We start from the raw sequence: 57,671 nt of genomic DNA, 5'->3' as shown, positions 1-57,671 counted from the left end.
TGAAGTTTCACGACATTCCCAACACAGTGGCCAAGGCGGTCACTGCCGCCGCCGAAATGGGCGTCTGGATGGTGAATGTCCACGCCAGTGGCGGCCTCGCCATGATGGAAGCCGCCCGCCGAGCATTGCTGCCTTACGGGGATAACGCCCCCTTGCTGATTGCCGTTACTGTGCTGACTTCAATGAGCGACGATGAGCTCAAGCTTATTGGTGTTGAAGGCAGTGCTGAAGATCAGGTTCGCAGGCTGGCGCGCCTGACGCAAAAAGCCGGTCTCGATGGTGTGGTCTGCTCGGCCCGTGAGTCCAGTATGCTCAAGGCTGAACTTGGCGCCGATTTCAAACTGGTGACCCCGGGCATTCGTCCGGCGGGCAGTGATGCCGGCGATCAAAAACGCATCATGACCCCGGCTGAAGCGATGGCGGCGGGCTCAGATTATCTGGTCATAGGCCGACCCATTACTCAAGCGGCCGATCCTTTGGCGACACTGCAGGCGATACATCAATCGCTGGCATAAACTTGTGACATACCGGCGACTCGCAGTATGGACCGGAATAACGAATGATCAGTGGATAGGAGAGAAGCTCAATGTTCGATTATCAGGGTAAGTATGTAGTGGTCGTCGGGGGTACCAGCGGCATTAACCTCTGTATCGCCAAGGCGTTCGCAGTTGCCGGTGCCCATGTGGCGGTTGCCAGCCGTAACCCGGAAAAAGTGGCAGCCGCGGTGGCGTTATTGAATGAAGCCAATCCACAAGGTCAACATCTGGGGCTGAGCTTCGATGTCAGGGATTTGCCGGCACTCGAGCAAGGCTTTGCCGTCTTGGCCCAGAGTTTCCCGCATATCGATGTGCTTGTCAGTGGCGCCGCCGGCAATTTCCCCGCCAGCGCCGCCAAGCTCAGTGCCAACGGTTTTAAATCTGTTATGGATATTGATTTGCTGGGCAGTTTTCAGGTGTTGAAGCAAGCCTATCCCATGCTTAAGCGCCCTGGCGCCAGCATTATTCAAATTTCGGCGCCGCAGGCGTATATTGCCATGCCGATGCAGATCCACGTTTGCGCCGCCAAGGCGGGCGTCGATATGTTGACCCGCACCCTGGCTTTGGAATGGGGGCCAGAGGGTATTCGGATAAACTCCCTGGTACCCGGGCCGATTGCCGGTACCGAAGGGTTCAATCGCCTGGCGCCGTCGGCGCAGTTGCAGCAACAGGTGGCCGAGAGTGTGCCGTTAAAACGCAACGGTGAGGGGGAAGACTTGGCCAATGCTGCACTCTTTATGGCATCGCCAATGGCTTCGTATATTACCGGAACCATATTACCGGTTGACGGCGGTTGGTCGCTTGGCGGTGCCAGTGCGGCCATGAGTCAGCTCGGGGCACTGGCAGCAAAGCAAGAATCAAGTAAGTAGCAAGAGAGAGATTATAAAATGGCAAACGCATTACAGGAACAGTTGCTCAAGGCGGGTCTCGCCAGCAAGCAAAAAGTTCGCGATGTCAAAACCCAAAAGAAACGTAACCGCAAGTCCAATATTGATGACGGCTCTGCTGAGCTGAAGGCGCAGATCGCTCAGCAGAAAAAGCAGCAGGCAGAAAAGGACAAGGCACTCAATGAACAACGCTTTGCCGAGGCCACAGAGAAAGGTCTGGTCCGTGGCCTGGTCACCGAAGTTAAGCAAAATGCGGTGGCGCTGCCGAAAGATGGCGAGATCAAGTTCAACTATACCCTGGAGAACAAGATATACCCCTTGTATATCAATGAAAAACTTCAGAGTCAGTTACTCGGTGGCCGCTTGGGGATAGTGCGAATTGAGCAAAGCAGCTATCTGGTGCCTCATAAACTCGCCGAGCGGGTTAATCTGTTGGTGCCGGCTTGGTGTGGCTATTTGTGGCAGGCCGAGAACAACGCCGCGCAAGTAACGGAAGAAGACGACCCTTACGCAGATTATGTCATTCCGGACGATCTTATGTGGTAAGGCGCTTATACCTACCGATTCGGTATAACGCTTGAAAGCCAAAGGCCTCCATAGGGAGGCCTTTGTTGTTTGTGCAGGTTTACCCGTCAGTCACGATACGTTTCACCATAGAAGCTCGCCAGCAGCAAAGCTTTCAGTTCACCTATCAAGGGATACCTGGGATTGGCGCCTGTACACTGATCATCAAAAGCATCTTCAGCCAGTTCATCGAGCTTATCCAGGAAATCGGCTTCTTTGACACCGGCTTCCTGAATCGAGGCCGGGATCCCCAAAGCCAGCTTCAACTGCTCGATTTTGGCTATCAAACGCTCGACTTTTTCGGCGTCACTCAGCCCAGCGTCTGTCAGCTTGAGGTGATCGGCAATGGCGGCATAGCGGCAGAGCGCCTTGGGTCTGTCATACTGGCTGAAGGCGGCTTGCTTGGTAGGCAGGTCGGTGGCGTTGAAACGGATGACATTGCTTATGAGCAGAGCATTGGCCAAACCGTGGGGCAGATGGAATTCGGCACCCAATTTATGGGCCATAGAGTGACATATTCCCAAGAAAGCGTTGGCAAAGGCGATACCGGCAATAGTGGCGCCGTTGTGCACTTTTTCGCGGGCAATCGGCGCTGCAGCGCCTTCTTCATAGGCTTTGGGCAAGTGCTCAACCAGAAGACTCAAGGCCTGCAATGCCTGGCCGTCACTGTACTCGTTGGCCATCACGCTGACATAGGCCTCCAAGGCATGGGTAATGGCATCGATACCACCAAAGGCTGTCAGGGATTTGGGCATATCCATCACCAGGTTGGGATCCACAATCGCCATGTTGGGGGTCAGCTCATAATCGGCGATGGGATATTTGGCACCTGTCTTCTCATCGGTCACCACGGCAAATGGCGTGACTTCAGAGCCGGTTCCTGAAGTGGTGGGGATAGCCACCATCTTGGCCTTGCGCCCAAGTTTGGGGAACTTGTAGATACGCTTGCGAATATCCATGAAGCGCAGCGCCAGATCGGCAAAGTCCACCTGAGGATGTTCATACATTACCCAGATGATCTTGGCGGCGTCCATGGGTGAGCCGCCACCAAGGGCTATGATCACATCCGGTTGGAAGCTCTCGGCCACCTTGGTTCCGGCGCGAACCACAGCCAGGGTAGGATCGGCCTCCACTTCATAAAACACCTCGGTATCCAGCCCCAAGCCTTTGAGGATTTTGATGGTTTCATCGCAGTAGCCGTTATTGAACAGAAACTTGTCTGTCACTATCAAGGCGCGGCGTTTGTCGGCCAACTCTTCCAGTGCTATGGGTAGGCTGCCGCGGCGGAAATAGATGGAGGATGGAAGCTTGTGCCACAACATATTCTCGGCCCTCTTGGCGACGGTTTTTTTGTTGATAAGGTGACTCGGGCCCACATTCTCCGAAATGGAGTTGCCGCCCCAGGAGCCACAGCCCAGGGTGAGGGAGGGCGCCAGTTTGAAGTTATAGAGATCGCCGATCCCGCCTTGAGATGCCGGGGTATTAATCAGAATTCGAGCGGTTTTCATTCGCTCACCGAAACGCTTGACCCGCTGCACCTGGGTATCCTGGTCGGTATAGAGCCCAGAGGTATGGCCGATACCACCGAGCTTCACCAAGGCATCGGCCTTATCCAGCGCCTCGTCAAAGTCTTTGGCGCGGTACATACCAAGCAGCGGCGAAAGCTTTTCATGGGCAAAGGCTTCGGCTTCGGTTATTTCACCCACCTCACCGATCAGTACCTTGGTCCAGCTCGGTACGCTGAAGCCGGCCATTTCGGCAATGCGCGCGGCACTCTGGCCAACAATGGCGGCGTTGAGGGCGCCGTCTTTGAGAATAACCTGTTTCACCGCAAGGCATTCTTCGTCACTGAGCAGATAGCCGCCGTGATGGGCGAAGCGCTCCCGCACCGCCTGATAGATGCTGTCGAGCACTACCACAGCTTGTTCGGAGGCGCACACTACACCGTTATCAAAGGTTTTTGACATCAGGATGGAGGCCACAGCCCGTTTGATATCCGCGGTTTCATCGATAACCACAGGTGTGTTACCTGCGCCGACACCGATAGCCGGTTTCCCGGAAGAGTAGGCGGCCTTCACCATACCCGGGCCGCCGGTGGCCAGTATGAGATTTATCTTTTCGTGGGTCATTAGATGATTGGATAGTGCGACACTGGGTTCATCTATCCAACCTATGATGTCCTCGGGAGCCCCGGCCTTGATGGCGGCATCCAGTACTATTCGGGCGGCCGCGACTGTGGATGCCTTGGCCCTGGGATGTGGGGAGAACACTATGGCATTACGGGTTTTCAGGCTGATAAGCGCCTTGAAGATAGCGGTGGAGGTAGGGTTGGTTGTCGGTACTATGCCGCAGATGATCCCCACGGGTTCGGCGATAGTGATGGTGCCGAAGGTGTCGTCTTCTTCCAGAATGCCGCAGGTCTTTTCATCCTTGTACTTGTTGTAGATATACTCGGAAGCAAAGTGGTTTTTAATCACTTTGTCCTCCAGCACTCCCATGGAGGTTTCGGCGGCGGCCTGTTTCGCCAGCACAATTCTGGCATCGGCGGCAGCCAGCGCTGCAGCGCGAAATATCTTGTCGACTTGCTGCTGACTGAAGCCGGCGAATTTCGCCTGAGCCTGGCTGACTCTTTCCAGTAGCAGATCCAGTTCCTCGGTATTGGTGACTTTCATAATCAGTTTCCCGTAAAAAAATTTAACAAAGACTCATCTTGGTTAAACTCTCTCACATGAAATAAAATTACAACCAAACGGCGTTGCTATCTGTGATCTTGGCCACAGGCATGGCGTTTTATGTAATTCAACAACGTTAGATCTCATCCAGGAGCGAAAAACAACTTTGCATTAGTGTCGACTATACTGCAGCTTTGGCTGCACTGATATTACGAAAATTTATTCGAAGTTGTGACCGAGAATAGAAAATCTCATTTCTGGGGTTTGTTAACTTAAGGTAGAGTATGCACCGTCTCAAGCTACTGTTTCCCGGTGAGTTCCCTACACTGGAAGGATACGAAATTGGATTTGACCCTGTACGTTAAATTTTTCCTCGGACTGGTGGCTATCATCAACCCGGTGGGCCTGTTGCCGGTATTTGTCAGCCTCACCAGTCACCAGACTGAGGCTGAGCGTAATCATACTGCCAAAATATCCAACTTTGCCGTGGTGGTGATCCTCCTGGTTACCACAGTGGCGGGTCAGTATATATTGAATATGTTCAGTATTTCGCTGTCGGCATTCCGAATTGCCGGCGGTACACTGATTGCCATCATCGCCATGTCCATGTTGCAGGGAAAGCTGGGCGAGGTGAAACGCAACCAGGAAGAGGACAGGGAAGCCTCGGCGATGGAATCGGTTGCTGTGGTGCCGCTGGCTTTGCCGCTAATGGCCGGTCCGGGGGCTATCAGCTCAGTCATCGTCTTTGCCGCCGAACATAAAGGCCTGGCCAATCTGCTGGCCATGTCGGTGACTGTGGCCCTGTTTGGTCTGCTCAGCTTTGCATTGTTCAGAATGGCTTCGGTTATCAATAAGCTCCTCGGCAAGACAGGGATTAACGTGATCACCCGTCTGATGGGACTCTTGATGCTATCCATCGGCATAGAGGTGATAGCTGCCGGCTTCAAGGGATTGTTTCCCAACTTACTGGGATAAAATAAAGCGCCCTCGGGCGCTTTATTGTTAGTTGGTTGCGACGATTGTTCATCAGTAATTCTGGCTCAAGTCTATGATGGCACCGCCTTTGGGGCTGAACAGTTGTTGATGCAGCCTGGCGGCAAACTCATCTGTCATTCCCGAGATATAGTCTGCTATCACTCTGTGGCTGTTTTCCCCCCTGCAGTTGGCCTGCTGCCAGCGTGATTGGGTATTGTGGGGCAGGAGCCTCAGAGGATCCGAGGCAAAGGCTTCAAACAGCTCCATCACTATCTGTTGGCCCTTGTACTCCAGCATCTGGATCTCGGGCTTACGCACCACATATTTGAGGACAAACTGTTTCAGCAGCTCCAGCAGCTCGGCAAAGGCGGGTTCCAACTTGGCATTGAATCTGAGCAAGGGTTCGGCAAAGTCCGGGTTCTCGTCGATTTTGATGGCGGTTACCAGCGCATTGACCAGGGTCCCTATGGCATCCTTACGCAAGTGATGTTTGCGGGAAAACAGCTTGAGCTCAATATTCCCGAGCTGGCTTTGGATCCACTCATCTTCAATGGCCTGTAGCGGAGCACGCATATCCTCTTGCCAATTCGCGCCGGTGACTATCCCCATTACTATGGCATCTTCGAGATCGTGCACCGCATAGGCGATATCATCGGCCAGCTCCATAATGGTGCAGTCGAACGACTTGAAGTGAGTGCGTCGGTGCAGCCCTTCCCCCGGGCTGTAATGACTGAGAAAGCTCTGCTTGTCTTTACTGTCCAGCGGCTCAAGTACCCAATCGAGGATAGCTTCATCATCATCGAAAACCCCTTTCACCGGCGGCCATTGGCTCGGCCTTAACTGACGATAGTGACTCAGTTCCGGCTGAGGTCTATCCACTTTCAGTGTGCGTACCGGAGCCGGGTATTTGAGTACACCGAGCAGGGTGCGCCGGGTCAGGTTCATGCCAAAGTGTTCGGTATAGGGTTCGAGCCGGGTAAGGATTCTGAAGGTTTGGCCATTGCCTTCAAAGCCGCCGTGCTCACGCATCATGTAGTTGAGCGCCACCTCGCCGCCATGGCCGTAGGGTGGGTGACCTATATCATGGGCCAGGCATAGGGCTTCGAGCAGACTCATGGAGTCGAGCAAAAAGGCCATTTCGGGATAGTGCTGCTTCAACTGGGCGGCAATGCCCGTGCCTATTTGCGAGACTTCCAGTGAGTGGGTCAGGCGGGTGCGGTAAAAGTCGTTCATGCCCACCCCAAGCACCTGAGTCTTGGCCTGTAAGCGCCGAAAGGCGGCAGAGTGTAGAATTCTGGCTCTGTCTCTCTGATAGGGACTGCGATTATCGTCTCGGCGCTGACTGTTATTGGGCTCGCGCCTGGCTTGCCAGTGGGCTTGGCTCATAATCTCTCCTGCTAGAGCAGTTGATTGATTTCATCCAGATCCAGGGTGAAACTGGGAATAAAATGCTCGCGAAAATACGCCACTGCCGGGTCGGGGTTGGCATTCAGCATGGTTTCGAGTCGCTTGCGAGCACTGTTGAACTCGTTGTTTCCGGCGCGTTTTTCTTCGAGACACTTGAGATAAGCGCACAGCGTATCGGCGGACTTAACCAACTTGCGATGGCTGAGCTCGGCGCTATCACTGATAAACAGAGAGCGGTAATCATCACGAAACTCTTCAGGCACCATCTCCAGCAGCCTGGCTTCGGCTATGGCTTCAATCTTCTTGTATTCGGCCTCTATCTCGGCATTGAAGTATTTGACCGGGGTGGGCAGATCGCCGGTAAGAATTTCGCCGGCATCGTGAAAGATGGCCAGGGTCGCGGCGCGATCGGGCGAATATTGGCCATTGAACTTACGGTTACTGATGATGGCCAGCGCATGGGCCACCATGGCAACCTGCAATGAATGTTCCTGCACATTCTCGGGGCGGACGTTATACATCAAAGGCCAACGCTGAATTAACTTCATCCTGGCCAGGTGGGCAAAAAGGTGACTCATACAACTTCCTTTGGTAGCTAAGTTTTTTGCTCGTTTCCCTTACTTTACCTCAGTGGTTAAAGGCTGTCAGTGCCGGGCGGGGATAAAAAAGCCGCCTCGATGGGCGGCTGGCATTGTGTTATTGGCGGTAGTACTCAAGGAAGTCACCGAAGGCGAGCAGGGCCCGTTGTAAGTCTTCCTTATGAGGCAGGAACACCACTCGCAGGTGATCCGGCTCCGGCCAGTTAAAGGCGGTGCCCTGTACCAAGAGAATTTTCTTCTCTTTCAGTAGATCCAACACCAGGCGCTCATCGTCCCTGAGACCGAAACGCTTGCTGTCGATGCGGGGGAATGCATACATGGCGCCCTTGGGTTTCACCACACTCACACCGGGAATTTGATTGAGCAGCTCATAACAGATATCCCGCTGCTGAGTCAGGCGGCCATCGATGGCGGTAAGCTCATTGATACTCTGATAACCCCCCAATGCGGTTTGAATCGCATGCTGATTGGGCACGTTGGCGCAAAGGCGCATAGAGGAGAGCATCTCCAGCCCTTCAATATAGCTGCGCGCCGCCTTGAGGTTGCCGGATAGCATCATCCAACCGACCCGGAAACCAGCAGCCCTATAGGCTTTGGAAAGTCCATTAAACGTCACGGTGAGAATATCGTCCGACAGGCTGCAGGCCGGGATATGCACAGCGCCATCGTAAAGAATTTTGTCATAGATCTCATCGGCAAACAGTATGATGGAGTGCTGCCGACACAGCTCAACAATCTCCAGCAACAGCTCGCGACTGTATACGGCCCCGGTTGGATTGTTGGGGTTGATAATCACAATTCCGCGGGTTCTTGGGCCAATCTTGCTCTTGATATCCTCAAGGTCGGGAAACCAGTCGGCCGCTTCATCGCAGCGATAGTGGCGCGCCTTGCCGCCGGCCAGGTTAACCGCCGCGGTCCACAGTGGATAGTCAGGGGAGGGAACCAACACCTCATCATCGGTATTGAGTAGCCCCTGCATGGCCATCACAATCAATTCGGAAACACCATTACCTATATAGATATCTTCGATATCGACACCGAAGATCCCCTGGGACTGGTAATGCTGCACTATCGCCTTGCGGGCAGAGAACAAACCTTTGGACTCACAATACCCTTGGGCCGATGGCAGGTTGAGGATAACGTCACGAACTATCTCTTCCGGGGCTTCAAAGCCAAAGGGGGCCGGGTTACCTATATTGAGCTTAAGAATACGATGACCTTCATCCTCCAACCGACGCGCTTCTTTATGTACCGGCCCTCGAATATCGTAACAAACACTGTCGAGCTTATTGGATTTGATGATTGGCCGCATTACTACCTCGAAACTGGCTGATATGAAAGAGTTTAACCTTCGGCACAATACCTAATTTCAAGCGCCTTAGAAAGAGGGGTAAAGCCAAATTTTGTATTTGCGGTAGAATTTTCATCTTTAAAAGCAAAAAAATACGCATAATAAAAAGATAAAAACTCTGCGTTTATTGTAAAATTACGTTTTAAAAACTGAACTGACTGCTAAACAATAGCAGTTATCACAAAGTGACCTTAGGCTTCTTTGAAATAAAAAGGCAGTTTAACTGAATGCTTATATGCAAATGCATGCAAAAAAGCATAAAAACGACATGTAAAACCCTTTGAATCATATGATGTTTTTTTTGGAATCGCCCACAAGGTCAAAATTTGCGCTGACTGACTCAATTTATGGTTGACTCATATCCAGTTGCGCATTATTTTCTGCGCGATGTTTTTAGCAAGGCTCCAACAAAAGCGACCAGTTGTTACTGTCCGTCTGGCGGAAAGCCGTAAATAAAGCAGTTGTTTTGGTGGTGTCTTCAACGCCCCACATGACTTTATAAGGCCGCAAGGCCATCTTTTTGAGGACCTAAGTGCATGTCTGAGCCGACAGCGTTAAGTCTTGTTCCCCCCATAGTTGTATTGGTGCTGGCCATTTGGCTGCGTCGTCCCATCCTGGCCTTAATCATAGGTGCCGTCAGCGGGCTATTGCTTCTTGACCCCAGTCAGGTGCTGAACAGCTTTGCCGATATCTCTCTCAAGGTGATGGCCGATGAGACCATAGGTTGGTTAATCCTGGTGTGTGGCAGTTTCGGTGCCCTGATAGCCTTACTGGTGCGCACAGGTGGCGCCTTGGCCTTTGGCCGTAAAGCGCTCAAACTCGCCAAAGGGCCACGCTCATCTCTGCTGATGACCTTTGTACTAGGCCTGGTGATCTTTATTGATGATTACCTGAATGCACTCACAGTAGGCGAAACCATGAAACGGGTTACAGACAGGTTCAAGATTTCCCGTGAGATGCTGGCCTATGTGGTTGACTCCACCGCAGCGCCGGTATGTGTGTTGGTGCCGCTATCCACCTGGGCGGTGTTTTTCGGCGGACTTTTGGTCAACAACGGTGTGGCCGCCGAAGGCGAGGGGATCCAAATTTATATGCAGGCGATCCCCTATATGTTTTACGCCTGGTTGGCGGTTGCCATGGTGCTGCTGGTCATCCTTGGCATAGTACCGGCAATAGGACCAATGAAAAAGGCGCAGCTCGCAGCGGCGGCCGGCAATCCGGCCAAAGAGCAGATAGATCTGGATGAAGTTCAGACTTCAGATGAATACGCCGTGCGCGCCATGGAGGAGGAGTTTGAGCAGGCCGACAAGCAAGGTAAGCTGCATAACTTCCTGGTGCCAATTTTGCTGTTGGTTGGTTTTACCGTTTACTTTGATATCGATGTTTGGAAAGGCTTGTTGGCAACACTGGTGATTACCCTGCCATATTACGCGGTGCAGCGTTTGATGCCCTTATCCGAGATGATGGATCAGATGATAGATGGCTTCAAGAGCATGCTGCCGGCCATAGGCACGGTTATCGCCGCCTTTGTGTTTAAGGATGTTTGCGACCAACTGCTGCTGCCTCAATATGTGATTGAGTCCCTGAGTCCCTTTATGACGCCAAAACTCTTGCCTGCAGTGGTGTTTGTGGCCATGGCGATTCTGGCCTTTGCCACCGGGTCCAGCTGGGGGATTTTTGCGGTGACCATTCCTATTGTAATGCCGCTGGCTCAATCTGTGGGGGCTGATATTCCGCTGGTGATAGGTGCTTTGCTGTCGGCTTCATCTTTTGGTAGCCAGGCTTGCTTCTACTCGGACTCCACCGTTCTGGCGGCGCAAGGGTCGGGCTGTAACCTGGTAAGCCATGCGGTGACCCAGTTACCCTATGCCTTGATAGCGGCAGTACTTACCTTTATTGGCTTTATCATAGTTGCCTGATTAGTAGCATGATTAATTGAATGACGGCTGTTTCAAAGCCTGAGCCTACCAAAAATCCCCGAGGTTATGCAGCGGGGATTTTTTTCAACGGTTGCCGCAAGAAGCCATCAATAAAAGCGGATGCAAAAGGTTCAATAGCTCGACATATCAAACGCTTCTGGGCAGTATTGTGAATAACGATACAGGGAATTTGCCTTCTATGGTGTTTGTAAGTGAGTACCACAAGACTTAAGGACAGAGCTGCATGCATATATTCTTTGCCATTACTGCACTACTGTTATTACTCATAACACCTCTAAGCAGTAACAAGAGCCGTTGGTTTACCCCATCACCTCGCCAGGCTATGGCTTTTATCAGCGTTCTTTGGCTAATTGTCTGGGGCTGCTCTGCAATTTTCAAAACTATACTTCCCGATGCTTCAGGCTCAGGTGTGATAAGTGCTATTGCAGGCTTGGTACTGGTTATTTTGCTTATTTTTGCCGGTATCTTAATGATCACCCGGATGGATGGAAAACACAGTGCCAAACGAAGTGCGGCACTTAAGGTTTTTCGCGCCAAACAGCGGCAAGATTATGGTCAAACCCCTTTGATTGAACATTTTAATGTTACTCAAAACCAGGATACTGCAGGTCAGCTCATCTCCTTAAACGCGGAGATCGTTTTTAAACGCGATCCCTTAATTGAAGACCACAACATTAAGATAATTGTCTTTGTGGATACCAATAGCCAGACTCAAGGGGCTTCCCTTTATGAAAATGTACTCTTCTCATCCCGCATGGCACTCCAGTGCCAGTCGGAAAGTTCACTCGTCTACCAAGTGGAGATAGAGGCTGCAGAGATAAGGAACGAGCTGAACCGAATAAGAGGCAGGTTGAAAGACTGTTCAAATGAAGAGTTAACGGGGAAGGATGAGAGTGATATCAAACTCGACTACTCTGTGTATGTAATCGGTCCTGATTATATTACGGAGCTAGCTGAGAAACCCGGTATATGCTTTACCTCTTTGTCTGATGAGGCGCTCGCTTTGCGGGACTATTATCCGGGAGGCTCCCCCTATGAAGCAGCTTACCCTGCCTTATCGAATGAGAAGTTAATGCTCAATACCCGTTTACGACTGACAAACCAATAACAAGATGTGTTTTTTACGGTACAAAAAAGCCAGCAACGATGCTGGCTTTTACAAAGGAGGGCGATTTAATTAAACGCGCTTCTTGAATTCACCGGTGCGGGTATCGATTTCAATCTTGTCGCCTTCTTTAACGAAGTCGGCAACCATCACCTTCAGATCTGTACCTACGATAGAAGCAGGCTTCATTACCTTACCTGAGGTATCACCACGGGCGGCAGGTTCAGTGTAACCTACTTCGCGAATGATAGTGGTAGGCAGTTCTACAGAGATGGCTTTGCCTTCGTAGAAAGTGACCTGACAGATCTCTTCCATTCCATCAACTATGTAGTTGATGGCATCACCCATGTTTTCGGCTTCAACGTCATACTGGTTGAAGTCTGAGTCCATAAAGACATACATAGGATCAGCAAAGTAAGAGTAGGTGCACTCCAGGCGCTCGAGCTGAATATCTTCCAGCTTGTCGTCAGCCTTGAATACAGTTTCAGTGCCGGAACCTTGCAGCAGGTTCTTCAGCTTCATCTTTACCACAGCAGCGTTACGGCCGGATTTGTTGAACTCGGTCTTGAGTACAACCATAGGGTTGCCGTCAACCATGATAACGTTACCTGCGCGGACTTCCTGAGCAGTCTTCATTACGTATGTTCCTATATAAGCGGTTTTTCAATTCAGCGCAGAATCTTAGCGGGTTTTGGCCATTAGCACTAGCCTGTTTGCCAGATCTGCTTCATTTATTGCTTCAGCCGGCCATTTTTTTGCGTGTTGCATCAATGTCGGCATGGCAGAATTCAGTGCCAGCCAGCTTTGGCTGGCTTGGGCTCCCTGGTCGCAGTTGAACGCGGTATTCAGCGTTCGCCAGGTTTGGGCGACAAGGGGAGGCAGATTATCGCAGTATCGTGCCATAAAAGCATCCAATTTTACCAGATGTGCTTGTTCTTCCTGCTGATAGATATGCCAGATAAAAGGTTTGCCAGCCCACTGAGCTCTTAAAAAAGAGTCTTCCCCGCGAACTATGTTGAAATCGCAACTCCACAACAGCCGATCATAGCCATCTTGATCTGTCATCGGCAGGACTTGCACCTTGAGTGCGCCGCGACTGAAACTCTGGCCTGCTTGCCAACTGACAGGATCTTGCCAGTCGACTTTGGGTCCTGAATCCTGGTTAAATTGCTCAAGCAAAGGCGCGATACAACCTAAGCTGCGCCCCTTGGGGACTAACAGTTGTACCCGCCGCTCACTTTGCTGCCAAAGTTCCAGCAACGCCGGCAAGGCTTGGGTCTCGTAGCTGAACAGGCTAATGAGGTAATCATCAGTGCCAATATCACTAAGCCCCATCTTTGCCAAGTGTGCCATGGCGTGTTCAGGCTTTGCTTGCCAGGCATCACGCTCGCTAAACAGCGACTGCTCGCAGATGAGTCCGCCTGACTTTGGGGTAAAGCCCGGAAAGAAAAAGGTCTTCTTGACCCCTTTGAGCGCCGGCGAACTGAGACCGTGGCAATCATCTATCCAACTCTCGGCGCTGAGATAATCCAGATTTATCCATTTCGGTGCCTTGGCAAGCTCAGGCAGGCTTGTCAGCACTTCCGAGGGCAAGTCGCAAGCAAAGGCTTCTATCAATACTTCGCCCGGTTGCCAGGCTCGGGGTAGGGGAGACAGCCAATGGATGACTTCAACACCACCAAAGTGTTGACTGACAAGGGCCGGGTTTAACTCGGGTAAAATGTGCGTAAAGCTGTTGAGGTCATCGACCCACAAACGTACCTTAATGCCATATTCGCCGGCCAGCTGCCGCGCCAGGCGCCAGGTAACGCCTATGTCGCCATAGTTGTCCACCACAGTACAGAAGATATCCCAATGACGCAGATTATCGGCTTGCATCTTGTTTCTGTTTCCTGATAATAGCCAATAAAAAGGCGGCCATATAGGCCGCCGGAGAGTTACCGGGGAGCGAATATCAGTCTTCCAGCTCGGCCAGACACATCTCTTCGTAAATCTGTTTAACCCAGGCGTCGACACGCTCTTCGGTCAATTCGGGCTGGCGGTCTTCATCTATACCCAGACCAACAAAATGCTTGTCGTCAACCAGCCCTTTAGAGGCTTCGAAGTTGTAGCTGTCAGTCGGCCAATGGCCAATGACTATTGCGCCGCGCTCTTCAACGATATCTCGGACCATACCCATGGCATCGAGGAAGTACTCGGCATAGTCTTCCTGATCGCCGCAACCGAAAATGGCCACCAGCTTATCGGTAAAATCAATCTGCTCCAGCTCAGGGAAGAAGTCATCCCAGTCACATTGAGCTTCACCATAGTACCAGGTTGGGATCCCGAAGATCAGCAGGTCGTATTCGGCGATCTGCTCTTTGGTGCTCTTGGCGATATCCTTCACCTCAACCATCTTCTTGCCCAGTTTCTTCTGGATCATCTTGGCTACAGCTTCGGTGTTACCTGTATCGCTACCGAAAAAAAGACCTACAGTTGCCATTGTCTTTCCTTTAATGTCTAGTTCGCTATTTACTTCGATCTTTCCTGACAGGGGCTAACCTAGCTGCTCCTGAAGGATCAATTCTATTAACTGGCTGCGGCTGATGTTACTGGCCAAAGCCTTCTCATTCAAGGCGTCATATAAATCTTGTGACACTTTTAACTCTATTCGTTTCAGACCCTTCGCCCGATCCCGCATGATCTGGTTACGTTTATTCACCTTGAGCTGCTGCTCGCGGGGCAGAGGATTGCTTCTGGGCCGTCCGCGGCGCTTTTCAGTGGCAAAAAGGTCTATGGTTGTTCTATCTGTTGCTTCTTTTGCCATTTGAAATCTGATGTTTAACCTATACCTGAGCCTTCCCAGGTCATTTGAATTATCCCCTTGGCAACAAAGCCTGCACAGCCAAGGAAGAGTACCAACCAAACAATGAAGCGACCAAACTTGGGTACGTTACCCTGATTGAGTACATCCCTGATGGCCATACCGATAAAAAAGAAAATTGCTGCGAAAAACAGATCCAGTCCAACGGCTTCTATCTGTTGCATATACTGGTTCAACACGCTGCAGCCTCCCGGTGTTCCCTAGCCAAAAAGAGGCGCGAATATAGCATATTGGTTCAGGGGCTGCTACCGCATTTACCCTCAGCAAGGGCTTGGATATTAATCGTTACTGTCAATGAAGTCGGACACTATACGGTTGAATATCGCCGGTTTCTGGGCGTGTAGCCAATGCCCGCACCCCTCCAGGGTCTTGGCTTTGACCTTAGGAAACTGAGCCACAATCTCTTCTTTGTAAGCGGCGGTCACATAGTTTGACTCGCTGCCCCGGATCATCAAGGTGGGCCCTTGATAGCTAAGTTGGCCACCGCAGCGCTCAGGGCCATTATGCCAACCTATGATAGCCGGATAACTGTCAATCAGCCCTGGCAGATTCATCTTCCACTCAAAGCCGGATTCGCCGCGGCGCAGGCTCTTGAGCAAAAACTGCGCCGTCGCCTCATCGATCTCATGATTCAAAAGATGTGCCAGCGCCTGACGTCTGTCTTTAATATCCAAAGGCATGCTGCTTAGGCCGGCAAACACTTTTTCATGTCTCGGCGAGTAGGCCACAGGCGCGATATCGGCGGCGGTCAATGACTGTACCCGCTGCGGATAAGCCAGCGCGGTGGCCATAGCAATCTTACCGCCCATGGAATGGCCCACCAGATGCACCTTGTCTATAGCCAGTTCATCAAGCAGAGACACAAGCGCTTTTGCAAGCCCAGGATAGTCCATTTGCGGCCAATGTTCGCTCTGACCATGATTGGGGCAGTCTATCCTTATTACCCGATGATTTTGCTCAAGCAGAGCCCCGAGTGATTTGAGATTGTCCAAATCACCGAATAAGCCATGGATCAGCAACACCGGACTACCGCTTCCGGTCGAAACAAAGTGCATACAGCCCCCTCACAGTGAGTTTGTTGCCAGTATTTCAGCAGGGGGCAAATTCTGCGACAAAGGTCAGTATTTGACAAGGATGGATGCGGATTTAACACTGGCTTTGACTGCTTTTTCAACAAATTGGCTGTGCAAGTCATAGGTTTGTAACTCTATTCTCGCATTTTGATGGATTGAGCCTTCCACCGCTGGCGAGTTATGGCATACTTTGAGCCAAATCGCAGCCGCGCCCCAGATGTGCTTTGATGGCAATGTCATGGCGGCTGCATAGAACAAGTTGAAACTAAAGGAATCGGGCCATGAAATATATTGAGGTGGATGAGGAACTGTATCGCTTTATTGCCGGGAAAACCGAAAGGATAGGCGAAAGCGCATCGGATATTCTTCGTCGACTGCTGGGCTTGGATGTGACAGCCGTTGAACCCAAGGCACCGGTTGAACTCAGCCAGCCAAGCATGGAGCAGGGTTATCGTCCCAATACATTACCCGAGGCCGAGTCAACCCTGGACTTTGACAACCTGTTTAGCAGTGCGGCTATCGAAGCCCAAAAGGGGGCTGTTGGACGTTTTCTGTTTGCCCTCGAATGTCTCTATAACCAGGATCAGCAAGGATTTGAGCAGGTACTGCAGGTTCAGGGGCGTGATCGCCTCTATTTTGCTACCTCGAAGGAAGCCTTGCTTAAGGCCAGTAAATCGGCCAACCCCAAAGAAGTCGGCAGCAGTGGTTTTTGGGTAACCACCAATAACAACACTGCCAAGAAGCACACCATTTTGTCTGAAGTGTTGGAAAAGATGGGCTGCGACGGCGACAAGGCCAAAGAGATAGCCGATAAGGCACTGCCACTTAAGGCATAAATCTTTATTCCAACATCCGCCATCAAGGAGCACTATTTTGGCTATTCATGAGCGGGCCGGTAAAAGGGCCATGCAGAAGGATCTGGTTAATATTCCGCGGCTGATGAGCCATTATTACCGAATTGTCCCCAACTGTGATGACCCGGCCCAAAGGGTGTGTTTTGGCACCTCGGGGCACAGGGGCAGTTCCTTCAGCGGCAGCTTCAATCAAAACCATATCTGGGCCATTACCCAGGCAGTGGTAGATTACCGCCAATCCCAGGGGATTGAGGGTTCACTCTATCTGGGCATGGACACCCATGCCTTATCTGAAGCGGCTTATATTTCGGCCATCGAAGTCTTGCTGGCCAACAATGTAAAGTTGGTGGTGCAAGAGAGCCAGGGCTTTACGCCTACGCCTGTCATTTCCCATGCCATAGTTAGCGCAAACCGAAATGCCGCCGAGCTCAGCGATGGCATTATTATTACCCCGTCCCACAATCCACCTCAGGATGGCGGAATTAAGTACAATCCGCCCCATGGTGGGCCGGCAGAAGGTGAGATTACTGCCTGGATTGAGCAGCGAGCCAATGACTATCTCAAGGCACAGCTGGAAGGGGTCAGGAAACTCAACTACGGCGTAGCCGTCAGTATCGGACTCATCAAGGAAACCGATCTTATAGAGCCCTATGTTGCCGATCTCGCCTCTGTAGTAAATATGCAAGCCATCAAAGATGCCGGCGTTCGCATAGGTGTCGACCCTCTGGGCGGCTCAGGCATCCATTACTGGCCACATATTGTCCGCCGTTATGGCGTGAATATCACAGTGGTCAACGACCGGGTCGATCCCAGCTTCGGCTTTATGCCACTGGATAAAGACGGCAAAATCCGCATGGACTGCTCATCGCCTTTTGCCATGGCAGGCCTGCTTAAGCACATGGATGAGTTCGATATCTGCCTTGGGAATGATCCCGACTACGACAGACACGGGATAGTCTGCCCAGAGACAGGTTTGATGGACCCCAACCACTTTTTGGCGGTGGCGATAGATTACCTGCTGGAGCACAGACCCGACTGGCCGCAGACGCTGCAAATTGGCAAGACCTTGGTTTCCAGTGGCATGATAGACAAGATAGTTGCCTCACACGGTCGCAAGCTTTGTGAAGTGCCGGTTGGTTTCAAGTGGTTTGTCAGTGGTTTGAGTGAAGCCAGCCTGGCCTTTGGCGGCGAAGAAAGCGCCGGCGCCGCCTTCCTTCGACGTGACGGCACAACCTGGTGCACGGACAAAGACGGTTTTATTCTCGGGCTGCTGGCCGCTGAAATCCTCGCCGTAACCGGCAAAAACCCAGCCGAGCGTTATGCAGAACTGGCTGCGATACACGGTCATTGCTTCTACAAACGGATAGACAGCCCCATCAATGCCAAGCAAAAGGCGCGCTTTGCCACCCTCAATGCAGATACCCTGGGGGCAGAGACTTTGGCCGGAGACAAGGTTGAGGCGGTACTGACCAAGGCCCCCGGCAATGATGGTGCCATTGGCGGTATTAAGGTGCTAACCGACAACGGCTGGTTTGCCGCCAGACCTTCAGGTACTGAGGCACTCTATAAAATTTACGCCGAAAGCTTTGTCAGCGAGCAGCATCTGCAGCAGATACTGGAACAGGCGAGAGCTCTGATAACCAGCGCCCTAAAAGGCACGCCGAACTGAGCTTAAGAGATTGCCAATTCAGTAAAAAAGCGCAGCCGTGAACACAGTTGCGCTTTTTTATTCCCGGGGTTCAATATTCAAGATGGCAACTGGGCAAGTTATTCTTCTGGATATAATCCTGATGATATTCTTCCGCACGATGAAACTGTTTCACTGGAACAATTTCCGTCACTATGTGCCGCTGACCCCACTTACCACTACGAGCCAACGCCAGTTTTGAGGCCTCAGCCTGCTCCTTCTGCTCTTTGCTATGAAAAAAAATCACGCTCCGATACTGGGTGCCGATATCACCACCTTGGCGATTGAGACTGGTGGGGTTGTGATTGCTCCAGAAAACTTGCAGCAGCTCGGTAAATGAAACCTGGGCTTCATCGAACTCCACCTGAACCACTTCGGCATGGCCGCTGTTTCCCTGTTTTACCTCTTCATAGCGTTTGATTCTATCATCACCGCCCATATAACCACTGGTGGCGTTTAATACCCCGGGCACTTGACGAAAGAAATACTCCACCCCCCAAAAACAACCGCCACCGAATGTTGCTACCGCCATTGAATTTACCTCTAGATGTCCAGATGGCCAAAATTATGCGTGATAAGTTTTTCCGGCGCAAGTGGTGTATTTGTTGGAGTGGCTTTTTTGCTCCTTAGTTAGATAAGAACTATCTGAAACCAGTTCGCAAGCCTGGCATTGGATAGCTTTGGTCACATCACCAATTTAATAAGCTGTGGTACTATGAAACCTTGCTCTCTGGCGCTGGTCTCAACAAGCAAACGCATTGCAACAAGTTCCCAGGAGACAGCGTTAATGGAAACAACAGCCAAATCGGCAATAAGAAGGAGTATTTCGTGTTACAAGCCCTGAAGGATAATCCTGACTTCCTGTCATTGACTCTGAATAACCCCAATTCATTGGAGAGTATTAGTGGTACGCTTGGCGACCACACCCGGATAGCGATTTGGGACACAGGAGTCTTGCTGTTTGAACCTCTGGACAACCAGAGTGATAAAGATATCGTGCTGTCATCCGGGGTACACGGCAATGAAACTGCACCTATCGAACTGTGTAATGGCATTATCAAGTCGCTGTTAAAGCAAGAAATACGGGTAGGGCAGCGAGTACTGTTCATGTTCGGTAACCCGGCGGCAATTAACCGTGGCACTCGTATTGTCGATGAAAACCTCAACCGGCTGTTCAGTGGCGAGCATTCAAATCCCCCCGGGCTGGTGAACCCGGAGCGGATCCGCGCCAAGAAGCTGGAAACTTATGTCACACGTTTCTTCGAAGACGCACCACAAGGGGCAAGACAGAGGATCCATTACGATCTGCACACCGCCATTCGGGGCTCCAAGCATGAAAAGTTTGCCATCTATCCCTATCGACCGGGTAAGGCTTACAGCCGTGAACAATTGATGTTTCTGGAGGCGGCCGGAGTCGATACCGTGTTGCTGCATCACGAACCCACAACCACTTTCAGCTATTTCTCGTCAAATCAGTTTGGCGCCGACGCCTTTACCATTGAACTTGGCAAGGTTTACCCCATGGGACAAAACGATATGACACGTTTTATCGCCACCCGGGAGATGCTGAGCCGTTTGATCTGCAAGCAATCGCTGGAACTTGAGGATCAGGCGCTTGAGCGGGTCAATATCTATCAGGTCTGTAGGGTCATCAATAAGCAGGCCGACGACTTTGAATTTACCTTCGCCAGCGATGTGGAAAACTTCACAGCTTTCCCCAAGGGATATGTGCTGGCGCGGGAAGCGGGCCGGGATATTCGAGTAGAGCAGGACTCGGAAGCCGTGGTGTTTCCCAACGCCAAGGTGCCCATTGGCCAACGTACAGTGATCTGCCTGGTTCAGGCCACAGAGGTGCCATTGGCCTGAATTGTAAACCAATATATACGCGCCGATCCCATGCTAGTTGGCAAAGCACCCAAGGCGGGAGTTGCTTGCTAGTTTACGTTAACGTAATGTTCGAGGCGCGTACTGAAAAAATCGGTAGGGCCGGTTTCGAGCCGGACAAACCCAGAGATAACAAGAGCACACTATGAGCAACGCAACAAATATGAATGAGACGGTGCATCGGGTGAGTTTTTTGAACAAGGACTCGCTGCATATCCCTGTACTCAAAATACTTCAGGCCGACGGCACCACCTATGAAGAGGCAGTATTGCCCGTCATAGATGAAGCCCTGTCACGCAAGATATTCGATACCTGTGTCTTTACCCGTGTCCTGGACGAACGTATGTTGGGCGCCCAGCGTCAGGGAAGGATCAGTTTTTACATGACCTGTATCGGTGAAGAAGCCGCTGTTATCGGCAGTGCCGCCGCGCTGGATGACAAGGATGTGATCCTTGCTCAGTACCGCGAACATGCCGCATTGCGTTATCGCGGCTTTACCACTGAGCAGTTTATGAACCAGATGTTCAGCAATGAGAAAGATCTGGGCAAAGGCCGGCAGATGCCTATTCACTATGGCAGCCGTGAACTCAACTATCAAACCATCTCTTCACCGCTGGCGACTCAGATCCCGCAGGCATCAGGCGTAGGTTACTCGCTGAAGATGCAGGGCAAGCGTAATGTCGCTATCTGTTACTTCGGTGAAGGTGCCGCCTCTGAAGGTGATTTCCATGCCGGTCTTAATATGGCCGCAGTTCACAAAGCGCCGGTCATCTTCTTCTGCCGCAACAACGGCTACGCCATCTCAACCCCTACGGAAGAGCAGTACGCCGGTAACGGCATAGCCAGCCGCGGCGTTGGTTATGGCATGCACACCATCAGAGTCGATGGTAACGATATGCTGGCGGTTCTGGCCGCAACTCAGCAAGCCAGAGCCTACGCGCTTGAAAACAACGCGCCTGTGCTGATTGAAGCCATGACCTACCGCCTGGGTGCCCACTCATCTTCCGACGACCCATCCGGTTATCGCTCCAAAGAGGAGGAAGCCAAGTGGCAACAGCACGACCCTGTGAAACGCTTCAAGTTGTGGCTTATCAACAAAGGCTGGCTCAAGGAAAGCGACGAGACCGAGCTGTATGAGAAGTATCGCGAGGAAGTGCTGGCCGCGGTAAAAGTGGCCGAAAAGGTTCCGGCACCAGCCATAGACGCCATCATAGAAGACGTTTTTGATCAGCCGACAGCGGCGCTCAAGCAGCAATTAACCGAGCTTAAGGCCCACGTTGCCAAGTATCCGAAAGCCTATCCTAAAACAGCAGGGAGATCATAAGCGTGGCACAGATGAATATGTTACAGGCCATCAATAATGCCCTGACCATAGCGATGGAAGCCGACGAAAAAATGCTGGTTTTCGGTGAAGACGTAGGCCATTTCGGCGGTGTGTTCCGGGCAACTTCCGGTTTGCAGGAAAAGTTTGGCCGTGAGCGCTGTTTCAATACTCCACTTACAGAGCAGGGGATTGCCGGCTTTGCCAACGGCCTGGCTTCCAACGGCATGACGCCGGTAGCGGAAATCCAGTTTGCCGACTACATCTTCCCGGCGTTCGATCAAATCGTCAACGAAGCGGCCAAGTTCAGATACCGCAGCGGCAACGAGTTTGATGTCGGCGGCCTGACCTTCAGAACCCCCTATGGCGGCGGCATTGCCGGCGGTCATTACCACTCCCAGTCACCGGAAGCCTACTTTACCCAAACACCCGGTCTTAAGGTGGTGGTTCCCCGTAACCCATACCAAGCCAAGGGTTTGCTGCTGGCCTCCATTCGCGATAAGAACCCAGTGGTCTTCTTCGAGCCCAAGCGCCTGTACCGCGCCTCTGTCGGCGATGTGCCGGAAGGCGATTATCAACTGGAGCTGGGTAAAGCCGAAGTGGTTCGTGAAGGTAAAGATATTACTCTGCTTGCCTGGGGCGCGCAGATGGAAATCATAGAGAAAGCAGCCGATATGGCCAAAGAGGAAGGTATTGACTGTGAAGTCATCGACCTTCGTACTCTCGCGCCTTGGGATGTGGAAACCGTGGCCGAGTCGGTGAAAAAGACCGGCAGATTGCTCATCAACCACGAAGCGCCGCTGACCGGTGGTTTTGCCGGTGAAATTGCCGCTACCATCCAACAGGAATGTTTCCTGTACCTGGAGTCGCCCATCAGCCGGGTCTGTGGTCTGGATACGCCATATCCATTGATCCACGAAAAAGAATATATGCCGGATGCGCTTAAAACCTTTGAAGCCATCAAGGCCTCGGTGAATTTCTAGGAGAGCCAGGATGATTAAAGATTTTATTTTGCCCGACATAGGCGAAGGTGTTGTCGAGTGTGAACTGGTGGAATGGTTGGTGACTGAGGGCGATAGCGTCGCCGAAGATCAACCCGTTTGTGATGTGATGACAGACAAGGCACTGGTGCAAATTCCTGCGCCTTTCCCCGGTGTTATCAGTAAGCTTTATTACGCCAAGGGTGAAATTGCCAAGGTGCATGAGCCTTTGTATGCCGTGGAAGTGGACGCTGTAGACAGTGAAGCGCCAGCAGCCAATGTGGCCGGCGCCGATACTGCTGCATCGCCTAGCACTAACGCTGCGGCTAGTGTCGGTAGCCAGGTGGAAGACTTTATGCTGCCGGATATTGGCGAGGGCATAGTCGAGTGCGAACTGGTGGAGTGGCTGGTCGCAGAAGGCGACACTGTGGTTGAAGATCAACCCATCTGTGATGTAATGACAGACAAGGCACTGGTGCAAATCCCGGCGATGAAGGCCGGTAAAATCGTCAAGCTGCACTACCGTAAGGGGCAGTTGGCCCAAGTGCATCAGCCACTGTTTGCCATTGAAGTTGCCGCTGAATCCGCCAGTGCACCTGTGGCTCAAACCGCTGCTGCAAGTGCATCATCTGGCTCAACCTCTGCCGCCTCTCAAGCCCAGAGCGGCTCGCAAACGGCTGGCTGCAGTATGGTGCCCCAAGGTAAGGCGCTGGCGAGCCCAGCGGTAAGACGTATGGCTCGCAGCCTGGATGTCGATATCGCCAAAGTGCCTGGCAGTGGTAAAAACGGCCGGGTCTACAAAGAGGATATCGAGCGTTTCCTCAAGGGGGCGACTCCTCAGGCCCAAACCCAAACTTTGCCACAGAGCCAAGTACAAACCGGCGCAGCGGCAACCGCAAACGACAGGGTAGAGCCTATCAAGGGCGTTCGCGCTGTGATGGCGCGGATGATGACAGAATCAGTTTCCAGCATTCCGCACTTTACTTACTGCGAAGAGCTGGACTTGACCGAGCTTATCGCCCTTCGTGAAGCAATGAAGGCCAAGTACTCCAATGACGAGCTCAAGCTGACCATGATGCCTTTCTTTATGAAGGCCATGTCGCTGGCGCTGACCGAGTTTCCGGTGATCAACAGCCGAGTGAACGCCGATTGCACTGAGCTCACCTATCTTGGCCGTCATAACATAGGTATGGCCGTTGACTCCAAGGTTGGCTTGTTGGTGCCCAACGTCAAGGATGTGCAGGATAAGTCGATTCTGGATGTCGCCGCCGAAGTTACCCGTCTGACCCAGGCAGCGCGCTCGGGTAGAGTCGCACCGACCGATCTTAAAGATGGCAGCATCTCTATCTCCAACATAGGCGCTCTGGGCGGCACTGTGGCGACACCTATCATCAATAAACCTGAAGTGGCGATTGTGGCCTTGGGTAAGGTGCAAACCCTGCCGCGTTTCAATGCCAAGGGTGAGGTCGAAGCCCGTAAACTGATGCAGGTCAGTTGGTCCGGTGACCACAGAGTGATAGATGGCGGCACTATTGCCCGCTTCTGTAATCTGTGGAAACAGTATCTCGAGCAGCCGCAGGAAATGCTGCTGGCGATGAGATAATCATAAAGGCCCTGCAATGCGGGGCCTTGTTTTAGGTGTACTTCGGGAGCAGCACTATTCTTGCCTTCTTAAGGCAATGGCTTTATTTGATCCCAAGCACAAAGTGGTTACGATTTGATGGCAGATTTCGTATAATCGCCAACAGTATTAGTCGCATTGGGTCTGTTATGAGTCAGGTAGCACCAAGCATAGAACACATTCAATATCCTTTCCCGCCAAAACCGGTTCCCTTGTCTGAACAGGAAAAAAGCGAATACAAAGCCAGGATCAAGCAACTGCTCAAGGAGCAGAATGCCGTGCTGGTTGCTCACTACTATACGGATCCTGAAATTCAGGCACTGGCCGAGGAAACCGGTGGCTGCGTTTCCGACTCGTTGGAAATGGCGCGTTTTGGTCGCGATCATCCTGCCAAGAAGCTCATCGTTGCCGGGGTCAAGTTTATGGGGGAAACCGCCAAGATCCTTAGCCCGGAAAAAACCATTCTGATGCCGACTCTGGAAGCCACCTGTTCTCTGGATGTTGGCTGTCCTATTGAGCAGTTCAGTGCCTTCTGTGATGCGCACCCGGATCACACTGTTGTGGTCTATGCCAACACGTCGGCTGCGGTCAAAGCCCGGGCCGATTGGGTGGTGACTTCCAGCATAGCGCTGGAAATCGTGGAACACCTGGACAGTGAAGGCAAAAAAATCATCTGGGGGCCAGACCGTCACTTGGGCAGCTATATTGCCAAGCAAACCGGCGCAGAAATGTTGATGTGGCAGGGCGAGTGTATCGTTCACGATGAATTCAAGGCCAGAGCCTTGCGTCAATTAAAGGCGCAGCACCCGAACGCCGCCATTCTGGTCCACCCTGAATCTCCGGCGAGTGTGGTGGAAATGGCCGATGCGGTAGGTTCAACCAGCCAGTTGATCAAAGCTGCCCAGACCATGGACAATGATACCTTTATTGTGGCCACTGACAGAGGCATCTTCTACAAGATGCAACAGGCAGCACCGGGCAAGACCCTGATTGAAGCCCCAACCGGCGGTGAAGGCGCCACTTGCCGCAGCTGTGCTCACTGCCCCTGGATGGCAATGAATGGCCTCAAGGCGATAGCCAGTGCGCTGGAAAGCCAGGACAACAGCCAGCATGAGATCTTTGTCGATGAAGCGCTGCGTCAAGGGGCTCTGGTGCCTCTGACCCGGATGCTGGATTTTGCCAAGACCCTCAACATGCAAGTCAAAGGCAACGCCTGATAAACCCACAAGAGTTTGAACCAAGTCAAAGAGCCTGCAAATGCAGGCTCTTTTTCCATTTACACTCGGTTTCATCGACTATACTTGCCGACGTATGCTAAAAATTGTATTTCATAGCAATAAATTAGTAAGTTAGCTGCTTAAAGGATGCATCAATGAAATGGCAATGGATTGAAAATCTTCCTCTGAAACACAAATTTCTCTTGGTTATCCTGCCGCCTTTCATTGCGGCAACCCTGTTTGGTATTTTGTTGTTCAGTGATCGGCTGTCGCTCGCCAATGGCCTGGAAGAAGTGCTGGATCTCAGTGAACTGGCGGTGGTTAACTCTGCGCTGGTGCATGAGCTGCAAAAAGAGCGCGGCATGAGCGCCGGTTATCTCGGCTCCAAGGGCAAGAGCTTTGCCGACAAACTGCCGGGCCAGCGGCAACTCACAGATAATCAACTCCAACAATTCAATGATTTCTTGAATAATCATCAGCTTCCCACCGTTTTTGCCGCTGATTTAACCGAGGCAAGGAACAGCATTGCCCGCTTGAGAGAAATTCGCAGCCAGGTTGATAGACAAGGGATAAGCGTTGCTGAAGAAGTGGCGTTTTACACTCAGTTGAATAAATTACTGCTGTCGATTGTCGATCTCAGTGTACAGAAGGGCGGCGATCAACAAATTGCCATGCAAGCTGCAGCATTCTCGGCCTTTTTGCAGATGAAGGAACGCGCCGGTATCGAGCGGGCCGTACTGAGTTCAACCTTCGGCCAAAGTGAGTTCAAACCCGGTGTCTATCGCAAATTTATCACTCTGGTTTCCGAGCAGGACGCTTATCAGGAAAGGTTTGTGGCCTTGGCTGATGAAACCGCACTCAAGAATTTACAGGTATTGCAAGCCCAAGCCGCAGTGGCTGAAGTAGCGCGCTTGAGGGAATTGGCCTTTGGTCAGAAAGCCGAAGATCTCCAATCTCAATCTCCCGAAACCTGGTTTGCCCAATCCACTGCCCGTATCGATCTTCTGCATAAGTTTGAGCAACAGCTGTCAGACAAACTGCTGGCAGAGACTCTGAGTAAACAGCAAAGCGCAGCCAATCAGACCTGGCTTCTACTCGGGATCATGGTGATAGGTCTGATCATTGTCAGTCTGGTCTCCAGCATCATACTCAAGTATTTGCACGGCAGCTTGAGGGAGTTACATCAAGGCGTAACGCGAGCCCGGGCTCACTATGACTTAAGCGTGCGTTTGCCCCATACGGGCAAAGATGAATTTGGCGAGCTGGCCGAGTCTTTCAACAGTATGATGACCGACTTTGAACAGGTAATACTGCGCGTCCGCTCCAGCAGCAAGACCCTGCTTGGAGTGGTGCAACAGATGGAACAACACTCGACCCAGATGCAGGCCGATGTATCTGTTGGCTACAGTGAGACAGAACAAGTGGCTTCGGCGATGACAGAAATGAGCTCAACCGTACAGGAAATTGCCTCCAATGCGGTACGGGCCTCGGAAGCGTCCAATCAAGCCAGCACTGAGGCCAGGGAAGGGAGCCTGGAAGTGGGGCGCACGGCATCGGCCATCAATGAACTGGCTGAAGAGATCAGTTATGCCGCCGATGCAATATCCAAACTGGATAAAGATATTCACGGCATTGTCAGTGTGCTGGAGGTCATCAGTGGCATAGCCGAGCAGACCAATCTCCTGGCTCTGAATGCCGCCATCGAAGCTGCCCGGGCCGGCGAAATGGGCCGCGGCTTTGCCGTGGTGGCCGATGAGGTGCGCAATCTGGCGCAGCGGGCACAATCTTCCACCGAAGATATTCGTAATATGACAGTAAGGCTCAAACAGGGCGCCGAAGTGGCGGTAGCCGCCATCACCAAAGGCAAGACGCAGGCGGGTACCAGTGTCGATGAGGCCAATCGCGCCGGTGAGGAACTCAGACGCATAGTTGAGCACGTGGAGGTTATCGATAGCATGAATGAACAGATAGCTGCCGCGACCCATGAGCAGTCGGCCGTATCAGAAGAGGTGAATCGCAACGCTATGAAGATCAGCGATATTTACCGCAATACTCAGGATATCGCCAATGAGCTTGGCAAACTCAATGAGCTGTTGATTAAAGACGCCAATAAGATGAGTGATGAAGTGAGCAAATTCCGCCTCAATGAGCATTGATTGCAGCATTTTTCACCCGCTTTGTTCAGCAAACGCGCAAACGGATATTATGGCGGATTTTTGCTTGACCGGCATTCGCCTTTTGCGTAAAGTACCGCCCCATCAAGGGGATAGAGATATCTCTTGCTGAATGTGTTGATACGCACAGTAAATAGTATCGATACGGTGAGGTGTCCGAGTGGCTGAAGGAGCACGCCTGGAAAGTGTGTATACGGCAACGTATCGAGGGTTCGAATCCCTCCTTCACCGCCAGATTTAGACGACGGGGTTCAGTTTAGGCTGAACCCCGTTTTCGTTTGTAAAGCCCAGGGGATGATAGGGAAGTCATCTCAGACTGTTCTGTCCTTCAAGGCTAAAAACCAAGCGAACGGATGATAATGCGCGATAAAGCATTGACCCGGCCTTTGGAGTTCTCTATAGTAGCGCCCCGTTGAGACGCAATGTCCAACGTACGGTGAGGTGTCCGAGTGGCTGAAGGAGCACGCCTGGAAAGTGTGTATACGGCAACGTATCGAGGGTTCGAATCCCTCCTTCACCGCCAGATTCTGATAACGGGACCCAGTTAATACTGGGTCCCGTTTTTCGTTTCCGAACCTAACCGACATCACAAACGGGCTGCAGCCATCCGTAGCGCATTTCGTTGTCATATCCATGACAAATTTCCTTTCTGAGTGAATATCCTTCAAGTAATAAATTAAATGACTCAGAATCTGCCAAGGAGACTATAACCCTGGCGAGGACAATGGTATAAATGGAGCCGATTTGTCCCTACATGTCCAATTACAGGAAAGCTGTCATGATTTTTTCTCAGATTACCGCCGCGCCGGCCGATCCCATTCTTGGTTTAACCGAGGCTTTTAAAGCCGATCCCCGCACGGATAAAGTCAACTTGGGTGTTGGCATCTATAAGGATGAGGCTGGCCAGACCCCGGTACTCAAGTCGGTCAAGTTGGCAGAGGCCAAGTTGCTCGAAGAGGAAAAGACCAAGAGCTATCTCGGTATCGAAGGGGTAGCCCTGTATAACCAGGCGGTTCAACAACTGCTATTCGGTAAAGACAACGCCATAATCGCCGATGGCCGGGCAGTAACGGCTCAGGCGCCGGGAGGTACCGGCTCACTGCGGGTCGCTGCCGAGTTTGTCCTGAGCAACACAGACAGCAAAACCATTTGGATCAGCAACCCAACCTGGGCCAATCACAAGAACATCTTCGAAACCGCCGGGCTTGAGATCAAAGAGTACAGCTATTATCAGGCAGAAACCCATGATCTCGACTTCGATGCCATGATGACAGATCTGCAACAGGCGAGTGAGGGTGATCTTGTGCTGCTGCACGGCTGCTGCCACAACCCGACCGGTATCGATCTGAATATCAATCAATGGCAGCAAGTTGCCAAACTGTGTGCCGAAAAGGGCCTGGTTCCTCTGTTTGATTTTGCCTATCAGGGCTTTGGTACTGGAATTGAAGAAGATGCCCAAGGGCTCAGAGCCGTTGCCGCCTTGGTGCCTGAGCTGCTGGTTGCCAACTCTTTCTCGAAAAACTTCGGGCTCTATAATGAGCGTATCGGCGCCGTGACTCTGGTGGCCAAAGACAGTGAATCTGCTGCCCGGGCTTTCAGTCAGGTTAAGCGTACCATTCGCGCCAACTACTCAAATCCACCGGCTCATGGTGCCATGATTGTCAGCACTATTCTCAACGACGGTGAACTTAATGCCCTGTGGCAGCAAGAGCTGACTGAAATGCGCCAGCGCATAGCCAGCATGAGAACCCTGTTCGTTGAGAGCCTCAAGGCCGAAGGCGTCGATCGCGACTTCAGCTTCATCTCTCGTCAAAACGGTATGTTCAGCTTCTCGGGCCTCAACAAGGAACAAGTTGCCAGGCTTAAAGATGAGTTCGGTGTCTACATTGTCGGCTCCGGCCGTATCAGTGTTGCCGGGATGACCAAGACCAATATGCCTGTTATCTGCAAGGCGATAGCCAAGGTGCTCTAAGCCCGTTGGATTTTGCCAAACTTAAAAAGGACAGCTGCGGCTGTCCTTTTTACTTATCCGGCCACAAAAAACCTGTCTTAAAAAATGCTGCTCAGGCAATGAGTTTCTTCGGTTGCAGAGCTTGCACCAACGCGCTGACCAAGGCGTCTCTGTCGTGGCAACCACTCTGGATTGGGTCGGCAAGCGGCGAGCGATAAATCAATCCTTCCTGCGCAGGCTGACCATGACACAGCACAGCATCAATACGCCCTGTGCCTATGAGTTGCTGACACCAATCCAGTTTGGCATTGAGACTGAGTTCGCCTGCCACAGAAGCCTCGGGCTTCAGATTATCGATAAATACCACTTTAGCGGCGCTGTTTTTAATGGCGGCGGCCAACTCGGGCAACAGCAAAGGCGGCATCAAGCTGGTGAGAAAGCTTCCCGGGCTTAAAATTATCAGTTCGGCAGCTGTCAAGGCCGCCACCGCTTCCTCTGTGGCCCGAACCATAGGTTCAAGATTCATTGCCACGGGCCGCTCAGCCATGCTGTCCACTTCCAGTTCACCAAACACCTTACTGCCGGAGACATCGAGTGCCAAAAGATGTGTGGGTTGTTCCGACATGGGGTACAGACGGGTCTCGATTTTGAGTAGGCCGCGGATAAGATTGATAGCCTCAAGCGGCCGGACGCAGAGCTGATCCAACGCAGTCAGGATAAGATTGCCCAGGTTATGGCCGCTGAGCTCGTCCTGGCCATCAAATCTGTATTCGAACAACAAGGAGCCAACAGAGGGTTTATGGGCCAGCTGGCTGAGACAGTTACGCAGATCGCCCCAGGCGATACAGTCATTGCTGTTTCTCAACCTACCAGTGCTGCCGCCATTGTCTGTTGTCGCCACTATGCCGGTGAGGTGGTTACCCAGAAACGCCAAGGCCGACAGGACTCTTCCCAAACCATGGCCACCGCCAATGGCAACAACTTGCCGATATTGACTGAACAACTGCGCTTGCATAGCGGATCCTTGCTGCGGTTTCAAACCCTTACATTCTACATTAGTGGGGGAAAGCTGCCAGCGGCTGATTTTGTGAAAAGAGATATCTGACATATAATGCGCGGACATTTTCCCCGTAACCTTAGGGCAACAGGCAAAAGGAAAGACTGATTGAAAACCGGAAAACTTGGCTCATTTACCCTGGCACTGGCTTTGGTGATCCTGTCGGTATTGGCACTGAGAGTGTATTTGATACCCAGCTTGAAAACCGCCGAGCAGACTTCAGCGCCACTGATAAAGAACCAATTGGGCGTCAGCTTGATCCCCGATTTCAGCAGTATCAGTGTTGTCAGCGACAAGAAACAGGCGTTTTTTGACTTCCTGCGTCCGGCTGTGCAAAAACAAAACCGGATTATCGCCGAGGAACGTAAATTCCTCGAACAGGTGCAAAAACATCTGCAAAACCAGCATCAGCTCAATGATGCCGAGAAGTATCGTATTCAACGCTTGGCGGAAAAGTATCAATATGCCATGCGCGCTATCGATAGCGACAGCATCAATAAATTGTTGCGTCGGGTCGATGTGATCCCCGAATCTATGGTACTTATCCAGGCGGCCAATGAGACCGGTTGGGGCAGCTCACGCTTTGCCCGCGAAGGACTCAATTTCTTTGGCCAATGGTGTTTCAAGAAAGGCTGCGGCTTGGTGCCGCAGTCACGCACCGAGGGTATGTCCCATGAGGTTGCGGTATTTAAATCGGTCGATGATTCCGTGGCTTCCTATATGCGCAATCTTAATTCCAATGCAGCCTATTCTCTATTTCGATCCATTCGCGCCGATCTGCGTAGCCAGCAAGAACCGCTGACCGCTGAAAAGCTGGTCTATGGTTTGGTCAACTACTCGGAGCGTCAGGAAGCCTACATAGACGAATTGCTCGATATGCTGCGTCACAACGAAGAATATTTGGTGGATAACCATGTCGAAAAAACTGCTGTTTAGTGCACTCTTGTTGCTGTCACCCTCTTTGATGGCGAGCCAGGTATCTTTGAACTACGCCGACTTTTACGCGCGGATGAAAGTGATGAACAAGGGGAATTATCAACTCATAGATCTGGCGTTTACAGTACCTGAAACCCAGAACTGTCAGGTGAAAGCCGGCAGTATCAGTACAGAGACTGAGCGCTTTCCGCTGACCTTCGATGCCGGCCAACGGCTATTCATTCCCTTTGATGAAAAACTCAAGAATGCCAGGGCCTTGATTAATCTTGAGATTGCAGGTGAAGGGCAAGGCTGTGGCATTGGGATGCAGCTCAGAGTGCGTAATCCCAAGCAAGAATACAGCGGCGACGAGCTGAGAAACATCAGCAGTCAAATGAATGAAGCGCTGAAGCAGATGCAAGGCTTTCCCATGAAGTACTTCGCCAAGCCTATCTCGGGTTTGAGCATAGAGTTTAGCGGCAGTGAAAATGGTGCTTGGTTCGATGGCCGCCATCAGGCGCTGGATAAGCGCTATGAACTCAGTAACGAGGAAATCGCGTTACTTGAGACGCTGAAGTTTGACGCTACACCCAAAGTTATCAGCCCTTGGGTCGCGCCAGGCAAATGACAAACGAGTAACCGCTAAACCCGCTGTCAAACCGTTCGGGTAAGTTAGTTATGGTCAAACAAACCAGAGCCTCGCATTGCGGGGCTTTTTTATGTCGTATCCGGCACAGGTTCAGCATGAAACCGATATATCGTCTCTCCCGCAACATATAGAATAGTGCGGTTAGCATTTTGAGATCGGAAGTAAGATGATTGAATTAAGGCAGGCTATCGCTACTGAGATTGGCCAATTTGTGGCAATGGAACAGTTGCAAAACACGGCCGGCTTTATCATGCCTTATCCGGCGGAAAAGCATCTGGCTGAAATGACGAAGGACACTGTCCACTATCTTTCGATTTATCAAAATGAGTTACTCGCGGGTTTTATGATTTTGGTCGAGGATAAGCCGAAGGAGATAGAGTTCAGAAGAATTGTTGTCGCCCATAAGGGTCAAGGTTTAGGTCAAAGGGCGATGCAATTGATGGAAGAGTATTGTCTTAATGAGTTAAACGCTTCACGTATCTGGCTCGATGTATTTGCTGCTAATCAGGTTGGCCGCCATATCTATCAAAAGCTGGGCTATTGTGAATTCGATGCTACTGAGGTCAATGGCAAGCGTTTGCTGTTTATGCAAAAGTGGCTTTAGTTTTGATAGTGGCTTTAGTTTTGATGAAGTAAGCGGCAGTAAACAGAGCATTTCCGAACAAGCACCAAGTGCTTGTTCGGAAGAGTTATATCAAGGCTGATAGATGCCTACCACTTCGATACGCTGGCTTTGATCTGCATGTTTGGCAGCACTGTCGAGATCGATATGACCGCTGTTGCTGACATCCATAAAGTCAAAGGCGGGTAAATCGGCTTCGGCAACTTCCCCGCTGGCAGGAGCTTCCGGATTACGCTCCAATGCCATAAAGTCAAACACGTTTCTATCAACGCCTTGGGATGGCGCAGTATTTTGCATCGCAGTAAAGATGGTTTCGATGCGCCCGGGGAACTGTTTGTCCCACAGTTTGAGCATATTTTTGACCTCGGCACGCTTGAGGTTTTCCTGGGAGCCGCAAAGGTTACAAGGAATGATAGGGAAGGCTTTCAGTTTGGCGTATTCGGCAATGTCTTTTTCTCGGCAATAGGCGAGGGGACGGATCACCATATTGGCACCGTCATCCGATAGCAACTTGGGTGGCATGGCCTTCATCTTGCCACCATAGAACATGTTGAGGAACAGGGTTTCTATGATGTCGTCTCTGTGGTGGCCCAGCGCTATCTTGGTGGCACCTATTCGCTGGGCAAACCCATAGAGGGTACCGCGGCGCAGCCTGGAACAAAGCGAGCAGGTGGTCTTGCCTTCTGGGATCTTCTCTTTGACTATCGAATAAGTGTCTTTTTCTAGAATATGGTAGGCCACGCCTAAACTATTCAGATAGGCCGGCAACACTTCTTCCGGGAAGCCGGGCTGTTTCTGATCCAGATTGACGGCGACAATTTCAAACTGCACAGGTGCACGCTGCTGCAGGTTCAACAAAATGTCCAGCATGGCATAGCTGTCTTTGCCGCCGGAGAGGCAGCACATCACGCGATCGCCTTCTTCAATCATGTTGTAATCAGCAATGGCACTGCCGACTTCGCGGCGTAAACGCTTTTGCAGTTTGTTGAGACGAGTGATTTGTTTCTTATCCAGCTCTTGCATAACTTCAGACATAAAAAAATAAGCGCCCAGTAACACTATGGTTCAGGGCGCGTATTATTCCAGCTAAAGCCGGTCGGGTAAAGGGGCGACTCAGGCCAGAGGCGACTTATAACCGTCGGGTTTTACCGCCAGCAGATCGCAGTTGACCGAATCTATCACATGTTCTGCCGTGTTGCCGATAAGCGCGGCAGAGAAACCGGTACGACCCACAGTACCGAGAACGACCAGCTCGGCGTCCAGTTGCTCCGCCAGCTCAGGGATAACATCCTCAGGTAAACCTTCTTTCACGTGGCAGTGGGCGGTATCGACCCCGTAACTGTTGGCCAGATAATTGACCCGCTGCTCATGCTGCATGCGAATGGTTTCGTTGTAGGTGTGGGCATCAAAGTCCGGCAATTCAATCGCCAGGTTGACCGGAGTTCCGGGATAACCGTTGACAAGGTGCACCTCGGCATCGAACTTGGCCGCCAATTCCTGGGCATGTTCAATGATCTTGCCGTTCAGGGATTGATGCTCCTCATCTTCAGAGGCAACGTTGACGGCGCAGAGAATTTTGCCTTTCACCGGCCAGTCATGCTGTTTTACCAGCAATACAGGCACTGGAGCCTTACGCAACAAGTGCCAGTCGGTGGGGGTGAAAATAACGGCCTTGAGTTTGTCGTGCTCATGGGTGCCTTTGACTATCAGGTCGTACTCTCCCTGAATGGCAAAGTTGATGATGCTCTCGAAGGGGCGGTTATGCCACAGTACTTCGCTGTCCATCTCGAGTCCGGCTTGCTGATGCGGCTTGAGCAGATCGGCAATCCAGGCTTTACGTTGATTGATAACCCCCTGACGCATGGCCTCACGTTCCTGATTGGAAAGAATAGAGGTCATTTCATAGGAGAAATCAAAGATAGACAGAAAGACAGTGATCTTGGCCTTGCTGCGTGTGGCGAGTTCCACCGCGCGGGCAAGGGCAGGCTGTTTTTCCGATGTAGGGTCGACTACGACCAATAGCTTTTGATAATCCCTCATGGCTTTTTCCTTATTCCGCAGGATATACCTATATCATGCGATATTGGCTGTGATTTGTATTGCTTGAGATCAATATATTGAATCGCTTGCTATCTTGCTATCCGGGCGGCTCCTGCCAGCCTGTCGAGCTCTTCAAGATCCAGTATAGTGATATATTTTCCTTTTACTTCAATCAGTCCGGCCTTTTGGAACCGTCCCAGCAAACGGCTGATAGTTTCCACCGTCAGGCCAAGATAGTTGCCTATATCACCACGGGTCATGGTGAGGCGAAATTCCCTGGGGGAGAAGCCGCGGCTACCGAATCGGGCTGCTAGGTTACTGATGAAGGCCGCCAGGCGCTCTTCGGCATTCTTTTTGCTGAGCAGCAGGATCATCCCTTGGTCACTCATGATTTCATTACTCATCAGGCGCATGATCTGCTGCCTGAGTTTGGGCATGGTGCCGGAGAGTTCGTCCAAAGTATTGAAGGGGATTTCACAGACCATAGAGGTTTCCAGGGCCTGGGCAAAACTCTGGTGTGATTGGGCATGGATACCGTCAAAGCCTATGACATCACCGGCCAGGTGGAAGCCGGTGATCTGCTCATCGCCCTGTTCTGTGATGGTATAGCTTTTAATGGTTCCGGAGCGGATAGCATACAGAGATTTCAGCGGATCTCCGGACTTGAACAACTGTTCACCCTTCTGAATGGGTTTCTTGCGCTCGATAATATTGTCAAGCTGATCCAACTCATTGGTGTTGAGCGTAAAGGGAATACATAAGGTCCCCATGCTGCAATCATGACAATGAATGGTACAGCCCCCGGCAGCAGGGCGACGATGCTTGTTATTGTCTATTGTCATAGTCTTTCTCAAGTAAAGCGACTCTTCCCATGTTAAACCAATTCACCGACCCCGGCTAGTCAAGCTGAGCCAGGGCGATATAGAGTGTTTGGATCCCGAAGCCAACCAGAAGTAAACCGGCAATCAAGCGTACGGCGCGCTTTTGAGCCCAGTCGGCCATCGCCTTGGCGGCTACTCCGGCGCTGAGCAAGGCAGGTAATGTTCCCAAACCGAAACAAAGCATGATTAGCGCGCCCTGGCCGGCACTGCCACTGGCCACTGCCCAGGTGAGAGTACTGTATACCAGGCCACAGGGCAGCCAGCCCCAAACCATGCCGGCCACCAAAGCTTGCCCGGGATGAGTCACAGGTAACACTTTTTGGGACAATGGCTTAAGTAAACGCCACAATCCCTGACCAAGACGCTCAATCTGCACCAAACCGGCCCAGATGCGGGCAATATAGAGGCCCATGGCGATCATCATCACACCGGCAATGAGCCTGAGCACCAAGAGGTAGATATCGATATCAAACAGCATGCCAAGCCCGGCGGCAGAACCGCCCACCAAAGCGCCGGCCAGGCTGTAACTGAGAATACGACCAAGGTTATAGGGAAGCAGAAACGAGAGTTGTTGCGCCAACGGATTCTGGCCTCGACGGGCAGCTGGAAGCTGGCTGGAAAAGGCGCCCACCAAACCGCCGCACATACCAAAGCAGTGTCCGGCTCCCATCAGGCCCACCAAAAAGGCGCCGGTGAGGTTATATTCCATTGCCTCTATCCTGAGGCGCTGGAGTGACTTCAGTTTCAGCCGTTTGAGATTGCTCCTGTTGCGCCTTGTTGTCCAAAGGTTCCTCATCAAACAGAATCGACACACTGTGGCGCTCGAGATCGTCAAATTGATCCGATTTTACCGCCCAGAAGAAGACACCAACAGCAATCAGCACAAACAGCATGGCGATGGGGATTAGTACGTAGATAATACTCATAAGCGAACCCTGAGAAGTCTGAGGCTGTTGCTGACAACGATCAGCGAACTGGCCGACATGCCGATGGCGGCGATATATGGTGCGACATGGCCTGTAACGGCCAGAGGCAGTATAAGAAGGTTATATCCCAAAGCCCAGGCAAGATTTTGGCGAATGATACGATTGGCTTTACGGGCAACCGCTATGGCTTGAGTAAAACGCCATAGATGATCGCCAAGCAAAATCAGATCGGCGCTGTTTTTCGCCAGCGCAGTGCCACTGCCCATGGCGATAGAGAGATCGGCGCCGGCAAGCACAGGGGCATCATTGATGCCGTCGCCGAACATGGCCACCTTATGTTGTTGTTGCAAACGGCGTACATAATCGAGTTTATCTGCCGGGCTCATGTCTGCGTGCACTTCCGCTATGCCCACTTGCCGGGCCAGGGATTCCACATGGGGCCGGGTATCACCGCTGGCAATCGCCAGACGGATATTGTTTGCCTTGAGTGCCTCGACCGTATCCTTGGCGTCTTCCCTCAGCCTGTCCTGCAAAATAAAACTGGCCACCAAGCCTTGCTCATCGGCGAGGAACACTTGCTGCTGTTCACTGGGGGCGAGCTCAATACCAACAAACTCGCCGTTGCCTATCTTAAAATCGCGACCGTTGATCTTGCCGCTGATGCCGCGAGCCACCTGATGATGCACCTCGTTGGCTTCGAGTGTGCCGGCATAAGGGCTAAAGGCCAGGGCTATCGGGTGCAGTGAACCGGCTTCAAGCGCTGCCGCCACTTGTTGCACCTGCAACTCGCTATACTCAGCCTCACGGCCTTTGGTGATGCGGGTTTCCAGCAAGGTCAGATTGCCGCAGGTAAGGGTACCTGTCTTGTCAAAGACCACGGCATCAATTTGCGGCAACTTTTCAAACACTCCCGCTTTACGGGTAATCACCCCCAGGCGGGTGAACAGCGCAGTGGCGCAGGTCACAGCCGTCGGGGTTGCCAAGGCCAGCGCACAGGGGCAGGTAGCCACCAACACAGATAGAGTGACCCAGAAGGCGTCTTCGGGCGAGAACTGGTGCCATACCAGATAAGTGATGGCTGCGATGCTGAGTATGGTGCCGGAGAAATAGCGCGACAGCTTGTCGGCCGTCATGGCGACGGCTGGCTTATTATTGGAGGCCAGTTCTTGCAAACGGATGATCTCTGCCACCAGTTGGTCCTGGCCTATGGCGTTCACCCGTACTTTAAGCGGTTGATCCTGGTTGATGGTACCGGCATAAACCTGAGCTCCCGGTAGTTTGCTCTGTGGCATCTGCTCACCGGTGAGCATGGCCTCGTTGACGGCGGAATGGCCTTGCTCTACCAAGCCGTCGGCGGGGATCACTTCCCCTGGGCGCACAAGCACCAGATCGCCTATTTGCAAGCGCTTGGCGGGGATCTCTTCGCTGCTGCCATCATCCCCGATACGCTGGGCGGTCAAGGGCACCAACTTATGCAGGTTACTCGAACTGACTGAGGCTTTTTGCCGCGCAGCCTGCTCAAAATAGCGCCCAAGCAGCAGGAAGAAGGTGAACATGGACACAGACTCGAAATAGACTTCGCCTGTGCCTTGCACTGTCGCGATACAACTGGCGATATAGGCGCCGCAGATGGCAATGGAGACAGACACGTCCATATTGAGCCTGCCGGCGAGCAGGGCCCGCAGGGCACTGAAATAGAAAGGCTGCGCCGAGTAGAACACCACAGGAGCGGCAAACATCATGCTCACCCAGCGGAAATAGTCGCGATATTCCACCTCAAGCCCGGTAAAGTAACCGGCGTACAGCGCCAGGGCGAACATCATCACCTGCATGGTGGCAAAGCCCGCCAAGCCAAGCCTCAGCAGAAACTTACGGCTGTTCTTTTTACTCTGAACTTCCTGATCATCCAGCTGGTAAGGTGCCGCCTGATAGCCGATGCGGCCGATTTGATTGAGTATTTCAGACAGTTTGATGTCGGCCGGGCGCCAACTGATGAGGGCTCGTTGAGTGGTAGAGTTGACCTGCACCGAGACTATGCCGGGCAACTGCTTGACTTTGTGCTCGATGAGCCAGGCGCAGGCGGCACAGGTAATGCCGTCAATCGATAGCGAGACCGAGGTTTGATTGCCCTGATCGTGCACAAAGTCCTGTTGCACTTCGGGAAGGTCGTAGGCACTGAAGGTCTTGAGCTCATCCGGCACCAGGGCGTTTTGCCTGCTGCCGGGTTCGGAGCGAAATTTATAGTAATTGGTCAGCCCGGCATCCATGATGGCCTGAGCCACAGCCTGACATCCAAGGCAACACATAGGCTGAGCCTGACCATCAATCACTGTACTGAACTGCATGCCCGTGGTGACAGGCTCCCCACAATGAAAACAGACTGTATGTGTCATGACAGCACTCAATTGAGCCAGTAGGTTTTATCCGCTTCTATCTGCAGTCTTTGCTGCAAACGCCATTTACGGTCAAATCCTTCGACTCGTACAACCCAGGCGCCATCTAGCGACTCATTGGGAATATAGCGATACACCTTGGAGGCATCGGCAGTCAGCATTTGGGTAAAATCCTTTTCTGCCAGAGTAGGGTGGTAAAACTCCAGGTTCAGTGCCGCCAGATACTCTGGGCCGCCGTGCTGGGTTATCAGAAGTTCGCCATTGTGCCATTCAAGGGAAAATTGCATTCCCAATTGACGGGCATATTGAATTTTGTGGATGTCCTGGTTAATTGCCTTGCCGTTTTTGTAGTAGTCATCGGCAACCAGGGAATCGGAGTTGGTGAGGGCAATACGCAGAGTGGCAAAACTGGCTATAACGGCGCACATGGGCAAAACGATAAGAAACCAAGGCCAGAACTGCTTATACCAGGCTTGTGGAGCGCTCATACTGTTTACCTACTATTCTATTTGGGCGGCTATTCTATCGCGAAAGTGGTTTTTTAAAAACAAAGGCCCCGAAATTATCGAGGCCTTTGAAAAGTCAAACGAACTTACTTCTCAGCCTGATGTGACAAGCTATATACGTAAGCTGCAATAACGTGAACTTTCTCTTCACCGAGAACGTCTTTCCACGCCGGCATAACACCGCTGCGGCCGTTCTTGATGGATTCCATAATCACGCCACGGCTGCCGCCGTAAAGCCAGACATTGTCGGTCAGGTTAGGGGCGCCCATCAGCTTGTTACCTTTGGCATCCATACCGTGACAGGCAAAACAGCCCTTCATGAATGAACCTTGGCCCTTGGCGGCCAACGCGGCATCATGTTCACGACCGGACAGGCTCACTACGTATTCAGCCAGACCAGCAATTTCGCTGTCATCGATAGGCAGACCACCTTTAGGCGGCATCATACCGTGACGACCGTTCATTATGGTGGTCTTGATAGTTTCCAGCTCGCCGCCGTACAACCAGTCACCGTCGGTCAGGTTGGGGAAGCCTTTGCCACCGCGACCAGCTGAGCCGTGACACTGGGCACAGTTCTGCAGGAACAGACGGCCACCGACTTTCAGGGCTTCTTCGTTCTTGACCAGCTCGGCCAGTGGCGTTGCTTTGTAAGCTTCGAAGATAGGGCCGTACTTTTCATCGGCCAGCTTCACTTCCTGATCGTACTGAACCCAACGGCCTTCTTCCGTTGCGTCAGCAATCGCCTTGGCGGAGTCGGCCTTGATGCCTTTTTCGGTGCCTATGCTCTGGTTGGAACTGCTCCAGCCAAGCAGGCCTTTGTAGTTACCCAGGCCAGGGTAGAGCACCAGGTAGAGCAGACCAAAGACGATGGTGATATAAAAGAGATAGCTCCACCACTTAGGCAGTGGGTTATTGATCTCCTGAATACCATCATAGCTGTGGTCCATCAGGTCGCCTTCTTTAATCTCCGGCGTGGTGTTTTTGGAGCAGAGCCGTAGCAGAATAAAACATCCTGCGATCACCAGTAAGCTGAGTACGGTGATCCAGATACTCCAGAAGTTACTCATTAACATTATTTGTGTTCTCCTGAGTCCTTCGCATTCTGGTGTTGTTCCTCATCGGAAAACACCAGATTAGCTGCTTCGTCGAATTGCTTTTGACGACGCGAGCTATATGCCCAAGCAAATATCCCGACAAAAACCAGGATCAAAACCAGCGTAATAATCCCTTGCATTGTGCCGTAGTCCATATTTGCCTCCTTATTTCAGTGCGTGTCCCAGCGACTGCAGATAGGCTATCAGCGCCTGCAGTTCTGTCTTGCCTTCAACGGCTTTTTGGGCGCCTTCGATATCTTTATCTTCGTATGGCACACCAAAACCACGCATCACTTCCATTTTCTTGGCTGTGTATTCACCTGTAAGGGTGTTTTCAGCAAGCCAAGGGAAGGCAGGCATGTTGGACTGAGGAACAACGGCACGGGGATCGATCAGGTGAACTTCATGCCATTTATCACTGTAACGACCACCCACACGGGCCAAGTCGGGACCGGTACGCTTGGAACCCCACAGGAAGGGGTGATCCCAAACCGACTCACCGGCAACCGAGTAGTGACCGTAACGTTCGGTTTCGGCACGCAGCGGACGGATCATCTGGCTGTGACAGTTGTTACATCCTTCACGGATATAGATATCACGGCCTTCCAGCTGCAGGGCTGTGTAAGGCTTGAGACCGGCAACCGGCTCAGTGGTATCTTTTTGGAAGATAAGCGGCGTGATCTGCACCAGGCCACCAATACTGATGGCAATCACAGTGAAGATACCCAGCAGGCCGACGTTCTTCTCAACTATTTCATGATTGAATTTCATCGTTACTGCTCCTTATGCGGCTTTGGCTTCTGCGATGGCAGGCAGAGAGTCTTTAGGGGCATAAACAGTGCGCAGCACGTTGTAAGCCATGATCAGCATACCCGTTACGAAGAAACAACCACCCAGGAAGCGGACGAAGTAGAACGGATAAGAGGCTTCCAGACTTTCAACAAAGCTGTAAGTCAGGGTGCCGTCTGCGTTCACTGCGCGCCACATCAGACCTTGCATTACACCGGAGATCCACATGGCAACGATATAAAGTACGGTACCGATAGTCGCCAGCCAGAAGTGCAGGTTCACCAGCTTGGTGGAGTACATGCGGCCATGACCAAACAGCACAGGGATCAGGTGGTACAGAGAACCGATAGACACCATGGCAACCCAGCCAAGTGCACCAGAGTGAACGTGACCAATGGTCCAGTCGGTGTAGTGAGACAGAGCGTTTACTGTCTTGATGGCCATCATAGGACCTTCGAAGGTAGACATACCGTAGAAGGACAGAGATACCACCAGGAAGCGCAGAACCGGATCGGTACGCAGTTTATGCCAGGCACCGGACAGGGTCATGATACCGTTGATCATACCGCCCCATGAAGGAGCGAACAGGATCAGTGACATCACCATACCCAGAGACTGAGTCCAGTCGGGCAGGGCAGTGTAATGCAGATGGTGAGGACCGGCCCAGATATACAGGGCAATCAGTGCCCAGAAGTGGACAATCGACAGACGATAAGAGTAAACAGGACGCCCGGCTTGCTTGGGAACGAAGTAATACATCATTCCGAGGAAACCGGCAGTCAGCAGGAAGCCTACCGCGTTATGACCGTACCACCATTGCACCATGGCATCGACAGCACCGCTATACAGTGAATAAGACTTCCACAGGCTGACAGGAACAGCCATGGAGTTCACTATGTGGAGTACGGCGACTGTGATAATGAAGGCGCCAAAGAACCAGTTGGCCACATAGATGTGGGAAGTGGTTCGTTTGATAATGGTACCGAAGAACACGGTCGCATAAGCGATCCAGACTACGGCGATGGCGATATCAATAGGCCATTCCAGTTCGGCGTATTCTTTACTGCTGGTGATACCCAGCGGCAAAGTGATTACGGCCGAGAGAATGATGGCTTGCCATCCCCAGAAGGTGAATGCAGCCAGTTTAGGTGCAAACAGACGGGTCTGACAGGTGCGTTGAACGACATAATAGGATGTGGCGAAAAGGGCTGATGTGCCGAACGCAAAGATCACAGCATTGGTATGTAACGGTCTTAAACGACTGAAAGTTAACCAAGGAGTCTCAAAGTTCAGCTGTGGCCAGATTAACTGAGCCGCGATAAGTACACCTAATGACATACCAATAATGCCCCACAAAACTGTGGTTAAGGCAAATTGGCGGACAACGGTGTAATTGTAATCAGCGCCTGTTGGCTGGGAATGGTTCATCATATTGCTTCCACTGCTTATTACTTTTACTTGTTGTTCAGTAAAGGACTGGCCTTTACCTGTTATAAAATGACTCGAGTGAAGGCGTCCCCTATGAGAGTCACACTCTTGTGTCAATGGCTTAGCCTGCATATTTGTGACAAAACGTCAGGCGATGCAATGATACTTGAGCTACGTCAAAAAAGATACCAATCTGCCGGACACATTGTTGATCCAGATCAAACTTGACCATAGAATGTTAACACCTTGCAGCATAAGGTGAAATTTTATGCATAGTGCTACTCTCCCCAAGCTATTTGGCGCCGTTTTCAGCCTACTTTTGCTCCTGGGTTGTGACCAAGCTCAAACTCCCCGGACGACCCAAACTGGCGCAGATCTCGATTTATGTGATTTTTCCGTTACCGATTGTGTTAAAAAATTGGGTGAGCAGCAGATCTCCCTGATGCTAAACCCAAGCTTTGCCCCCAGCGAAAAGCCTATTCACTGGCAGCTTGGCTTTAATCGCCCGGTATCCAATCTCAAACTTCGTGTCGAGGGCAGGGATATGTTTATGGGAGTCATTCCTATGACGCCGTCTGCCACCGAAGGGGAAACATTCGAGGGCCAACTGATTTTCGGCTCCTGCAGCAGTGGTTATATGGTATGGCGGGTGTTTGTCAGTTGGCAGCAGGGCACAGAGCAGTACTCAACTTGGTTCGACTTTCTCGCCGACAGCCATAAGCAGAAATAGCCATAAGTTGAAATCGGACATTTTGCCTGAAAACCTCTGCAAGACTAAAAATCTCGTATACCGCGAGCCTGCTCAAATGGCTCGCATCTCAATTTTCGCTATGCAGAACCATTCCCCCGGTGTGCAAACAGCTTAAGGCTCGGCGTCATCGCGCCAATTGTTTTTTATTTTGATAAAGATATCTATGTTATCAATAAACAGCCTTAGAAAGTCCGGGTCAAAATGGCTGCCGCTGTAGGACTGCATCTCGCTCAGTACCTCATCGAGCGGCCAGGCTGGCTTATAGCAGCGGGCGTGTGACAGGGCATCGAACACATCGGCAATGGCAACGATTCTGGCGAAGGGATGTATCTCTTTACCCGAGAGGCCCCTGGGATAGCCACTGCCATCGTACTTCTCATGGTGTTGCAGGGCGATTGTGCCGGCGGCCTTTAGAATGAGCCGCTCTGAATTAGCCAGGATCTGATGGCCGATTATCGGGTGTTGCCGCATCACATCCCACTCAATATCGTCCAGTTTCCCCGGTTTGAGCAGCACATTGTCGGGAATGGCAATTTTCCCTATGTCATGCATGGGCGCAGCGCGCTTGAGCAGATCGGCCTGCGTTTCCGGCAGGCCGGCAAGCAGCGCCAGTTCATGGCAATACTCGGCCATACGCTTCACGTGATTGGCCGCTTCCTTGGAGCGGCTCTCCACTACATCACCGAGACGTAAAATAAGCTCCGACTGAGTATCTTCCACTTCCTGATTCAGCAGCAGGTTTTCGAACGCCACCCCGACATTGATGGCAAAAATGTCGATAAGCTGTTTATCCAGATCGGTCAACTGGCTGACCGAATCCATATAAAGCAGGTTGACCCAGTTATTTTGGGCCGGAAAGTAGCCCACAAAGCAATCATCCCGATAAAGACAACGCTGCTCTTTCAAGGCTTCTTCCATCAGCGACTGAATATTAGAAGGCAAGGGTTTCTCATGGTGGTTGGTAAACTCACCAGTGGCGGCCAATATCTGAATTTTGTTGCCGTTACCCGGCTCCGTTACCGCATCCATGGCATTGCAGCCGAGTATGGTGGTGGCGTCTTTGAGCTCAAGCAAGTTGGCCACCTGGGTCAGCAAGCCATCAGCAAATTTGTGCAGGGTACGCAATTCAAACAGGCCGGAAGTGGCCTCCAAAACCCGCTCCAGTCCCTGGCGATGATTGAGCTGCATCTGCCGCGCCTGCTCAATTTCGGTAATGTCCCTGAAAGAGCGCAGGGCAGAGTAGACACTGGTTGTCAGCTTACGGGAGTCCAACTCGGCCTTGGCTTTATAGTCATTGATGTCATAGTTAACTATCACATCCTCTTCCGGCGCCTGCCCGGGTTGACCGGTACGCAGAATCAGCCTGATGGCTTTATTTTGTTGGTTTTCACGGATCCACCGCACCAACTCAAGCCCGGCATGATCGCTTTCCATCACCACATCAATAAAGGCGACGGCGACATCTTCTTCACCTTGCAGTAGCTCTTTGGCTTGTTCGCCGCTATAAGCGTTGATAAAGCTCAATCCGCGGCCGTCGAGTTTGAAGCGGGAGAGGGCAAGTTTAGTGACTGTGTGCACATCAGGCTCATCATCCACCACCAGAACTTTCCAGGGGGGCAGGGTATCTGTCGTTGTTGAAGCTTTCTTTGAGCCAAATAGCGGGCCTTTCTTGGCCATGTCGATCAGCATCTGTCGGACTCCAATCAATTGAATAGTTTTGATTTACCTTTCAAAAGTGTAGTCCAAGCATCGAGAAGGGCTAGCAATAGCTCACAAATTTGACAACGGCCGGTATAGGGGGATTTTCAGCAGCGCCAGGATCTACTATATTGAGAATTATTCTCATTAAGTGGGTGACAGAATGGAAACCAAAAGCAAAACAATATCGTATAAAACCGATCAGGAAGTTTGCATGGCGATACCCGTCGGCAAACTGGCTGAGTTGATCCACAAGGGCGAATTATGTGCGGCGGATTTTCGTTGTCTCGACAGCCAATCCAAAAAGCAGGTTTGGCAATTGTGCCTTTGGTGCTGTAAGCAAAGAGTCCATTGCGACCGTCAGTGCAGCCAATGTGAGACTGGGATTAGTGCCGATAAATAACATTATCGGCATCAGTCAAAAAAGAGTAAAATCTATAGTAATCATTGCTATAGAATAGGTTTTACCTTGGAAGACTATCAAGCGTTATCTGCCATGCCGCTGTTTGACAGCGCAGACTTGCTTTTGCAGGGTAACCCTGTGGTCAACAACTATATTACCCAATTAAGCCTGGGTAAAGTGGCCGATGCCGGCCTCTTGCTTGAGCATGCAACAGACTGGCTTTACGAACAAAGAGACAGTGAAAACAACTACAAGGCGTACCGCAGCGAGTTGACAACCTTTTTTCACTGGTGTTTCGATGTCGCAGGCATATCCGCCGCCAATGTGGGCCGACGGGAAATGGGACGTTACGTGGCTTATTGCCAGGCACCACCAACAGAGTTAGTGGGTTATTTCAACGTCCCGCAATTCAAGACGGATAAGTTCAATCAGAGTCGGGAACCCAATCCCAACTGGCGGCCGTTTATTGGTCGCAAGGCGCTCGGCAAACCCTTGCCATACAGCCTGAGCGATAATGCCTTGAAGACAAAAATAGCCATACTTTCATCATTTTATACTTATCTTATGAGCGAAGAGTATTGTGAGCGCAACCCGGCGCAGCTCTGGCTCAATCACAGTCGCTTTGCCAATAAGAGTAAGTTCAGGTTGGATCCTGCCGAAGAGCAACTCAAGGTGTTCAGTGAGCTGCAATGGTCTTATCTTGTTGCTTGCGTGCAGCGCCTGGCTGAAGCCGAGCCGGCACAACATCAACGCAGTCTGTTCTTGATTAACCTGATGTACGGCTGTTATCTGCGGATCTCGGAAATTGCCGCTCGTGCCGGTTATGCGCCAACCATGAGTCAATTCAAGCGCCATAATCACAGCGGCATTTGGTATTTTCATATTCCCAGGAGTAAAGGCGGCAAGGCCAGAAACGTGGCGGTATCCAAAGCGTTGCTGCAATCACTGCAAAGTTACCGGCGCCATTTGGGATTGAGTGACTATCCACAATCCAATGAAACCACGCCGCTGTTTATACGGCATCGCGCCGCCGGCCGAGGTCGGGAAAGTGGCGTGCTCAATGCCAACCTCGGCATACGTCAACTGCGGGATGAAATTCAGTTTCTGATAAACTGCGCCGCCGATGATGCCGAGAAAGATGGCTTTATCCAGGAAGCCAATGAAATGCGACAGCTTACTGCGCACAGTATTCGTCATACAGGTATCACTCATGACATCAATCTCAATGCTCGGCCTTTATCCCATGTGCAGGCGGACGCCGGTCATGAAAGCATAGACACCACGTCGCAGTATCTGCACACCAGTCAGGAAGAAAGGCACCAGAGTGCATCCGCCAAACCATTGGATAGACTGCAAGGAATTGAGAGTTAATCCAAGAAAACTATTAGTAGAGGTTTAAAGTCACGGAGGAAGTTGCCTTAAACCTGATTACCGGTAATAACTCTCCAGATTTCAAATAGCTGCACATACAGATGCGCACAATGTATATTATGTTAAATTGATTCTGATAAGGCTTACGTACATATGCATGCTCCTTTCATCGTGGATCGGTTTGCGTTTTCCAAGAACTTCCTGAATTGAGTCGATCTCTCTGATGTTGTTTGCTCCATCGTATTACTCCGATTGCGATTACTCCAAGCTGTTGGCGGCAGTAACCACAGCAAAATGTGCTTGCCGTCGATTCCAATTGCTCCATCTAATGGTTTTTCCAAATGACCCTAGCCTAGATTAGCCGCGACTGTGTCTATCTTTTGTAAAGTGTCGGGTCTGCAATTTTGACTCGAAATTTCCCCGATAATTGCAGTGATTACAACACCTTGAGCAGAGAAAGACATCCAAGAATTCAATACACGGTCTTTAAAAAACGGCTGTCAATCAAAAATGAAATGTTTCTTTACGTTGCAGCTTTGCCTCCTTTCCGGGATCACACCTGGATTACATCCGCGGTCTCATTTCCTCAGATTTATGTGAAGCAACACATAAACTGTTCATAGGTTTGAATAGAGTTAATCATTGATATCAGTAACTTGTATTTAAGTTGGCCCTAATTGTAAATAGGAATAAATATCATTTAATAGATTTAATACTTGTGCTATGTTGCGATTCTTTATCAAACCAATTCTTCGGACATCGCAACTCATGTGGTACCTCCTGTTGATCCTGACGATGACCCTGGGTTCACTGCTTATCTATTTAGGCAGTAAACACCAGGCATTGCTTGCCAAACCTTTGCCCTGGCAGGCCAAACTGCTGGGCACTTTATTACTGCTGCTGGCTCTGCTCGGCTGGGGTTTACTGTTGACGGCCTCGGCCGCGTTGTTTTTTTGGCTAATGCTACTTTCCATGCTGCTGGGCTCCCTGCCCTTTATTTCCCTGCTCAAGGGAGACAACAGATGACAACAATTAAGAAAGATAAAATCCGCCCTGACTGGCTGGGGAAAACCCTTGCCGGCGCCTTGCTGGGCTTTGCCCTGGCAGTGGCTCTCAGTGGTATCTTTGCCTGGGTGGGGCCTGGTGGAATAGATGCCAAAGATAAGGTGCAATTCAATATGTGGCTGATAGCGCCACTCTGGCTTTCATTCTTCAGCTTCAGCTATTTGTTCTACAGTGCCCGCCGCGCCATTTTCTGGCTAATGGCGGCCAACGTGCTTGCATGGCTGCTACTATGGTGGGTTAAGTAAATGCAGATCCGCAGCGATATTCTCAGAATTTATCAAACACTTCATACCTGGGTGGGCATACTCGCCGGGATTTTACTGTTTATCGGTTTTTATGCCGGCGCCCTGACCATGTTCAAGGAAGAGATTGCCGCCTGGTCATCACCACCGCAAACCATTTTGCCACAGGTGAAACTGGAACAGATGGACCAACTACTCAGCGAAGCCAGAGCGCAACACCCTGAGTTAAGTAAGGGCTTCAGCCTTCATCTTGCCAGCGACAAGCATTCGCCTTTGAGTTGGTACGCCTCCGGCAGTGAGCGGCAATGGGGTCTGGGCGATGAGCTTTGGCATGCCAGTTTAAGCAATCAAGGTGAGCTCATCTCCCATAAGGAACCCAAGAGCCAACTGGCACGCTTGATAGATGAGCTGCACCGCACCGGCGGTATTCCCGGTGATATGGGACACGAGCAGCTCGGTGCTTATTTTATGGGGGTTGCCGGCATTCTCTATTTTCTGGCGTTGGTTTCCGGGGTGATCTTCCTGCTGCCAACTCTGGTGAAAACGTTGTTTGCCTTAAGGCGCAAGAAAGGTCCCAATCGTTTTTGGCTCGACAGCCACAATCTGCTTGGCATCACAGCACTGCCATTTCATATCATTATCAGTTTGACCGTGGTGGTGTTTGTCTTTCACGATCAATTGTACGGCGCCTTGGGGCAGTTTGTTTATGGCGATAAGCCGATGTTCAACCGCGAAGCGCCCAAGGGCGAAGTGCGCTCACTGAGCACCCTGCCCCCGGTGACCGAACTGGTTTCTCGGGCCGAAAGCTTCGCGCCCGGTTATCAGGCTCTCAGTTTGACCTATATGGGCATGGATACTCCGGCTCCCATGGTCCGGATGGCCATGTATAACGAAGAAGCGTTGATGCGCGGCCCGATAGGAGACTTCCTTTATATGAACCCCTACACCCTTGAGGTGGGCAACAGCACCTTTACTCCGGGGGACGAAGGCGTTTGGGGCCGGATGGTTTCGGTATTCTTTGGACTTCACTTTGGCTCCTACGGCGGCTATCCCGGGCGCTGGCTCTACTTTTTCCTCGGGATGAGTGGTGCCATGCTGTTTTACAGCGGTAATCTGCTATGGCTGGAAAAGCGCCGCAGCAAACAGCGCAAGGGGGAGCCCATTCCAGAGCAACCGAGAAGAGTCAGGATCCTTGGAGCCGCTACTGTAGGAATTTGCTTGGGTTCAATGTTAGGTGTTGCGCTGGCCATGTTGCTGGGTAAATGGGGATATGCTCATGTAGAAAATATCAATCATCTCTATCTGTGGAGCTACTACGCCAGTTTCCTTATCGCCCTGACTTATGCTTTCTGGCGTGGTGCTGCCAGAGCCGCGGTAACACTGCAAGCGCTATCGGCGCTGGTCTGTCTGGCAATGCCGCTGACATCCATCCTGGCGTTGCTGGCACCCGGTCTTGGAATTTGGGCACCGGAGACCCCAGGCACCTGGGCGGTGGATCTCACCGCATTCGGTTTTGCCGCCATCTTTGCCTTTGGCGCGCTCAAAACCTTTAAACGAGCGACCCAGGGGCCGGCTGACAGTATCTGGGCCATGCCGCAAAAACAGCCTATTGCGGCGCTGTAAACCAGCGTTCAGTCTTAAGCTGTTAGTTTGAATCATTCCACAAAGCCCCGTTCGCGGGGCTTTGCTTTGCAAGTCATGCCATCGAGCTCACAAGTTGCACAACAGAATCGCCATTGCCCGGCGCCATTATTGCTTAATCTGCCAACGGCTTTTATAGTAGCCGCTGATTTTTATGGAAGAAAACCAAGGAGCTGGAATGTCCACCAATACGTTGTCTCTCCATCAGATCTGGTGGCTTACACTCACCTCGCCACAGATCAGTTTCCAAACCCAGGCCAGAGGTTATCTTAACCCTACTTCCCTGCATGCCGGGCTCGAAGAACCCAATACACTGGAAGAAGACTGGGGTATTACCGATAGATTATCCCTTCATCAGCAGATTGCCAGTCTGGTTAACGACGGCACCCATGGTCATTATCTGGCCAGTGATTACAGTCAATATGCCTGTGGTACCAGCTTGAACTGGCGATATCTTATTGATTTAGAGCAATCCCCGCGTAGGCAGGCCGAAATGCGCTATGTCGCCGCGACTTATTCCATCCTCGGCCTCGGCGGCACCCGTGCCTATGATTTCGGGCGCGCCTCTTATCTCACCCGGGAAGGATTGCGCTTGGGTTGGGTCAGCCAGGAAGAGTTCGATTTTCTCCACAGTTTTATCGCAGCCAAGAGCCGCTATTTTTACCGCTCTTGGGAGCAATATACCCAAGCCTGGTTTGCCGGCCGTGCGATATGGATGTTTTTAATCAACGAGCCGGACACAGAAGAGGCCGCAGAGGCATTGCTCAATGGCTGGATAGCCAGACGACAACGGATAGACTATCGCCGCGCTATCAGTGACAAGGATAACCCCATTCATCAATGCGACTGGGACATGGAATTGCCGCAACTTAGCGCCCCGCAAAGCCTGCTCGATCTTCTCAACCAAACACAGGATTAGTCGCCATGGATATCTGGCAAATACTCGGTATCACCGCCACCCAAGATGAAGCAGCCATCAAGCAGGCTTACCGCACCCAGCTCCGCGACTGTCACCCGGAGGATAACCCGGAAGGCTTCAGAGCACTGCGCAGCGCCTACGAGCAAGCCTTGGCTGCGGCCCGCCCGGCAACCCAGGCCAAACCACTGGAGCTGAAAACGCCCTCGCCCGCAGCGGCCAAGGCACAACCATTGCCGCAACAGGAGTCGCAGCAAGAGACACAATATCAGCCACAACAAGAATCGCAGCAGCAAGATTACAGCTACCGGGCCCAGCAAACAGCTGCCAAAGCCCAGGTTGAAACCCCGGAGAGTCTGTTCCAGCAGCTGATGAGCATGTTGGGCAATGAGCGCCTGCGCTTTGACAATGAACACTGGTATCAGTGGGCCGAGCGTGTCGGCCAAAGCTCTCTTTCCTGCCAAGCCCAGCTGTCGCAGTGGGTTCAGGCGGAGATACTCAATTGGCGCTGGCTGCCAGGACAAATTATCAGTCATTTGTGGCATGCACTGGAGTGGAGCTCACTTGAGCGGGGCGATAAGGCGCAGCAACAAAGAGCGGCTTTTTTCGATTGGTGGATTTCGCGGCCGAGCCCTGCGCCGCTGGACTGGTTGGCGACGCAGGATAATGCGACTCAAATCGCCATCCAAAGCTACTACCAACCATTGCAAAATGCACTGCTTGACTGTGATTTCCCCCAGATCCGCATATTGTTCTTTAGCGGTCATGTCTGCGGCGTGCTGCACCCTGCGCTTGCGATTGTCCAACTCAGGGTTATCAGGGCGTTAAACCTGAATTGGCCCGTGGAACAGTTGCTTGAGTTATGTGACTTTGTGTTGCAGCAAGGCGAACTCTGGGGCGAAGATTTGGTGCTGCTGGCCGAGATCAGCCGCCGCTGCGGTAAGGAATCCTTAGCACTCAAACTCGCCGATGAGCTCAAGCAAGCCGAGCTGCCTCAGCTATTGGCCGAACATCTGGAAAAATGGTATCTGCCGAGCACGCCGCGTTTGGCACTTTGGTTTAAGGCATTGGCCTGTCAGCAAGGCGGGAACTGGCGAATATCGGCCGCCTTTGAAGAGTGCTGGTTTGATGAACCCCAAGAGGCGGATTTCATCGAGCAACTGCTGTACAAGACTGTATTCAACGAAGGCGCTATGCCCCACACCATATTGCCGCTGAAGTCCTTGCCCGGTTATGAAGGCGCGTTGGCGAGATTGTTCTGGGCATGTCAGCTGGGCAGTTGGCAACAGATTGAACAGCTCGCTCAATTGCCGGCTTGCGATCGCGTGGAAGCCGGTTGGCATTATCTCGGCGAGTTACTTTGCGGCATTGCGACAGAGATCCTCGCCAATAGACCCAAGCATGCCGTGTTTGAAGCGCTGGCGGCAGGTTATGGCCAGCCCAACTGGTTTACTATGCCTGCGCCCGATGCCCAGGCCTTCAGCCAACCCACGCCCGAGGAGTGGCTGCAAGTTGGCCAGCGCTATCCCCTGCTGCCGGATAGCTGGCTGCAGGCCTTGTGTCAAAGAGCCGAAGCCGAAGAATGGCTGTCACAGCTGACGGAAGATCCCAGCCTGTTTGGCATGCTGATCTGGCAACGTGAGGGGGTACGTCAGCCATTGCTGTCGGCATTTGAGCATTCATCGGACGCTGAAAACGGCGAGCAAGCCGCCAAGGAGCAAAGTTCTCAACCGGATATCGCCCTGGAGTGGGCAGAGTTCTACTATTCATTGCCATGGAGCAAAATCAGCCATCGCTTGGCGATGCGTCAGGCACTTTCAGTGACGCAGTTGCCGCAGCCAATCAAGGACACTCCCTTTGCCTTGGCTTGGCAGATGTGTGCGGATCCGCAAAGCATCTCGCCGCTGATTGCCGAAGCCGTCATGCGTTGGCCCAAGCAGTTTGTGTTTTGCATAGAGCTGCGCAACCAGGTTGAGCGCTTGGCGCAATCAAGCTTAAGCGATGAAGAACTCTGGCTACAGATTGATGCCGAGCAACTGACGGCACTCGGTGCCTTGATCAATCGCAGGGTTGAAACCACTGACGATATACACAATACCCTGATACTCTGGGCGGCACTGAGATATCACCCCAACGCCAGTAATAGCTGGCGCTATGTCACCACGCCACAACTGGAGAAGCTTCAGGGACAGCTGAAAGAGCAAAATATCAATTTCGAAGAGTATTATTACGACGACAATACCCTGGCCTATGGTCTGCTGAATGATGATTGGGAACGGGGCATCCATCCGGAAGCCATTGATGCCTGTGCGGCGAAAAAAGAAGCCAAAGACTATGTCTATCCGGCCTGTTACTGCATAGCCTTGCTGGCCAATGACATCTCACGTTCAGGGTTTAATGGCACCTTGGTAGAGGACTTTCACAAGTCGCAACCAAAACTTGCCGGTGACAGACAAAACACCGCCAAGCTATTGTGCCAACTGCTGGAAGATAAGCTCAACCAGGTCATCAGTGACGACCGAGAGAAAGCGCCGCAACGCTTTAATCTGCACAGCGGCAAGCGCCTTTTTGTCTGGGCACTACTGGTGGCACTGCACGGCTTTTTCGTATTCCCCATCTATCCCGACATCGCAGCCTCGCTGCTCGACCCCATGTCCATAGTGCAGCAACTCGAGGCTCATAAAGGAAAACTCTTGGTGTTCCTGGCCTTTAACCTGTTTATGGTATTCAGGATCTGCAGTACCCGCCAGACATCTAAAGGCGCCCGCAACTATGGGGTGTGGAGCACCTTTGCCATAGTGTTGGCCTTGGTGGGTAACAGCTTCTGGTGGGCGCTGCCACTGCTTCTTGGCCACCTGCTGGCGGCCGCAGGCACACAAGCCGCGTCTTCAATGCGTCACGGCTGGCCGAAGAGTTTTAAAGAACCCAGAAGAATTACCCTGGAGGAAATTGTTTATTGATCCCAGTGCGCCAGTGCATTTTGAATTGCCTGGCGCACATCACGAATATAGTGTTCATCCTGGGAGGCCAGAGCCTGTTCAAAACTCAGCAACCAGTGTTCTATCTGACGCCGCTCGCCTCCCAGGCATTCCTCATACATGCGATGTAGCTTTTCCGTCAGGTTGAGGTTGGGTAATTGCTCGCGGGGATGCACTTTCAATCTGGCAAGCCTTTGCCTGCTGGCTTGTCTATCGTCTTCCGATACCCCGGTCGGGCTGCGATCTATCACTTTCTGGTGTACCTCTCCTGTGCTGGTGATGGTGACATCCACTTCAAGCATGCCGTTGATATCGTAGCTGAATCTGACATCCACCGACTGCAACCCTTGTCCGGTTGGAATATCGATATCGAGATCGTCAATGTGCAGATTATTGGCAACCCAAAGGCTCTCTCCCTGATAGATGGCGATACACACCTGGCTTTGCTCTTCATGACCGGCGTAATAGCGTTGCTCCAGCGATACCGGCACCACAGTGTTGCGTTCTATGATAGGACTGAACACCCCGGACTGGCCATTGCTCTCTACCCGGATCCCCAGGCTGAAGGGACAAACATCGGTGAGGATCAGCTCCTCTACCGCTTCATCGCGCAAACGACAGGCGGCCTGAATGGCAGCGCCTATGGCCACCACCCGATCGGGATCCAGCTCCTGGCGGCCAAAGCGGCCCAGTAACCTGGTAGCGACCTGCTTTACATGATGCTGACGGCTGGCACCACCCACCAAAATGAGTTCATCTATCTCTTCAGGCTGTAATCTGGCGTCGGCAAGTGCCTGGCTCAGCGGTTTTCGCAGCCGGTTCAGCGTCTGTTGCCAGATCTTTTCCAGCTCATGGCCGTCGAACTCGAGGTTGATATTCTGCTCGCCGCTCAAACAGACCCGGGTTCCCTGGCCATTACTGTAACGCTTGGCATTTTCACAAGCGTAATAGAGCTGACTGAGGTACTTGAGAGATTGGCTTTCACGCTCCAGCTGTAGCTTTTGCAACACGCCATCGAGCAGGTCTTGAGTGAAGTCTTCACCACCGAGACGGTTATCACCGGCCGAAGCGCGAACTTCTATGATGCCATCCTGAAACTCGACAATGGTGACATCGAAGGTACCACCACCTATATCAAACACCAGGAAACGTCGGCTATGGGACTCGTGTAAGCTGTAAGCCATGGCGGCAGCAGTGGGTTCATTGATAAGGCGTACCGCTTCCAGCTCGGCCAGCTCGGCAGCCGTATGCACTTGTTTGCGCTGCTGATCATTGAAGTAAGCCGGCACAGAAATCACCACTTGCTTAATGGCGTGCCCAAGATAGGCTTCAGCATCGGCCTTGAGGGTACTGAGTATGATGGCGCAAAGCTCAGTGGAGCTGAACTCCTGACCACCGAGGCGATAGCGTTTCTCACTACCCAAAAAACGTTTGAATATGGCGGCAGTATTACGTGGATGAGTCATTAAACGTTCGGCGGCCGGACGACCAACCAATAGGTGCATATCCTCATCAATACTGACGACCGACGGGGTTAAATCCTCTCCCAGGGCATTGGGGATCATCTGCACCTTACCATCGCGCCAAAGCGCAATGGCGCTGTTGGTGGTGCCCAAATCTATGCCGATTGCGGGTACTTCAGGCTTATCCATCACCTAACTCCTTCCTTTTCCTGCTTATCCATCTTCGCCGGGGGGAATTTCCAGCGCCCACACTATGCCTAAAGTTCGACAAAGCAACAAGTTAAATACTGAAAAACCAACAAAGTCGAAGGATTATTTATCCACCTGTCCCAGATGCAGACAACCAGGGTAATACCATAGAGTTCTTTGTGGGAAAACCAAGATATAAGGCTGAGAACTGCGATAAGCCTAACGGTCTTATGAATACGACCAAGTTGGATAGATATGGAGATCCGACATGAAAAGACCGGCCAGTTTACAAAAGCTGTTCTCTTTGAATATGGCAAAGGAGCAGGAATCTGCATCCTGCATAACGGCGCATAAACCCACCATCCTCTAACCGCCTATACCAGGCTAATAGCAATATCAAAACTAAGATACGAAAAAGCCCGCCTGTTTGCACAAGCGGGCTTCTCTGAATATGGCGGAGGAGCAGGGATTTGAACCCTGGATGGGCTATAAACCCATGCCGGTTTTCAAGACCGGTGCATTCAACCACTCTGCCACCCCTCCGAACGCTGCAAATACTATAGCGAGGATATGAGACTGTAAAGCAGAAAATGTCACGGCCTTATCTATTTGCTCAATCTGCACTCAGTCTTTGGGCGTTTCTTCTGCATGTAGCGCCAAACGAGCAGGATCCGGCTTGGTAAAACCTGCCCTCACCTGCGACCAGCCGGCAAACTGACGCAGTTTATAGCCAGCAAATACCAGCACACTACAACCCAGGATCCCCCAGGCAATAGCGGTTTCCCCGGCCGTGGCCCACACAGCAACCAGACTTGATGCTCCGAATGCCAAGGTGATCTGTAAAAAGTTTTGCAGCCCGGCCGCTTTGGAGGCGCACTGACTGAAATGTTGCAGCGCACTGTTAACCACTATCGGATAAATGGCACCATTGGCCGCGGCCAGCACAGAAAATGCAATAAGCAATGGATAGATGGTTTGCGCCTTGAATACCAAAGTCGCCAAGGCAATCGCCAACACACACAAACCAAACAGGGCCAGCAACAGTTTAAGCGTCATCTCACTGCCTACCCTGCGGATAAGCAACTTACTGGCATAGCCACCGACAATAAACATGATGGTTTGCGGAATAAAGCTTAAACCTATGGCATCTGCCTCATAACCGTGCTGTTCCATCACTATCGGCCAGAGTGTCAGATAGGCAAAGAAAGCCCCCGAGCAAGCACCATAGATGAGCACATTGCCCAAATAACCTGTGTTGTTGAAAAAGGTCTTGTAGGCCACTTTTTCTTCAGCTTTGGCCGTGCCTTCATTTGCCGGCTTCACCAACACCATAGTCAGCGCCATCAATGCCGTTGCCGTCGCCGCCAAAATGAAAAATATCGCTTCCCAGCCCAGATGCCCAAGCACCTTGGCGCCGAGAATAGGCGCCAAGGCCGGTGACAAGGCCACCAAGGGCATGATGTTGGAGAAGATGCGCTGTGAATCTTTGGCATCATACTGTTCTACCACCAAAGCCTGCCAAATGACGGCAGCACTGCAGACACCAATCGCCTGGAAGAAACGGGCACAGTTGAGCATGATGATATTGTCACTGAAACCTATACTGACTGTCGCCAGGGCAAACAGCGCCAAGCCACCTAGCAGTGAATTGCGTTTCCCGAAACGCTGCACCAGAGGGCCGTAAAGCAGTTGCCCCAAGGCCAATCCGGCCAGGAAAGAGGTCAAGGACATGGCCACCTGAGATGAGCTGGCGCCAAGCGAGCCTTCAATTGCTTTGAATGCTGGGAGATACATGTCGGTCGCGATGAAAGCCAACATGCTCAGGAGCGCGAGATAGCATAAAAACATGAAATATTTAAGAGTCATATACAACCTGATTACAACTTAAGACAAAAGTAATATGAATGCCGGAGCAGTCTAAAGCCTTGCTCAATCGAGGTGAAACGTTTATTTTTGACCTATGCTTTCAAATAATCTCACAGCAAGGAATCGC

Annotated in this window: 52 protein-coding genes and 3 tRNA genes (1 of these 55 running past the window's edge); 27 read left to right on the top strand and 28 right to left on the bottom strand. The window is 51.7% G+C overall.

Features of this window, described 5'->3' with window-relative positions; genetic code table 11:
* From pyrF to ACSHSR_RS10710, 3 genes are all read left to right on the top strand, one after another.
* Positions 1–515, top strand: partial view of an orotidine-5'-phosphate decarboxylase gene (gene pyrF, locus ACSHSR_RS10720; protein WP_025010411.1) — the 3' portion only. It extends 181 nt beyond the left edge of the window; 515 of the gene's 696 nt are visible here — the last part of the coding sequence; its start codon lies off the left edge, out of view; its stop codon occupies positions 513–515.
* A gap of 71 nt (positions 516–586) precedes the next feature.
* Positions 587–1,405, top strand: a complete 819-nt coding sequence (locus ACSHSR_RS10715; RefSeq protein ID WP_025010410.1) for an SDR family oxidoreductase — start codon at positions 587–589, stop codon at positions 1,403–1,405.
* An 18-nt stretch (positions 1,406–1,423) separates the two neighbouring features.
* Positions 1,424–1,969: a DUF2058 domain-containing protein gene (locus ACSHSR_RS10710; protein WP_025010409.1), complete on the top strand. Its 546-nt coding sequence runs from the start codon at positions 1,424–1,426 to the stop codon at positions 1,967–1,969.
* An 86-nt stretch (positions 1,970–2,055) separates the two neighbouring features.
* On the opposite strand, the gene adhE is transcribed toward ACSHSR_RS10710, so the two are convergent.
* Positions 2,056–4,659 carry a bifunctional acetaldehyde-CoA/alcohol dehydrogenase gene (gene adhE, locus ACSHSR_RS10705; RefSeq protein ID WP_107111335.1) on the bottom strand — a complete coding sequence of 868 codons (2,604 nt, stop codon included), beginning with the start codon at positions 4,657–4,659 and terminating at the stop codon, positions 2,056–2,058.
* 342 nt (positions 4,660–5,001) lie between these two features.
* Between adhE and ACSHSR_RS10700 the strand changes: the two genes are divergently transcribed.
* Positions 5,002–5,634, top strand: a complete 633-nt coding sequence (locus tag ACSHSR_RS10700) for a YchE family NAAT transporter (protein ID WP_025010407.1) — start codon at positions 5,002–5,004, stop codon at positions 5,632–5,634.
* 51 nt (positions 5,635–5,685) lie between these two features.
* Here the strand turns inward: ACSHSR_RS10700 and ACSHSR_RS10695 are convergent, their stop codons facing one another.
* The 3 genes from ACSHSR_RS10695 to ACSHSR_RS10685 all read right to left on the bottom strand — a co-directional run bounded on the left by ACSHSR_RS10695 (position 5,686) and on the right by ACSHSR_RS10685 (position 8,952).
* Positions 5,686–7,020 (bottom strand): anti-phage deoxyguanosine triphosphatase, encoded by a 1,335-nt coding sequence (locus ACSHSR_RS10695; protein WP_093982826.1) that lies wholly within the window; start codon positions 7,018–7,020, stop codon positions 5,686–5,688.
* An 11-nt stretch (positions 7,021–7,031) separates the two neighbouring features.
* Positions 7,032–7,619 carry a 5'-deoxynucleotidase gene (yfbR, locus tag ACSHSR_RS10690; RefSeq protein WP_479631481.1) on the bottom strand — a complete coding sequence of 196 codons (588 nt, stop codon included), beginning with the start codon at positions 7,617–7,619 and terminating at the stop codon, positions 7,032–7,034.
* 118 nt (positions 7,620–7,737) lie between these two features.
* The gene (locus tag ACSHSR_RS10685; RefSeq protein WP_475623031.1) at positions 7,738–8,952 is read right to left on the bottom strand and encodes an aminotransferase class I/II-fold pyridoxal phosphate-dependent enzyme; all 1,215 of its coding nucleotides are present in this window, start codon (positions 8,950–8,952) and stop codon (positions 7,738–7,740) included.
* A gap of 575 nt (positions 8,953–9,527) precedes the next feature.
* On the opposite strand from ACSHSR_RS10685, the gene ACSHSR_RS10680 reads away from it, so the two are divergent.
* Both ACSHSR_RS10680 and ACSHSR_RS10675 read left to right on the top strand, forming a co-directional pair.
* Positions 9,528–10,910, top strand: coding sequence for a Na+/H+ antiporter NhaC family protein (locus tag ACSHSR_RS10680; protein WP_044734497.1), 1,383 nt, complete (start codon positions 9,528–9,530; stop codon positions 10,908–10,910).
* 244 nt (positions 10,911–11,154) lie between these two features.
* Positions 11,155–12,039, top strand: coding sequence for a hypothetical protein (locus ACSHSR_RS10675; protein WP_054744384.1), 885 nt, complete (start codon positions 11,155–11,157; stop codon positions 12,037–12,039).
* A gap of 69 nt (positions 12,040–12,108) precedes the next feature.
* Here the strand turns inward: ACSHSR_RS10675 and efp are convergent, their stop codons facing one another.
* From efp to ACSHSR_RS10640, 7 genes are all read right to left on the bottom strand, one after another.
* Positions 12,109–12,672 (bottom strand): elongation factor P, encoded by a 564-nt coding sequence (gene efp / locus ACSHSR_RS10670; protein WP_025010405.1) that lies wholly within the window; start codon positions 12,670–12,672, stop codon positions 12,109–12,111.
* A gap of 45 nt (positions 12,673–12,717) precedes the next feature.
* Positions 12,718–13,914, bottom strand: coding sequence for an elongation factor P maturation arginine rhamnosyltransferase EarP (gene earP / locus ACSHSR_RS10665; RefSeq protein WP_109247756.1), 1,197 nt, complete (start codon positions 13,912–13,914; stop codon positions 12,718–12,720).
* 76 nt (positions 13,915–13,990) lie between these two features.
* A complete protein-coding gene (gene fldA, locus ACSHSR_RS10660; RefSeq protein ID WP_025010404.1) occupies positions 13,991–14,518 on the bottom strand; it encodes a flavodoxin FldA in 528 nt (175 codons plus the stop codon).
* Between the two features lie 54 nt (positions 14,519–14,572).
* Positions 14,573–14,842, bottom strand: coding sequence for a LexA regulated protein (ybfE, locus tag ACSHSR_RS10655; protein ID WP_025010403.1), 270 nt, complete (start codon positions 14,840–14,842; stop codon positions 14,573–14,575).
* Between the two features lie 14 nt (positions 14,843–14,856).
* Positions 14,857–15,078, bottom strand: coding sequence for a DUF2788 domain-containing protein (locus ACSHSR_RS10650; protein WP_025887393.1), 222 nt, complete (start codon positions 15,076–15,078; stop codon positions 14,857–14,859).
* Positions 15,079–15,177: 99 nt separating this feature from the next.
* Complete coding sequence (locus tag ACSHSR_RS10645) at positions 15,178–15,954, bottom strand: alpha/beta fold hydrolase (protein ID WP_044734494.1); 777 nt, start codon at positions 15,952–15,954, stop codon at positions 15,178–15,180.
* 63 nt (positions 15,955–16,017) lie between these two features.
* Complete coding sequence (locus tag ACSHSR_RS10640; RefSeq protein WP_129979663.1) at positions 16,018–16,212, bottom strand: hypothetical protein; 195 nt, start codon at positions 16,210–16,212, stop codon at positions 16,018–16,020.
* Positions 16,213–16,253: 41 nt separating this feature from the next.
* On the opposite strand from ACSHSR_RS10640, the gene seqA reads away from it, so the two are divergent.
* Together seqA and pgm are read left to right on the top strand one after the other, a co-directional pair.
* Positions 16,254–16,808 (top strand): replication initiation negative regulator SeqA, encoded by a 555-nt coding sequence (seqA, locus tag ACSHSR_RS10635; protein ID WP_044734493.1) that lies wholly within the window; start codon positions 16,254–16,256, stop codon positions 16,806–16,808.
* A gap of 37 nt (positions 16,809–16,845) precedes the next feature.
* Entirely contained in the window at positions 16,846–18,495 is a 1,650-nt protein-coding gene (pgm, locus tag ACSHSR_RS10630) for a phosphoglucomutase (alpha-D-glucose-1,6-bisphosphate-dependent) (protein ID WP_479631480.1), read from the top strand.
* 70 nt (positions 18,496–18,565) lie between these two features.
* Here pgm and msrA read toward each other — a convergent pair whose 3' ends face one another.
* Positions 18,566–19,045, bottom strand: a complete 480-nt coding sequence (gene msrA / locus ACSHSR_RS10625; RefSeq protein ID WP_044734491.1) for a peptide-methionine (S)-S-oxide reductase MsrA — start codon at positions 19,043–19,045, stop codon at positions 18,566–18,568.
* 296 nt (positions 19,046–19,341) lie between these two features.
* On the opposite strand from msrA, the gene astE reads away from it, so the two are divergent.
* The 9 genes from astE to ACSHSR_RS10580 all read left to right on the top strand — a co-directional run bounded on the left by astE (position 19,342) and on the right by ACSHSR_RS10580 (position 29,682).
* Positions 19,342–20,379, top strand: a complete 1,038-nt coding sequence (astE, locus tag ACSHSR_RS10620) for a succinylglutamate desuccinylase (protein ID WP_218997482.1) — start codon at positions 19,342–19,344, stop codon at positions 20,377–20,379.
* A gap of 163 nt (positions 20,380–20,542) precedes the next feature.
* Positions 20,543–21,721: a thiamine pyrophosphate-dependent dehydrogenase E1 component subunit alpha gene (locus ACSHSR_RS10615; RefSeq protein ID WP_044734490.1), complete on the top strand. Its 1,179-nt coding sequence runs from the start codon at positions 20,543–20,545 to the stop codon at positions 21,719–21,721.
* Between the two features lie 2 nt (positions 21,722–21,723).
* Positions 21,724–22,701, top strand: a complete 978-nt coding sequence (locus ACSHSR_RS10610; RefSeq protein ID WP_025887401.1) for an alpha-ketoacid dehydrogenase subunit beta — start codon at positions 21,724–21,726, stop codon at positions 22,699–22,701.
* A gap of 10 nt (positions 22,702–22,711) precedes the next feature.
* Complete coding sequence (locus tag ACSHSR_RS10605; RefSeq protein ID WP_218997483.1) at positions 22,712–24,301, top strand: dihydrolipoyllysine-residue acetyltransferase; 1,590 nt, start codon at positions 22,712–22,714, stop codon at positions 24,299–24,301.
* Positions 24,302–24,468: 167 nt separating this feature from the next.
* Entirely contained in the window at positions 24,469–25,536 is a 1,068-nt protein-coding gene (gene nadA / locus ACSHSR_RS10600) for a quinolinate synthase NadA (protein WP_071238161.1), read from the top strand.
* Between the two features lie 155 nt (positions 25,537–25,691).
* Positions 25,692–27,692, top strand: coding sequence for a methyl-accepting chemotaxis protein (locus ACSHSR_RS10595; RefSeq protein ID WP_144167288.1), 2,001 nt, complete (start codon positions 25,692–25,694; stop codon positions 27,690–27,692).
* A gap of 164 nt (positions 27,693–27,856) precedes the next feature.
* A tRNA-Ser gene (locus ACSHSR_RS10590) sits at positions 27,857–27,944 on the top strand.
* 201 nt (positions 27,945–28,145) lie between these two features.
* Positions 28,146–28,233 (top strand) — tRNA-Ser (locus ACSHSR_RS10585).
* Between the two features lie 255 nt (positions 28,234–28,488).
* Positions 28,489–29,682 (top strand): amino acid aminotransferase, encoded by a 1,194-nt coding sequence (locus ACSHSR_RS10580; RefSeq protein ID WP_208190429.1) that lies wholly within the window; start codon positions 28,489–28,491, stop codon positions 29,680–29,682.
* Between the two features lie 91 nt (positions 29,683–29,773).
* Here the strand turns inward: ACSHSR_RS10580 and yvcK are convergent, their stop codons facing one another.
* Positions 29,774–30,676, bottom strand: a complete 903-nt coding sequence (gene yvcK / locus ACSHSR_RS10575; RefSeq protein ID WP_071238158.1) for a uridine diphosphate-N-acetylglucosamine-binding protein YvcK — start codon at positions 30,674–30,676, stop codon at positions 29,774–29,776.
* Positions 30,677–30,826: 150 nt separating this feature from the next.
* Here yvcK and ACSHSR_RS10570 point away from each other — a divergent pair, with 150 nt between their 5' ends.
* From ACSHSR_RS10570 to ACSHSR_RS10560, 3 genes are all read left to right on the top strand, one after another.
* Complete coding sequence (locus ACSHSR_RS10570) at positions 30,827–31,654, top strand: glucosaminidase domain-containing protein (RefSeq protein ID WP_208190424.1); 828 nt, start codon at positions 30,827–30,829, stop codon at positions 31,652–31,654.
* The gene (locus ACSHSR_RS10565) at positions 31,632–32,261 is read left to right on the top strand and encodes a DUF2987 domain-containing protein (RefSeq protein ID WP_025010393.1); all 630 of its coding nucleotides are present in this window, start codon (positions 31,632–31,634) and stop codon (positions 32,259–32,261) included. Before ACSHSR_RS10570 ends, ACSHSR_RS10565 begins: the two co-directional genes overlap by 23 nt.
* A 187-nt stretch (positions 32,262–32,448) precedes the next feature.
* Positions 32,449–32,886, top strand: coding sequence for a GNAT family N-acetyltransferase (locus ACSHSR_RS10560; protein WP_144216215.1), 438 nt, complete (start codon positions 32,449–32,451; stop codon positions 32,884–32,886).
* Positions 32,887–32,976: 90 nt separating this feature from the next.
* On the opposite strand, the gene ttcA is transcribed toward ACSHSR_RS10560, so the two are convergent.
* The 11 genes from ttcA to ccoN form a co-directional block, all read right to left on the bottom strand.
* Entirely contained in the window at positions 32,977–33,939 is a 963-nt protein-coding gene (gene ttcA, locus ACSHSR_RS10555) for a tRNA 2-thiocytidine(32) synthetase TtcA (RefSeq protein WP_208142792.1), read from the bottom strand.
* A gap of 78 nt (positions 33,940–34,017) precedes the next feature.
* A complete protein-coding gene (gene uspE / locus ACSHSR_RS10550) occupies positions 34,018–34,944 on the bottom strand; it encodes a universal stress protein UspE (RefSeq protein WP_025010390.1) in 927 nt (308 codons plus the stop codon).
* Positions 34,945–35,033: 89 nt separating this feature from the next.
* Positions 35,034–35,786, bottom strand: a complete 753-nt coding sequence (gene etrA / locus ACSHSR_RS10545; protein WP_025010389.1) for an electron transport transcriptional regulator EtrA — start codon at positions 35,784–35,786, stop codon at positions 35,034–35,036.
* 55 nt (positions 35,787–35,841) lie between these two features.
* The gene (locus ACSHSR_RS10540) at positions 35,842–36,534 is read right to left on the bottom strand and encodes a sulfite exporter TauE/SafE family protein (protein ID WP_129979668.1); all 693 of its coding nucleotides are present in this window, start codon (positions 36,532–36,534) and stop codon (positions 35,842–35,844) included.
* The gene (gene ccoS / locus ACSHSR_RS10535) at positions 36,524–36,751 is read right to left on the bottom strand and encodes a cbb3-type cytochrome oxidase assembly protein CcoS (protein WP_129979669.1); all 228 of its coding nucleotides are present in this window, start codon (positions 36,749–36,751) and stop codon (positions 36,524–36,526) included. The genes ACSHSR_RS10540 and ccoS overlap by 11 nt, the downstream gene beginning before the upstream one ends.
* A complete protein-coding gene (locus ACSHSR_RS10530) occupies positions 36,748–39,144 on the bottom strand; it encodes a heavy metal translocating P-type ATPase (RefSeq protein WP_129979670.1) in 2,397 nt (798 codons plus the stop codon). Before ACSHSR_RS10530 ends, ccoS begins: the two co-directional genes overlap by 4 nt.
* Positions 39,145–39,152: 8 nt before the next feature.
* A complete protein-coding gene (locus tag ACSHSR_RS10525) occupies positions 39,153–39,632 on the bottom strand; it encodes a FixH family protein (protein WP_025010384.1) in 480 nt (159 codons plus the stop codon).
* Positions 39,633–39,736: 104 nt separating this feature from the next.
* Entirely contained in the window at positions 39,737–40,717 is a 981-nt protein-coding gene (gene ccoP, locus ACSHSR_RS10520) for a cytochrome-c oxidase, cbb3-type subunit III (protein WP_025890018.1), read from the bottom strand.
* A 5-nt stretch (positions 40,718–40,722) separates the two neighbouring features.
* Positions 40,723–40,899 (bottom strand): CcoQ/FixQ family Cbb3-type cytochrome c oxidase assembly chaperone, encoded by a 177-nt coding sequence (locus tag ACSHSR_RS10515; protein ID WP_025010383.1) that lies wholly within the window; start codon positions 40,897–40,899, stop codon positions 40,723–40,725.
* Between the two features lie 10 nt (positions 40,900–40,909).
* Positions 40,910–41,515 carry a cytochrome-c oxidase, cbb3-type subunit II gene (gene ccoO / locus ACSHSR_RS10510; protein WP_025010382.1) on the bottom strand — a complete coding sequence of 202 codons (606 nt, stop codon included), beginning with the start codon at positions 41,513–41,515 and terminating at the stop codon, positions 40,910–40,912.
* A 12-nt stretch (positions 41,516–41,527) separates the two neighbouring features.
* Positions 41,528–42,964 (bottom strand): cytochrome-c oxidase, cbb3-type subunit I, encoded by a 1,437-nt coding sequence (gene ccoN / locus ACSHSR_RS10505; protein WP_028779894.1) that lies wholly within the window; start codon positions 42,962–42,964, stop codon positions 41,528–41,530.
* A 265-nt stretch (positions 42,965–43,229) separates the two neighbouring features.
* Between ccoN and ACSHSR_RS10500 the strand changes: the two genes are divergently transcribed.
* A complete protein-coding gene (locus ACSHSR_RS10500) occupies positions 43,230–43,691 on the top strand; it encodes a hypothetical protein (RefSeq protein ID WP_221060986.1) in 462 nt (153 codons plus the stop codon).
* Between the two features lie 132 nt (positions 43,692–43,823).
* Here the strand turns inward: ACSHSR_RS10500 and ACSHSR_RS10495 are convergent, their stop codons facing one another.
* Positions 43,824–45,401 carry a DUF3369 domain-containing protein gene (locus ACSHSR_RS10495; protein ID WP_208184749.1) on the bottom strand — a complete coding sequence of 526 codons (1,578 nt, stop codon included), beginning with the start codon at positions 45,399–45,401 and terminating at the stop codon, positions 43,824–43,826.
* A 505-nt stretch (positions 45,402–45,906) separates the two neighbouring features.
* Between ACSHSR_RS10495 and ACSHSR_RS10490 the strand changes: the two genes are divergently transcribed.
* The 6 genes from ACSHSR_RS10490 to ACSHSR_RS10465 all read left to right on the top strand — a co-directional run bounded on the left by ACSHSR_RS10490 (position 45,907) and on the right by ACSHSR_RS10465 (position 54,008).
* Complete coding sequence (locus ACSHSR_RS10490) at positions 45,907–47,184, top strand: tyrosine-type recombinase/integrase (protein WP_208184780.1); 1,278 nt, start codon at positions 45,907–45,909, stop codon at positions 47,182–47,184.
* A 768-nt stretch (positions 47,185–47,952) separates the two neighbouring features.
* Positions 47,953–48,210: a hypothetical protein gene (locus tag ACSHSR_RS10485; protein WP_044735810.1), complete on the top strand. Its 258-nt coding sequence runs from the start codon at positions 47,953–47,955 to the stop codon at positions 48,208–48,210.
* Complete coding sequence (locus ACSHSR_RS10480; RefSeq protein ID WP_028779881.1) at positions 48,207–48,494, top strand: hypothetical protein; 288 nt, start codon at positions 48,207–48,209, stop codon at positions 48,492–48,494. Before ACSHSR_RS10485 ends, ACSHSR_RS10480 begins: the two co-directional genes overlap by 4 nt.
* Positions 48,495–50,114 carry a PepSY-associated TM helix domain-containing protein gene (locus tag ACSHSR_RS10475; protein ID WP_144225281.1) on the top strand — a complete coding sequence of 540 codons (1,620 nt, stop codon included), beginning with the start codon at positions 48,495–48,497 and terminating at the stop codon, positions 50,112–50,114. It abuts the gene before it with no gap.
* 196 nt (positions 50,115–50,310) lie between these two features.
* Positions 50,311–51,051, top strand: coding sequence for a DUF1266 domain-containing protein (locus tag ACSHSR_RS10470; protein WP_117200699.1), 741 nt, complete (start codon positions 50,311–50,313; stop codon positions 51,049–51,051).
* Between the two features lie 5 nt (positions 51,052–51,056).
* The gene (locus ACSHSR_RS10465) at positions 51,057–54,008 is read left to right on the top strand and encodes a J domain-containing protein (protein ID WP_144225282.1); all 2,952 of its coding nucleotides are present in this window, start codon (positions 51,057–51,059) and stop codon (positions 54,006–54,008) included.
* On the opposite strand, the gene ACSHSR_RS10460 is transcribed toward ACSHSR_RS10465, so the two are convergent.
* The 3 genes from ACSHSR_RS10460 to punC form a co-directional block, all read right to left on the bottom strand.
* Complete coding sequence (locus ACSHSR_RS10460) at positions 54,002–55,678, bottom strand: Hsp70 family protein (RefSeq protein ID WP_117200696.1); 1,677 nt, start codon at positions 55,676–55,678, stop codon at positions 54,002–54,004. The two genes, ACSHSR_RS10465 and ACSHSR_RS10460, sit on opposite strands and share 7 nt — an antisense overlap.
* Positions 55,679–56,130: 452 nt before the next feature.
* A tRNA-Ser gene (locus ACSHSR_RS10455) sits at positions 56,131–56,221 on the bottom strand.
* Positions 56,222–56,302: 81 nt separating this feature from the next.
* Complete coding sequence (punC, locus tag ACSHSR_RS10450; protein ID WP_238336366.1) at positions 56,303–57,496, bottom strand: purine nucleoside transporter PunC; 1,194 nt, start codon at positions 57,494–57,496, stop codon at positions 56,303–56,305.
* Positions 57,497–57,671: the final 175 nt, after the last annotated feature.

The organism is Shewanella sp. VK101 (assembly GCF_056497865.1).
This window is presented reverse-complemented; position numbering and strand designations above follow the sequence as displayed.

Excerpts from the sequence above, each read along its gene's own strand:
- ACSHSR_RS10715 (WP_025010410.1), top strand. The coding sequence starts at position 587 with ATGTTCGATTATCAGGGTAAGTATGTAGTGGTCGTCGGGGGTACCAGC.
- ACSHSR_RS10710 (WP_025010409.1), top strand. The coding sequence starts at position 1,424 with ATGGCAAACGCATTACAGGAACAGTTGCTCAAGGCGGGTCTCGCCAGC.
- adhE (WP_107111335.1), bottom strand. The coding sequence starts at position 4,659 with ATGAAAGTCACCAATACCGAGGAACTGGATCTGCTACTGGAAAGAGTC.
- ACSHSR_RS10695 (WP_093982826.1), bottom strand. The coding sequence starts at position 7,020 with ATGAGCCAAGCCCACTGGCAAGCCAGGCGCGAGCCCAATAACAGTCAG.
- yfbR (WP_479631481.1), bottom strand. The coding sequence starts at position 7,619 with ATGAGTCACCTTTTTGCCCACCTGGCCAGGATGAAGTTAATTCAGCGT.
- ACSHSR_RS10685 (WP_475623031.1), bottom strand. The coding sequence starts at position 8,952 with ATGCGGCCAATCATCAAATCCAATAAGCTCGACAGTGTTTGTTACGAT.
- ACSHSR_RS10680 (WP_044734497.1), top strand. The coding sequence starts at position 9,528 with ATGTCTGAGCCGACAGCGTTAAGTCTTGTTCCCCCCATAGTTGTATTG.
- ACSHSR_RS10675 (WP_054744384.1), top strand. The coding sequence starts at position 11,155 with ATGCATATATTCTTTGCCATTACTGCACTACTGTTATTACTCATAACA.
- efp (WP_025010405.1), bottom strand. The coding sequence starts at position 12,672 with ATGAAGACTGCTCAGGAAGTCCGCGCAGGTAACGTTATCATGGTTGAC.
- earP (WP_109247756.1), bottom strand. The coding sequence starts at position 13,914 with ATGCAAGCCGATAATCTGCGTCATTGGGATATCTTCTGTACTGTGGTG.
- fldA (WP_025010404.1), bottom strand. The coding sequence starts at position 14,518 with ATGGCAACTGTAGGTCTTTTTTTCGGTAGCGATACAGGTAACACCGAA.
- ybfE (WP_025010403.1), bottom strand. The coding sequence starts at position 14,842 with ATGGCAAAAGAAGCAACAGATAGAACAACCATAGACCTTTTTGCCACT.
- ACSHSR_RS10645 (WP_044734494.1), bottom strand. The coding sequence starts at position 15,954 with ATGCACTTTGTTTCGACCGGAAGCGGTAGTCCGGTGTTGCTGATCCAT.
- ACSHSR_RS10640 (WP_129979663.1), bottom strand. The coding sequence starts at position 16,212 with ATGACATTGCCATCAAAGCACATCTGGGGCGCGGCTGCGATTTGGCTC.
- seqA (WP_044734493.1), top strand. The coding sequence starts at position 16,254 with ATGAAATATATTGAGGTGGATGAGGAACTGTATCGCTTTATTGCCGGG.
- msrA (WP_044734491.1), bottom strand. The coding sequence starts at position 19,045 with ATGGCGGTAGCAACATTCGGTGGCGGTTGTTTTTGGGGGGTGGAGTAT.
- ACSHSR_RS10615 (WP_044734490.1), top strand. The coding sequence starts at position 20,543 with ATGAGCAACGCAACAAATATGAATGAGACGGTGCATCGGGTGAGTTTT.
- ACSHSR_RS10605 (WP_218997483.1), top strand. The coding sequence starts at position 22,712 with ATGATTAAAGATTTTATTTTGCCCGACATAGGCGAAGGTGTTGTCGAG.
- nadA (WP_071238161.1), top strand. The coding sequence starts at position 24,469 with ATGAGTCAGGTAGCACCAAGCATAGAACACATTCAATATCCTTTCCCG.
- ACSHSR_RS10595 (WP_144167288.1), top strand. The coding sequence starts at position 25,692 with ATGAAATGGCAATGGATTGAAAATCTTCCTCTGAAACACAAATTTCTC.
- ACSHSR_RS10580 (WP_208190429.1), top strand. The coding sequence starts at position 28,489 with ATGATTTTTTCTCAGATTACCGCCGCGCCGGCCGATCCCATTCTTGGT.
- yvcK (WP_071238158.1), bottom strand. The coding sequence starts at position 30,676 with ATGCAAGCGCAGTTGTTCAGTCAATATCGGCAAGTTGTTGCCATTGGC.
- ACSHSR_RS10565 (WP_025010393.1), top strand. The coding sequence starts at position 31,632 with ATGTCGAAAAAACTGCTGTTTAGTGCACTCTTGTTGCTGTCACCCTCT.
- ACSHSR_RS10560 (WP_144216215.1), top strand. The coding sequence starts at position 32,449 with ATGATTGAATTAAGGCAGGCTATCGCTACTGAGATTGGCCAATTTGTG.
- ttcA (WP_208142792.1), bottom strand. The coding sequence starts at position 33,939 with ATGTCTGAAGTTATGCAAGAGCTGGATAAGAAACAAATCACTCGTCTC.
- uspE (WP_025010390.1), bottom strand. The coding sequence starts at position 34,944 with ATGAGGGATTATCAAAAGCTATTGGTCGTAGTCGACCCTACATCGGAA.
- etrA (WP_025010389.1), bottom strand. The coding sequence starts at position 35,786 with ATGACAATAGACAATAACAAGCATCGTCGCCCTGCTGCCGGGGGCTGT.
- ACSHSR_RS10540 (WP_129979668.1), bottom strand. The coding sequence starts at position 36,534 with ATGGAATATAACCTCACCGGCGCCTTTTTGGTGGGCCTGATGGGAGCC.
- ccoS (WP_129979669.1), bottom strand. The coding sequence starts at position 36,751 with ATGAGTATTATCTACGTACTAATCCCCATCGCCATGCTGTTTGTGCTG.
- ACSHSR_RS10530 (WP_129979670.1), bottom strand. The coding sequence starts at position 39,144 with ATGACACATACAGTCTGTTTTCATTGTGGGGAGCCTGTCACCACGGGC.
- ACSHSR_RS10525 (WP_025010384.1), bottom strand. The coding sequence starts at position 39,632 with ATGAGCGCTCCACAAGCCTGGTATAAGCAGTTCTGGCCTTGGTTTCTT.
- ccoP (WP_025890018.1), bottom strand. The coding sequence starts at position 40,717 with ATGAGTAACTTCTGGAGTATCTGGATCACCGTACTCAGCTTACTGGTG.
- ACSHSR_RS10515 (WP_025010383.1), bottom strand. The coding sequence starts at position 40,899 with ATGGACTACGGCACAATGCAAGGGATTATTACGCTGGTTTTGATCCTG.
- ccoO (WP_025010382.1), bottom strand. The coding sequence starts at position 41,515 with ATGAAATTCAATCATGAAATAGTTGAGAAGAACGTCGGCCTGCTGGGT.
- ccoN (WP_028779894.1), bottom strand. The coding sequence starts at position 42,964 with ATGATGAACCATTCCCAGCCAACAGGCGCTGATTACAATTACACCGTT.
- ACSHSR_RS10500 (WP_221060986.1), top strand. The coding sequence starts at position 43,230 with ATGCATAGTGCTACTCTCCCCAAGCTATTTGGCGCCGTTTTCAGCCTA.
- ACSHSR_RS10495 (WP_208184749.1), bottom strand. The coding sequence starts at position 45,401 with ATGCTGATCGACATGGCCAAGAAAGGCCCGCTATTTGGCTCAAAGAAA.
- ACSHSR_RS10490 (WP_208184780.1), top strand. The coding sequence starts at position 45,907 with ATGCCGCTGTTTGACAGCGCAGACTTGCTTTTGCAGGGTAACCCTGTG.
- ACSHSR_RS10485 (WP_044735810.1), top strand. The coding sequence starts at position 47,953 with ATGTGGTACCTCCTGTTGATCCTGACGATGACCCTGGGTTCACTGCTT.
- ACSHSR_RS10480 (WP_028779881.1), top strand. The coding sequence starts at position 48,207 with ATGACAACAATTAAGAAAGATAAAATCCGCCCTGACTGGCTGGGGAAA.
- ACSHSR_RS10475 (WP_144225281.1), top strand. The coding sequence starts at position 48,495 with ATGCAGATCCGCAGCGATATTCTCAGAATTTATCAAACACTTCATACC.
- ACSHSR_RS10470 (WP_117200699.1), top strand. The coding sequence starts at position 50,311 with ATGTCCACCAATACGTTGTCTCTCCATCAGATCTGGTGGCTTACACTC.
- ACSHSR_RS10465 (WP_144225282.1), top strand. The coding sequence starts at position 51,057 with ATGGATATCTGGCAAATACTCGGTATCACCGCCACCCAAGATGAAGCA.
- ACSHSR_RS10460 (WP_117200696.1), bottom strand. The coding sequence starts at position 55,678 with ATGGATAAGCCTGAAGTACCCGCAATCGGCATAGATTTGGGCACCACC.
- punC (WP_238336366.1), bottom strand. The coding sequence starts at position 57,496 with ATGTTGGCTTTCATCGCGACCGACATGTATCTCCCAGCATTCAAAGCA.